General features: G+C 61.2%; 40 protein-coding genes and 8 pseudogenes. 38 read left to right on the top strand and 10 right to left on the bottom strand.

Annotated features, from left to right (window positions below; all coding sequences use genetic code 11):
* The 4 genes and pseudogenes from gltB to L6637_RS42895 all read left to right on the top strand — a co-directional run.
* The coding region (gene gltB / locus L6637_RS38735; RefSeq protein WP_237874034.1) for a glutamate synthase large subunit at nucleotides 1-3,932 on the top strand (3,932 nt) is incomplete at its 5' end.
* A 317-nt stretch (nucleotides 3,933-4,249) separates the two neighbouring features.
* Nucleotides 4,250-4,579, top strand: a complete 330-nt coding sequence (locus L6637_RS42885; protein WP_371746377.1) for a hypothetical protein — start codon at nucleotides 4,250-4,252, stop codon at nucleotides 4,577-4,579.
* Between the two features lie 48 nt (nucleotides 4,580-4,627).
* The gene (locus L6637_RS42890; protein ID WP_371746376.1) at nucleotides 4,628-4,873 is read left to right on the top strand and encodes a hypothetical protein; all 246 of its coding nucleotides are present in this window, start codon (nucleotides 4,628-4,630) and stop codon (nucleotides 4,871-4,873) included.
* A pseudogene (locus L6637_RS42895) lies at nucleotides 4,830-5,119 on the top strand (integrase core domain-containing protein). Before L6637_RS42890 ends, L6637_RS42895 begins: the two are co-directional and overlap by 44 nt.
* Nucleotides 5,120-5,254: 135 nt before the next feature.
* Here the strand turns inward: L6637_RS42895 and L6637_RS42500 are convergent.
* Entirely contained in the window at nucleotides 5,255-5,386 is a 132-nt protein-coding gene (locus tag L6637_RS42500; RefSeq protein WP_256438973.1) for a hypothetical protein, read from the bottom strand.
* A gap of 53 nt (nucleotides 5,387-5,439) precedes the next feature.
* Nucleotides 5,440-6,297: a hypothetical protein gene (locus tag L6637_RS38745; RefSeq protein ID WP_128929800.1), complete on the bottom strand. Its 858-nt coding sequence runs from the start codon at nucleotides 6,295-6,297 to the stop codon at nucleotides 5,440-5,442.
* 438 nt (nucleotides 6,298-6,735) lie between these two features.
* Here L6637_RS38745 and L6637_RS38750 point away from each other — a divergent pair.
* The 3 genes and pseudogenes from L6637_RS38750 to L6637_RS38760 form a co-directional block, all read left to right on the top strand.
* A pseudogene (locus L6637_RS38750) lies at nucleotides 6,736-7,574 on the top strand (DUF2493 domain-containing protein); the annotation flags it as partial.
* Complete coding sequence (locus L6637_RS38755) at nucleotides 7,571-8,194, top strand: hypothetical protein (RefSeq protein WP_313753974.1); 624 nt, start codon at nucleotides 7,571-7,573, stop codon at nucleotides 8,192-8,194. The pseudogene L6637_RS38750 and the gene L6637_RS38755, both read left to right, overlap by 4 nt.
* 554 nt (nucleotides 8,195-8,748) lie before the next feature.
* Nucleotides 8,749-9,069: a DUF736 domain-containing protein gene (locus L6637_RS38760; protein ID WP_128929802.1), complete on the top strand. Its 321-nt coding sequence runs from the start codon at nucleotides 8,749-8,751 to the stop codon at nucleotides 9,067-9,069.
* Between the two features lie 121 nt (nucleotides 9,070-9,190).
* Here L6637_RS38760 and L6637_RS38765 read toward each other — a convergent pair whose 3' ends face one another.
* Complete coding sequence (locus tag L6637_RS38765; protein WP_232995657.1) at nucleotides 9,191-10,759, bottom strand: MFS transporter; 1,569 nt, start codon at nucleotides 10,757-10,759, stop codon at nucleotides 9,191-9,193.
* 1,119 nt (nucleotides 10,760-11,878) lie between these two features.
* Here L6637_RS38765 and L6637_RS38770 point away from each other — a divergent pair.
* Nucleotides 11,879-12,199 (top strand): DUF736 domain-containing protein, encoded by a 321-nt coding sequence (locus tag L6637_RS38770; RefSeq protein ID WP_128929802.1) that lies wholly within the window; start codon nucleotides 11,879-11,881, stop codon nucleotides 12,197-12,199.
* Nucleotides 12,200-12,446: 247 nt separating this feature from the next.
* On the opposite strand, the gene L6637_RS38775 is transcribed toward L6637_RS38770, so the two are convergent.
* Together L6637_RS38775 and L6637_RS38780 are read right to left on the bottom strand one after the other, a co-directional pair.
* Complete coding sequence (locus tag L6637_RS38775) at nucleotides 12,447-12,728, bottom strand: helix-turn-helix domain-containing protein (RefSeq protein ID WP_128955107.1); 282 nt, start codon at nucleotides 12,726-12,728, stop codon at nucleotides 12,447-12,449.
* Between the two features lie 267 nt (nucleotides 12,729-12,995).
* Entirely contained in the window at nucleotides 12,996-13,244 is a 249-nt protein-coding gene (locus tag L6637_RS38780; protein ID WP_128929805.1) for a helix-turn-helix domain-containing protein, read from the bottom strand.
* A 143-nt stretch (nucleotides 13,245-13,387) separates the two neighbouring features.
* Here L6637_RS38780 and L6637_RS38785 point away from each other — a divergent pair, with 143 nt between their 5' ends.
* The 22 genes from L6637_RS38785 to L6637_RS38890 all read left to right on the top strand — a co-directional run bounded on the left by L6637_RS38785 (nucleotide 13,388) and on the right by L6637_RS38890 (nucleotide 32,972).
* Nucleotides 13,388-13,660: a DUF2285 domain-containing protein gene (locus L6637_RS38785; protein WP_128929806.1), complete on the top strand. Its 273-nt coding sequence runs from the start codon at nucleotides 13,388-13,390 to the stop codon at nucleotides 13,658-13,660.
* A 165-nt stretch (nucleotides 13,661-13,825) separates the two neighbouring features.
* Nucleotides 13,826-14,020 (top strand): transcriptional regulator domain-containing protein, encoded by a 195-nt coding sequence (locus L6637_RS38790; RefSeq protein ID WP_128929807.1) that lies wholly within the window; start codon nucleotides 13,826-13,828, stop codon nucleotides 14,018-14,020.
* A gap of 169 nt (nucleotides 14,021-14,189) precedes the next feature.
* Nucleotides 14,190-14,600, top strand: a complete 411-nt coding sequence (locus L6637_RS38795) for a DUF2285 domain-containing protein (protein ID WP_237867056.1) — start codon at nucleotides 14,190-14,192, stop codon at nucleotides 14,598-14,600.
* Between the two features lie 131 nt (nucleotides 14,601-14,731).
* On the top strand, nucleotides 14,732-15,013 hold the full coding sequence (locus tag L6637_RS38800; RefSeq protein WP_128929809.1) for a helix-turn-helix transcriptional regulator: 282 nt from the start codon (nucleotides 14,732-14,734) through the stop codon (nucleotides 15,011-15,013).
* Nucleotides 15,014-15,036: 23 nt separating this feature from the next.
* Nucleotides 15,037-15,918, top strand: coding sequence for a replication initiator protein A (locus tag L6637_RS38805; RefSeq protein ID WP_128930181.1), 882 nt, complete (start codon nucleotides 15,037-15,039; stop codon nucleotides 15,916-15,918).
* A 286-nt stretch (nucleotides 15,919-16,204) separates the two neighbouring features.
* Nucleotides 16,205-16,669 carry a DUF2840 domain-containing protein gene (locus L6637_RS38810; protein ID WP_128929810.1) on the top strand — a complete coding sequence of 155 codons (465 nt, stop codon included), beginning with the start codon at nucleotides 16,205-16,207 and terminating at the stop codon, nucleotides 16,667-16,669.
* On the top strand, nucleotides 16,666-17,178 hold the full coding sequence (locus tag L6637_RS38815) for a S26 family signal peptidase (protein ID WP_128929811.1): 513 nt from the start codon (nucleotides 16,666-16,668) through the stop codon (nucleotides 17,176-17,178). The genes L6637_RS38810 and L6637_RS38815 overlap by 4 nt, the downstream gene beginning before the upstream one ends.
* Nucleotides 17,178-18,077, top strand: a complete 900-nt coding sequence (locus tag L6637_RS38820; protein WP_232995621.1) for a lytic transglycosylase domain-containing protein — start codon at nucleotides 17,178-17,180, stop codon at nucleotides 18,075-18,077. Before L6637_RS38815 ends, L6637_RS38820 begins: the two co-directional genes overlap by 1 nt.
* 624 nt (nucleotides 18,078-18,701) lie before the next feature.
* On the top strand, nucleotides 18,702-20,459 hold the full coding sequence (locus L6637_RS38825) for a relaxase/mobilization nuclease domain-containing protein (RefSeq protein WP_128929812.1): 1,758 nt from the start codon (nucleotides 18,702-18,704) through the stop codon (nucleotides 20,457-20,459).
* A 43-nt stretch (nucleotides 20,460-20,502) separates the two neighbouring features.
* Nucleotides 20,503-22,485: a conjugal transfer protein TraG gene (locus tag L6637_RS38830; RefSeq protein WP_128955108.1), complete on the top strand. Its 1,983-nt coding sequence runs from the start codon at nucleotides 20,503-20,505 to the stop codon at nucleotides 22,483-22,485.
* A 7-nt stretch (nucleotides 22,486-22,492) separates the two neighbouring features.
* Entirely contained in the window at nucleotides 22,493-22,921 is a 429-nt protein-coding gene (locus L6637_RS38835; RefSeq protein WP_128929814.1) for a ribbon-helix-helix domain-containing protein, read from the top strand.
* Nucleotides 22,922-23,122: 201 nt separating this feature from the next.
* Complete coding sequence (trbB, locus tag L6637_RS38840) at nucleotides 23,123-24,043, top strand: P-type conjugative transfer ATPase TrbB (protein WP_128930183.1); 921 nt, start codon at nucleotides 23,123-23,125, stop codon at nucleotides 24,041-24,043.
* A 47-nt stretch (nucleotides 24,044-24,090) separates the two neighbouring features.
* Entirely contained in the window at nucleotides 24,091-24,360 is a 270-nt protein-coding gene (locus L6637_RS38845; protein WP_232995658.1) for a TrbC/VirB2 family type IV secretion system protein, read from the top strand.
* Nucleotides 24,360-24,623 (top strand): VirB3 family type IV secretion system protein, encoded by a 264-nt coding sequence (locus L6637_RS38850; protein WP_128929816.1) that lies wholly within the window; start codon nucleotides 24,360-24,362, stop codon nucleotides 24,621-24,623. The genes L6637_RS38845 and L6637_RS38850 overlap by 1 nt, the downstream gene beginning before the upstream one ends.
* Nucleotides 24,624-24,634: 11 nt before the next feature.
* Nucleotides 24,635-27,076, top strand: coding sequence for a conjugal transfer protein TrbE (trbE, locus tag L6637_RS38855; RefSeq protein WP_128929817.1), 2,442 nt, complete (start codon nucleotides 24,635-24,637; stop codon nucleotides 27,074-27,076).
* Entirely contained in the window at nucleotides 27,073-27,804 is a 732-nt protein-coding gene (gene trbJ, locus L6637_RS38860) for a P-type conjugative transfer protein TrbJ (RefSeq protein ID WP_128929818.1), read from the top strand. The genes trbE and trbJ overlap by 4 nt, the downstream gene beginning before the upstream one ends.
* Nucleotides 27,804-28,178, top strand: a complete 375-nt coding sequence (trbK-alt, locus tag L6637_RS38865) for a putative entry exclusion protein TrbK-alt (RefSeq protein ID WP_128955109.1) — start codon at nucleotides 27,804-27,806, stop codon at nucleotides 28,176-28,178. Before trbJ ends, trbK-alt begins: the two co-directional genes overlap by 1 nt.
* Nucleotides 28,175-29,404: a P-type conjugative transfer protein TrbL gene (gene trbL, locus L6637_RS38870; RefSeq protein WP_128929820.1), complete on the top strand. Its 1,230-nt coding sequence runs from the start codon at nucleotides 28,175-28,177 to the stop codon at nucleotides 29,402-29,404. Before trbK-alt ends, trbL begins: the two co-directional genes overlap by 4 nt.
* Before the next feature lie 458 nt (nucleotides 29,405-29,862).
* Nucleotides 29,863-30,546 carry a conjugal transfer protein TrbF gene (gene trbF / locus L6637_RS38875; RefSeq protein WP_128929821.1) on the top strand — a complete coding sequence of 228 codons (684 nt, stop codon included), beginning with the start codon at nucleotides 29,863-29,865 and terminating at the stop codon, nucleotides 30,544-30,546.
* A gap of 32 nt (nucleotides 30,547-30,578) precedes the next feature.
* Complete coding sequence (trbG, locus tag L6637_RS38880; RefSeq protein ID WP_128929822.1) at nucleotides 30,579-31,526, top strand: P-type conjugative transfer protein TrbG; 948 nt, start codon at nucleotides 30,579-30,581, stop codon at nucleotides 31,524-31,526.
* Complete coding sequence (locus L6637_RS38885) at nucleotides 31,523-32,731, top strand: TraB/TrbI/VirB10 family type IV secretion system protein (protein WP_128929823.1); 1,209 nt, start codon at nucleotides 31,523-31,525, stop codon at nucleotides 32,729-32,731. The genes trbG and L6637_RS38885 overlap by 4 nt, the downstream gene beginning before the upstream one ends.
* A gap of 4 nt (nucleotides 32,732-32,735) precedes the next feature.
* Nucleotides 32,736-32,972: a DUF2274 domain-containing protein gene (locus tag L6637_RS38890; protein ID WP_128929824.1), complete on the top strand. Its 237-nt coding sequence runs from the start codon at nucleotides 32,736-32,738 to the stop codon at nucleotides 32,970-32,972.
* Here L6637_RS38890 and L6637_RS38895 read toward each other — a convergent pair.
* The 3 genes from L6637_RS38895 to L6637_RS38905 form a co-directional block, all read right to left on the bottom strand.
* Nucleotides 32,942-33,907, bottom strand: a complete 966-nt coding sequence (locus L6637_RS38895) for a LysR family transcriptional regulator (RefSeq protein WP_128929825.1) — start codon at nucleotides 33,905-33,907, stop codon at nucleotides 32,942-32,944. The two genes, L6637_RS38890 and L6637_RS38895, sit on opposite strands and share 31 nt — an antisense overlap.
* A gap of 59 nt (nucleotides 33,908-33,966) precedes the next feature.
* Nucleotides 33,967-34,599: an acyl-homoserine-lactone synthase gene (locus L6637_RS38900; RefSeq protein ID WP_128929826.1), complete on the bottom strand. Its 633-nt coding sequence runs from the start codon at nucleotides 34,597-34,599 to the stop codon at nucleotides 33,967-33,969.
* Nucleotides 34,600-34,680: 81 nt separating this feature from the next.
* Nucleotides 34,681-35,412 (bottom strand): LuxR family transcriptional regulator, encoded by a 732-nt coding sequence (locus L6637_RS38905; RefSeq protein WP_128929827.1) that lies wholly within the window; start codon nucleotides 35,410-35,412, stop codon nucleotides 34,681-34,683.
* Nucleotides 35,413-35,988: 576 nt separating this feature from the next.
* On the opposite strand from L6637_RS38905, the gene L6637_RS38910 reads away from it, so the two are divergent.
* The 7 genes and pseudogenes from L6637_RS38910 to L6637_RS38940 all read left to right on the top strand — a co-directional run.
* The gene (locus L6637_RS38910; protein WP_128955110.1) at nucleotides 35,989-37,404 is read left to right on the top strand and encodes an amidase; all 1,416 of its coding nucleotides are present in this window, start codon (nucleotides 35,989-35,991) and stop codon (nucleotides 37,402-37,404) included.
* Complete coding sequence (locus L6637_RS38915) at nucleotides 37,401-38,309, top strand: 3-hydroxyacyl-CoA dehydrogenase NAD-binding domain-containing protein (RefSeq protein WP_128929829.1); 909 nt, start codon at nucleotides 37,401-37,403, stop codon at nucleotides 38,307-38,309. The genes L6637_RS38910 and L6637_RS38915 overlap by 4 nt, the downstream gene beginning before the upstream one ends.
* Nucleotides 38,310-38,566: 257 nt before the next feature.
* Nucleotides 38,567-38,701: pseudogene (locus tag L6637_RS38920) on the top strand (transposase); the annotation flags it as partial.
* Between the two features lie 159 nt (nucleotides 38,702-38,860).
* A pseudogene (gene istA / locus L6637_RS38925) lies at nucleotides 38,861-40,322 on the top strand (IS21 family transposase).
* Nucleotides 40,323-40,333: 11 nt separating this feature from the next.
* Nucleotides 40,334-40,835: pseudogene (locus L6637_RS38930) on the top strand (ATP-binding protein); the annotation flags it as partial.
* Nucleotides 40,836-40,917: 82 nt separating this feature from the next.
* Nucleotides 40,918-41,941, top strand: a pseudogene (locus tag L6637_RS38935) (IS110 family RNA-guided transposase).
* A 265-nt stretch (nucleotides 41,942-42,206) separates the two neighbouring features.
* Nucleotides 42,207-42,347 (top strand): annotated as a pseudogene (locus L6637_RS38940) (ATP-binding protein); the annotation flags it as partial.
* Between the two features lie 6 nt (nucleotides 42,348-42,353).
* On the opposite strand, the gene L6637_RS38945 reads toward L6637_RS38940, so the two are convergent.
* The gene (locus tag L6637_RS38945; protein ID WP_128929830.1) at nucleotides 42,354-42,713 is read right to left on the bottom strand and encodes a hypothetical protein; all 360 of its coding nucleotides are present in this window, start codon (nucleotides 42,711-42,713) and stop codon (nucleotides 42,354-42,356) included.
* A gap of 49 nt (nucleotides 42,714-42,762) precedes the next feature.
* On the bottom strand, nucleotides 42,763-43,149 hold the full coding sequence (locus tag L6637_RS38950; RefSeq protein ID WP_128929831.1) for a recombinase family protein: 387 nt from the start codon (nucleotides 43,147-43,149) through the stop codon (nucleotides 42,763-42,765).
* Between the two features lie 510 nt (nucleotides 43,150-43,659).
* Here L6637_RS38950 and L6637_RS38955 point away from each other — a divergent pair.
* Nucleotides 43,660-43,779 (top strand): annotated as a pseudogene (locus L6637_RS38955) (ATP-binding protein); the annotation flags it as partial.
* Nucleotides 43,780-44,058 lie beyond the last annotated feature (279 nt).

The raw sequence follows: 44,058 nt of genomic DNA on the forward strand, positions 1-44,058 counted from the left end.
TCTCGACCAACACCTTCCCGGCCTGGTCGCTGGCGCACCCCTATCGCATGATCGCGCATAACGGCGAGATCAACACGTTGCGCGGCAACACCAACTGGATGGCGGCGCGCCAGGCTTCGGTGAGCTCCGAGCTGTACGGCAAGGACATCAGCCGGCTCTGGCCGATCTCCTACGAGGGACAGTCGGACACCGCCTGCTTCGACAACGCGCTGGAATTCCTGGTGCAGGGCGGCTACTCGCTGCCGCACGCCGTCATGATGATGATTCCGGAGGCGTGGGCCGGCAATCCGCTGATGGATGAGAAGCGCCGCGCCTTCTACGAATATCACGCCGCGCTGATGGAGCCGTGGGACGGCCCGGCCGCGATCGCCTTCACCGACGGCCGCCAGATCGGCGCCACGCTCGACCGCAACGGATTGCGGCCGGCGCGCTATCTCGTGACCAAGGACGACCGCATCGTGATGGCGTCCGAAATGGGCGTGCTGACCATCCCCGAGGACCAGATCATCACCAAGTGGCGCCTGCAGCCCGGCAAGATGCTGCTGGTCGACCTCGAACAGGGCCGCCTGATTCCCGACGACGAGATCAAGGCCGAGCTCGCCAAGAGCCATCCCTACAAGGAGTGGCTGGAGCGGACCCAGATCGTGCTGGAAGACCTGCCGAAGGTGCCGACCACGGGCGTGCGATCCAACCTCTCGCTGCTCGATCGCCAGCAGGCGTTCGGCTACAGCCAGGAAGACATCGCGATCCTGATGACGCCGATGGCGGCCACGGGGGAGGAAGCCGCGGGCTCGATGGGCAACGACACGCCGATCTCGGCGCTGTCGGACAAGGCCAAGCCGCTGTTCACCTATTTCAAGCAGAACTTCGCCCAGGTCACCAATCCGCCGATCGACCCCATCCGCGAGGAGCTGGTGATGAGCCTCGTCTCGATCATCGGGCCACTGCCGAACCTGTTCGACCTGCAGGGCATGGCCACCACCAAGCGCCTCGAAGTCCGTCAGCCGATCCTGACCGATGCGGACCTGGAAAAGATCCGCTCGATCCCGGAAGTGGCCGAGTCGCACTTCAAGCCGCGCACGCTGGACACCACGTTCCACGCCGGCCTCGGTGCGGCGGGTATGGACCAGGTGCTGGACGAGCTCTGCGCACGCGCGGAAGTCGCCGTGCGCGAAGGTGTCAACATCATCATCCTGTCCGACCGCATGGTCGGCACCGACCGGGTGCCGATCCCCTCGCTGCTGGCCTGCGCCTCCGTGCATCATCATTTGATCCGCACGGGCCTGCGCACCTCGGTTGGCCTCGTCGTCGAATCCGGCGAGCCGCGCGAAGTGCACCACTTCGCTTGCCTTGCCGGCTACGGCGCCGAAGCGATCAATCCTTACCTCGCGTTCGAAACCATCATCGCGATGAAGGACCGCCTGCCCGGCTCGCTCGACGACTACGAGATCGTCAAGCGCTACATCAAGTCGATCGGCAAGGGGCTGCTCAAGGTGATGTCCAAGATGGGCATCTCGACCTACCAGTCCTATTGCGGCGCGCAGATCTTCGACGCGGTCGGCCTCAAGGCGGATTTCGTCGGCAAGTTCTTTGCCGGCACGCATACCCGCGTCGAGGGTGTCGGTCTTGGCGAGATCGCGGAAGAGGCGGTGCGCCGCCATGCCGACGCGTTCGGCGAGGCTCAGGTCTACAAGACCGCGCTCGATGTCGGCGGCGAATATGCCTATCGCAGCCGCGGCGAGGACCATGCCTGGACCGCCGAGTCGGTCGGCCTGCTGCAGCATGCCGCGCGCGGCAATTCGCTGGAGCGCTATCGCGCCTTCGCCAAGATCCTCAACGAACAGTCGGAGCGTCTGCTGACGCTGCGCGGCCTGTTCCGGATCAAGAACGCGGAGGAAGAAAAGCGCAAGCCGGTGCCGCTCGACCAGGTCGAGCCGGCCAAGGACATCGTCAGACGTTTCGCCACCGGCGCGATGAGCTTCGGCTCGATCTCGCGCGAGGCGCACACCACGCTCGCGATCGCCATGAACCGGATCGGCGGCAAGTCGAACACCGGTGAAGGCGGCGAGGAAGCCGACCGCTTCAAGCCGATGCCGAACGGCGATTCCATGCGCTCGGCGATCAAGCAGGTCGCCTCGGGCCGCTTCGGCGTCACCACGGAGTATCTCGTCAACTCCGACATGATGCAGATCAAGATGGCGCAGGGTGCCAAGCCCGGCGAAGGCGGCCAGCTGCCCGGCCACAAGGTCGACGCCACCATCGCCAAGGTCCGGCACTCGACGCCGGGCGTCGGCCTGATCTCGCCGCCGCCGCACCACGACATCTACTCGATCGAGGATCTGGCGCAGCTCATCTACGACCTCAAGAACGTCAACCCGACGGGCGACGTCTCGGTCAAGCTGGTCTCCGAGATCGGCGTCGGCACGGTCGCCGCGGGCGTCGCCAAGGCGCGCGCCGACCATGTCACCATCGCGGGCTTCGAGGGCGGCACCGGCGCTTCGCCGCTGACCTCGATCAAGCACGCCGGCTCGCCGTGGGAGATCGGCCTTGCCGAGACCCATCAGACGCTGGTCCGCGAGCGGCTGCGCAGCCGCATCGTGGTCCAGGTCGACGGCGGCTTCCGCACCGGACGTGACGTCGTGATCGGTGCGCTGCTCGGGGCCGACGAGTTCGGCTTCGCCACCGCGCCCTTGATCGCGGCCGGCTGCATCATGATGCGCAAGTGCCATCTCAACACCTGCCCGGTCGGCGTCGCGACCCAGGACCCCGTCCTGCGCAAGCGCTTCACCGGCCAGCCCGAGCACGTCATCAACTACTTCTTCTTCGTCGCCGAGGAAGTGCGCGAGATCATGGCCTCGCTCGGCTTCCGCACCTTCAACGAGATGGTCGGCCAGGTTCAGCTGCTCGACCAGACCAGGCTGGTCGCGCACTGGAAGGCCAAGGGCCTCGACTTCTCCAAGCTGTTCGTCAAGCAGAAGGAAGAGAAGGGCCAGAAGATCTATCACTCCGAGCGCCAGAACCATCATCTGGAGGCTGTGCTCGACCGCACGCTGATCGAGAAGGCGACGCCTGCGCTCGACCGCGGCGCGCCGGTGAAGATCGAGGCCAAGATCAACAGCACCAACCGCTCTGCCGGCGCGATGTTGTCGGGCGTGGTCGCCAAGATCTACGGCCATGCCGGGCTGCCGCACGACACCATCCATGTCGGCCTCAAGGGCACTGCCGGCCAGGCCTTCGGCGCGTGGCTGGCGCAGGGCGTCACCTTCGAGCTCGAAGGTGAAGCCAACGACTATGTCGGCAAGGGGCTCTCGGGCGGCAAGATCATCGTCAGGCCGCCGGCCAACAGCGGCATCGTGCCGGAAGAGAGCATCATCGTCGGCAACACCGTGATGTACGGCGCCATTCAGGGCGAGTGCTACTTCCGCGGCATCGCCGGCGAACGCTTTGCCGTGCGCAATTCCGGCGCGGTGGCGGTGGTCGAGGGCGCGGGCGACCATTGCTGCGAATACATGACCGGCGGCATCGTGGTCGTGCTCGGCAAGACCGGGCGCAACTTCGCGGCCGGCATGTCCGGCGGCATCGCCTATGTGCTGGACGAGACCGGTGACTTCGACAAGCTGTGCAATCTGTCGATGGTCGAGCTCGAGCCGGTGCTGTCGGAAGAGCTGATCAACGCCGGCACCTACAACCACTCCGGTGACCTCGAGGCGCATGGCCGGGTCGACGTCTTCAAGAACCTGCTCGACTCCGACGTCGAGCGGCTTCACGTCCTGATCTCGCGCCACGCCAAGGCGACCGGCTCCAAGCGCGCCGCCGATATCCTTGCCAACTGGAAGGAATGGCTGCCTAAATTCCGCAAGGTGATGCCGGTCGAGTACCGGCGCGCGCTGCGCGAACTGGCCGCCAACGCGGACGCCGAGCCGAAAATCTAAATCGGGGCGTAAGAAAACGATCTCATGGTGAGTGGGGCGCGAAGACCGCCTCGTAAATACACAAGGCCGTCGCCGACAGCTTTAATTACCAAATCAAACTGATCGCGATGCAACATTGAGGCGTGTTAGGCCTCGCCAGACGGACCGTGTTTCTTGGCGGCGGATCGAGGTCAAGCGACTGAAGACGCTGGAGGAGGAGAATGCGAAGCTGAAGAAGCTTCTGGCCGAGCAGATTCGATGCGGCTGCCCTTCGCGAGCTCCTTTCAAAGAAGGGGAGGGGGCCCCCCCGCCACGCGCGCTGCCGTCTGCAGGCTGTCATGAGCCTGTCGGTGCGGAGCGCCTGCTCAATCATCAGCGCGGACCGGAAGATGATCCGCTATCAGTCCAGCCGCCCGCTGGATGCGGAGCTGCGCGGCCGGTTGCGCGATCTCGCCACCGGGCGGCGGCGGTCGTTCGGCTACCGCCGGGTGTTCGTCCTCTTACGACGGGAAGCAGAGCCATGGGGGATCAGCCGGATCTACCGGCATTATCGGGAAGAAGCACTCGCGTCCGCAAGCGGTGAGCTCGCCGCAAGGCCGTGGGGACCCGGCCCCGATTCTGGTGCAGGCCAGGCCCAATGCACGCTGGTCGCTGGACTTCGTTCATGACCAGTTCGGCATGGACGGCACTTCCGCATTCTCAACATCGTCGATGACGTGACCAAAAAGTGCCGGGGGGCTGTTCCGGATACGTCGGTCTCGGGCCAGCGCGTCGCCCGCGAGCTGACGTTCGTCGAGCGACGGGGCAAGCTACGGATGATCGTGTCCGACCATGGCACCGAGTTTCACCTCCAATGCCATGCTGCCTGGTGCAAAGGACACAATCATCGACTGGTACTTCATTGCGCCCAAAAAGCCGATGCAGAACGGCTTCATCGAAAGCTCCAACGGCTCGATGCGTGACGAACTCCTGAACAAGACCCCGTTTTCGATCTTGACGACACCCGCGCCAAGATCGTCCGCTGGGTCGCTGACTACGATATCCGGCGCCCTCACTCGTCGCTAAATACCTCACCCAGCGGCCTATGCCGTCCAACTCACCGCAAGGACGACCGGTTACGCAAACCCGACCAGCTCCGCCGATCGTCCGCTGCTACACACGCGCCGCTCAGCGTACAAAACCCTGAGCCTCTAACCGCTGCCGGATGAGTGGCAGGTCATGCCGATTATACAAGGATTGATCTGTCCAGGATCAACTTATCGCCCCGCCGCTCGGGGTACTGCGATGCGTCTCGTTTGGATGCCGAGCCACGAGATGCTTGCGGATTTCCAGGCTGTTATGGCTCAAGCCGAAGGTAAGAACTGCTGAATCGCGCGCTGTTGGCATGTGATCACCAAACAGTTGCGGGGAGACTTGATATGAATGGGCTGCTTCATCAGGTCTGACAGCTGTTTAACTGCATCGATGATCATCACTGGTCGACTCCCGGCGGACCTCCTGATGTGAGGCGGCCTAATGGGCACGTCACCTACGACTCGCTGGAGAGTTTGATTGATTGTCTCACTAGCGACGCGCCGATCAGACGAGTGACTCCTCGCCTTCCGTATTTGAAAGGAACAATCAGGCGTTGGTACGACAGCTGAACTTTGTCGTTCAAATGGGGGCGAAGAATCTTGGCATCGACCTCATCTAGGCGAGGTTGGTGCGTTTCTAGGACGGACTCGTACATACGATGCACCCATCGCCCATATTCATAATCCGGTTGTTCATCAACCGGAATGCCGGGCGCATTCTCCCGCCAGGTCTTGCTGAAGATTTCGAAGCCGGCTCCGAGATCGATAATGGTGAGGCGACCAGCCACGGCCTCAATTGCGGCGAACCTGACCGCGGCTGGGGAGCACAACGCCTTCTTCAGAGCTGTCAGATCGGCGGTTCGGTCCGAACAGTCCCAGTAGGACAAAAGCATGGATAGTGGACCTTGGCAGCCTACCAAAGTCTCAATCGGCATCTGCCTGTATCGAATGTTTGTCGCCGCTCGCTGGCAAGGCTCGCCTAGCCGCTGATTTATATATGTGACCGCTTGCGAACGAGTTGAAAACAACTTGTCGGCGAGGTCTACCGAATTTGAAATGACCATTCGCTCCACCCCAAGGTCGCTGACAAGATTGATCGCCGCAGCAACGCTGACTGGGGTGGCAGTCTCAAACCGGATTCGTATCTGTGCCGACCCGGGGCGGAACAGAGCAACTGTCACGAAACCCATATTATTGATGAGATAACTCAGGAAATCGAATTCGGTCACTGGGTAGTGTAGAAAACATTTACGCAGAGCTGAAGAACATGCGTCCCAAGCGTGGCCGCGATCGTCCAGTACGATTGTCCGCATGAGGGCCTCACGGCAAATCTGAGTGCCATTGTTTGCGCCAACTATGCGACTACAAAACATCGCGCCCGCGCGCTTGCACAGTACCGCCGGCAGCTGGCAGCTGCGAAACAAGATGCCAATCCAATGCAAGCATCAACCTGCCGAAGTTGGTAGCCCAGAATGGGCCCGCACGACGGGACCTCATTGGCTGCGGGACATTCCTACCAGGGCTGGTCATTGATCGTCTGTAGCGGTCGTGTATCAACTCGTGAATGATGAAAACGGTCGGGAAATGGTCGTCTGATACTGAAATCAGTCGCCGAACAACCCGCAGAGAGTTCTTATGCATTTCCAGTCAATATCGCTCATCCCCGACACTCACGACGATCTGATTCTAATCCCCAGGGTCGAGGCGGAGATCGCGCGATATGGCATGAATGAGAGGCTGAGTCGCGCCTATACCGTCCCTTCGACGATCAGCCCGATCCAAGGCCGCTACCGGAGACCAGGATCATTACCGGCGCTGTTGCAGACATGTTTGACGCGCTGGTTGCGTCATTGAGCGATACCCGGCTGGAGCCCGACCTCGATGATCTCCTCTGGCCGACGGTCAACCTGTTCCATCGCGCCGTCGAACGCATCGAGCGCCAGCTCGACGTCAACGAACAGGCGCAGCAGAAGAGCCAGCGCGAGCAGAACGGCTCGGAAGTGCGCTCGGTCGAGCTTGAGCGCCTAACCGCCGAGGGCATCTCGCTGATCGAGCGCCGCAACTGTCTCGAACTCTTCCGCGACCAGGCGATCGAGCGCTTCGAAGTCCACACGGGGTCTGCTTGGCGCCCACGGTCGGGATCACTGGTCAGCCATCGCACGCTCACCGCGGCGATAATCGATTCCCGCGACTTCATCGCAGCCAAGCGCCGCTCGGAAACCGAGATCATGGTGCCGCCGGGTCCGAAGATCGCCCTGACCGGTGGGCTCGACTTCAACGACTATAGCCTCGTCTGGGATCGGCTCGACAAGGTGCACGCCAAGCATCCCGACATGGTTCTGCTGCACAGCGCTTCACCGAAAGGCGCCGAGCTGATCGGCTCCAAATGGGCAACCAGCAAGTGCCACAGATCGCATTCAAACCGGATTGGACCAAACACGCCAAGGCAGCGCCCTTCAAGCGCAATGACGCGATGCTCGAACTGCTGCCGATCGGCGTCCTGCATTTCCCCGGCACGGGCATTCAGGACAACCTTGCCGATAAGGCAAAGCGGCTTGGCATTCCGGTCTGGAAGTTTGGCGGCGCGTGAGCGCCGTCTTGCCGTCAACCGACGAGTGGCGAGGCCGCACCCGCCGTAACTCCGCCTCGTTTTGTTTATACGTCGGCGGCTGGGCTGCGGTGGTGGTGGAAGGCGCGAGCGCTCACACGCGTGCCTTGGAGCCACCACCATGCTCGCCCTCGGGCTTCTTCTCAATATTGCTGGTATCGGCCTATTTGCTGGCTGATCGTTGTGCTAGCGGTCTATGCGCTGCGCTTTTTGTTGCGATCAATATCGGATTGATGGCGTTCAACAGCGGTGCGGGCATTGTCGGCGCACTGCTCGTCGGCACAGTTTGCGCTGTGCTCACACTCGCAGCCGGCCAGCTGGCCATTACCCTTAGCCGCCACGTGGCCCTGCGACTTGCAATTGCGGCCGTGTTCGTCGTTCCCGCGGCCGTTGCCGGCTATCACGTGGTGTTCGCGCTCTCACAGATCGGAGCGCCGTCGCTGGCTTGGCGCGAGGTCTTCGCATGGCTGGGCGCGGTTTGCATCGGCTCGTCAACATTCACGCGCTTGACGCTCATCTCGAAGACCCGCCCGATCGAGCCGGAAAGGACGGGCGGAGAGCCGTCCCGCCCCGTTCTCACGGCCGCGGCAAACGAGGGATGAACTTTCCGCGCTTTTGTCGTCGAACAGGTCGCAGAATAAGCACCCTCGACGATGGATGATGCTCACCAGAGCAGAGGAGGCGGACGGTCCTCTCAGAAACCTTCGAACACGTGCTGGAGATTTCCGATCCGGCACACATAGCTGCCACGGCTGGACCCGCCGCACCGCTTGACCGCTTTGCCGGGACGATGCCGCCCATTCCCGCAGATTGTTTCTCTTCCTTCCCGAACCGTTCCGACCTCTTGTGCAGAGGAACCGAAATTCGCCAAGCTTCTCCCCGGGTTTGAGGTTCAGCACGCGGACGCACGAGGCCTCTTTGATGGCTCGATCTGGCCGAAGACCGGCTGCGCCTCGATCGGCTGAGCCGCAACGCCGTTGCTGCGACTTTCTTCCCCTGGGCTCACGCCCATTCCTCGCGAGACAAGAAAGTCTCTTCAACGGCGTCCTCCGCTGCGCTTCAGCCCGCGAGCGGGTGCGTCGCCGATCGTCCTCGCCCTTGAGATCGCCATCGAGGCCGCGGTGGTCGCGGGCTCGAAACACAACGGAGAAGCAAGATGGCTAATATCGGAACTTTCAAGAAGGTCGGCAATGATTTCCAGGGCGAGATCGTCACGCTGAGCTTGCAGGCTAGGGGCGTCCGCATCGTCGCCGAGACCAACCGCTCCAACGAGAACGCGCCCAGCCACCGCATCTATGTGGGTCGGGCCGAGATCGGCGCAGCCTGGTCGAAGCGCTCCGAAGAGGGCCGCGACTACCTCTCGATCAAGCTTGACGATCCCTCCTTCAACGCGCCGATCTACGCGAGCCTGTTCGACGACGAAGGTGGCGAGGGCTACAACCTGCTCTGGTCCCGGCCGCGCAAGAACGGCGAGTGAGATCCTCCGCCAAGCCCCGCCCGGTTCGCCGGGCGGGGTAATATCTCCATCGGAGAAGCATCTCGCTAATACGCGACACTGCGGTCGCATCCGCCGGTTGTCCGCAACTGCGGGCGTCAAGCTATCCCCGAGCAAAACCCTCGATCGTGCGGCGGACACGCACTTTGCCGGGACCAACGTGGTAGTCTTTTATCACAGCGCCTTCCAGAGCTTGCTCGGCCATGGTGGAGCGGTTGCGCTGGCGCAGGTAGTCGTGCCAGGTGTGGAAGTGATAGCGCTCGATCCACGCTTCTGGGTCTGCCATGTTTTGTGCGATCGACCAACCGTAGGCGCCATTGCGCTGCCTGACGAGCCGAAGCTCTTGCATGGCCTCCCGAAAGTCCGGAGCGTTTTTCTGCTCCACCCGATATTCGATCTCGATCACCACAGGTCCGTCGCGCCCCCTGACCGGCAACCGCACCTGCGGATCTTCGAGGAGGCTTCCCTCTTCGGCACCCTCACCAACAGAAGGCATCCGCAATCGTAGGCCGACCAGAGGAGATGCCAGCATCAGCGAGGCTGCGACAAGCAGCGCTGTTTCAACGCCGGCGATGTCGGTGAGATGTCCCCACCCCCAGCTGCCTATGGCAAGACCGCCGGATGCGGCGGCCTGGTACGCCGCCAGAGACCTCGCGGCAACCCAGCGGGGTGCAGAAAGCTGTACGCCGATGTTCAAGAGCGTCCAAGACAACGTCCACCCTGTACCAGCCAGAACCAATCCGAACGCAGCCATCAACGGATTGTGGCTTAGTGCCAGAGTTGCAATACCCGCTGCCATGGACAGCGTGCAGCATCTCATGGCGGCTTCGCTACTTAAGCGCTCGCGCACCAGCGAGATATTGATCGCTCCCAAAATGGCTCCCAGGCCAAAGGCGCCCAGCATCACGCCGTAAGTTGGCGCGCCACCGAGAAGGCGATCACGTACGACCACTGGCAACAGCGCCAGGATAGCTCCGCTGACCAACCCGAATATGATCGTTCGGACCAACACGATCATAATAGGTGGCGAGTTCGTGATGTACCGGACGCCCAACAGGATGGCATGGCCGAGCCGTTCCGGTGGGAGACGCGACCGCTCACTTGCGCGCTTCCATAGATAGAGCGCGGCGATAAGTGGCACGAACGAGATCGTGTTGAATGTGAACGCGGCTACGGTCCCGGCGGAGGCCACAATGATACCCCCGACTGCCGGACCTACGCTCCGCGCGATGTTGTAGCTGATGCCATTCAACGCAACTGCGGCGGGCAGGGCTTGTGGAGGCACTTGCTCGCCCACTGCCGCCTGCCACGCGGGTCCCAACATCGCGGTGCCACAGCCTGCTGCAAAGCAGAGACCAAGCAAGAGGTCCGGCGTAAGCAATCCCAGCAAAGCGAGTACCGCCAGCGTAGCGCTGGCGGTCAGTGCAATACCGAGTGAAATCAATGCCACGATGCGCCGGTCATGCAGGTCAGCAATTGCGCCGGCCGGAATCGCAATGAGCATCACCGGCAATCCGAGAGCGGTTTGGACCAGCGCGACCTTGTCCGCTGACGATGACATTTCGGTCATAGCCCAGGCCACCCCGACTCCCTGTACCAAACTACCGAGATTTGACACCAGGCTGGCGGTCCAGATGCGGCGGAACGTGCGGTGCCGCAGAGGGGCGGTAATGCGATCGGCCTTGGCAGAGTGGAGGCGAGCTTCAAGGTCAGGCGAGGTTGGCTCAGCTTCCTCGGTCGTCGACCGCTCTTTCGGCTTGCCCGGAGCCAGGACAGGGCCGTTCAATGAGCGAAGCGAATTATCTGGACACACGAAGGTCTGCCTTTCGGCGGACCTTTTCGCGGTCCTACCGATCCCTTAGAATCACACATTATACCCATGCCCGCCGAAGAATTGCAGTGACGAAGTCCTACTTCGCGCCGGATTGCCGCACCGAGAACAAATGCCCGTGAGGCGGGATAAAACATATCTGACATGTGCAGTGGCTCGACGATGAGCTGAGGGCCGCGATATCTGGTTCTCGGCGTCCGGGGGCCGTACTGATCAGTTCTCGCAGATGTCCTGCGGTACGTGCACGCAGCACTGGCCTGGGTCATCACCTGAATGGCCTTAATCTGCAACGGTGAGGCAGCGTTCACATGGATGACGCTGCTAGGATAGACGTACTCGACTGGACGGCCGAGGCGGTGAACTACCGACTCACCCAGTTATTGCGGCCGCGATGCGCAAAGCCGGACCGTTAGGACGTTCCTCATCGTCATACAGATTTCTAAGATTGGTAGCCGACGAGGCATGATGTCGTGTGAGCAGCTTAACGGCTTGCCTATGAAGTGCTACGAACAAGCAGCACCGATTATCACGTCTCGCCCCACATAGCTCCGGCGCCGGGACGAAGCGCACCGCTTGACCGGCTTTGCGGGGACGATGCCGCCCATTCCCGCAGATTGTTTCTCTTCCTTCCCGAACCGTTCCGACCTCTTGTGCAGAGGAACCGAAATTCGCCAAGCTTCTCCCCGGGTTTGAGGTTCAGCACGCGGACGCACGAGGCCTCTTTGATGGCTCGATCTGGCCGAAGACCGGCTGCGCCTCGATCGGCTGAGCCGCAACGCCGTTGCTGCGACTTTCTTCCCCTGGGCTCACGCCCATTCCTCGCGAGACAAGAAAGTCTCTTCAACGGCGTCCTCCGCTGCGCTTCAGCCCGCGAGCGGGTGCGTCGCCGATCGTCCTCGCCCTTGAGATCGCCATCGAGGCCGCGGTGGTCGCGGGCTCGAAACACAACGGAGAAGCAAGATGGCTAATATCGGAACTTTCAAGAAGGTCGGCAATGATTTCCAGGGCGAGATCGTCACGCTGAGCTTGCAGGCTAGGGGCGTCCGCATCGTCGCCGAGACCAACCGCTCCAACGAGAACGCGCCCAGCCACCGCATCTATGTGGGTCGGGCCGAGATCGGCGCAGCCTGGTCGAAGCGCTCCGAAGAGGGCCGCGACTACCTCTCGATCAAGCTTGACGATCCCTCCTTCAACGCGCCGATCTACGCGAGCCTGTTCGACGACGAAGGTGGCGAGGGCTACAACCTGCTCTGGTCCCGGCCGCGCAAGAACGGCGAGTGAGATCCTCCGCCAAGCCCCGCCCGGTTCGCCGGGCGGGCTTTCCGCACATCGGCGCGAATTCCATGGGCTCGGAATGCGAATCTTAATTTTGCGATGGATTCAGCACTAGCCACAGGTCGGCGCCACTGAGATCGGCAAACCCCTTCGCACCGGCCTGTTACGATCAGGGCCATCTCGCTCCAAAGACGGCCCACGCGTTACACAAGCGACGTAGGCGTATATCCCGCGATTGTCGAAACAGAGGGTGTTATTTCTTCTTGCGGTCAAGTCGGGTCGATTTGCGCCCTTTAGGCAATGTTTTATGGATCGTAGCGCCCTTTGGTAATGGAAGGAATAACTCGTTGAGTTGGACACCGAGGGTGTCAGCCAACCGGTCAAGCAAATCAATCGTAGGATTTTCCAACTTCCGCTCAAGACCACTCATATACGAACGATCTATTCCCGCGTCATAAGCCAATTGCTCCTGCGGAATACCGCGATCGACGCGTATCCGGCGTATATTCCAGGCTACGAGTGCGCGAGCTTTCATTTGCGCAGGCAGCCATTTGGTGGCCCATTAAACCACTGGATATGGCCCGACTATTTAAGTAGGCTCTCGATAGAGAGACCGTTCAGCACGCCATCACCAGAACATCCCGTGTCTCCCAAGGAGGTTGCTGGCGCAGCTGAAACGGTAAGACTTTTGTAGGCCGTTGGAGCCGTCGACGTGCGAACAGTGCTGTCCGAACCATCGTCGCACCTGTGGGAAGCGTCCTACCCTCACTTGGGGCAGGTGCTTTGGCTTTTTCGGAAACAGTTACTTCCGCTTGGCCAGTTTTCCTTCGTTTCGCGCCTCCTCGTCCGGCGCGATGAGATCAACCGGAGTGACGCCCAACGCACTGGCGAGCTGGAACAGGCTTACGACGGTTGGATTGCGGCGGCCGCGTTCCAAGTCGCTGATGTATTGTTGAGTAAAGCCGGACAGGTCGGCGAACTTCTCCTGCGTAAAGCGCTTTTGCTTCCGCAGCTTTGCGAAATTCCGGCCGACCAACTTGCGCATGTCCATTCGCGCAAGTTGCGTCTTACATACTATGAGGTTTATCTCCTATAGTATGTATCTGCACCGACCCCGGAATACGACTAAAATGAGACCGCTCGTCAATCGCGCGTCCAGGAACCTTGCAATTATTCGATGTTTGTTGTCAGCCCATGACCAAGTTCAACTTAAATCCCGAAGTGGCCGATGCCCCTCCCGCTGGGGACGCCATGACCTCCTACGACGAACAGCATGTCGTAACCTACATGCGCCTTCTGCAGGCGGAGAGCGAGGGGGCCGATTGGTCCGAGGTCGCTCGGATCGTGTTGCACATCGACTCCGATCGCGAGCCGGAGCGTGCGCGTACTGCATACCAGACACATGTTCAGCGCGCGAAGTGGTTGACCGAACAGGGACGTCTGTTGCGCGGACCTAGATCAACCTAGAATAGTTTTCTAGACGGCTTTGGTTCTGACGACACCTTTTTCTCGGCACTCGGGCGTGGTGACTCACGTGCACCACGTGGTGACAAGCTGGCATCTTTTCCCAAAGGCCTGTTCGCAGCTATTGCGCCGTCATCGTTGTTAGCTCTTTGCAATGAGGCGGATGTTATGGCCCAAGTCGATTGGCGCTCCCCGGACTCCTACGACTACCTGAATAATGCTGACCCCACTGATATCGCTTGGGAGTTCGTGCGTCGCAATCCTGAATACCAACGTGACTACCAGGCTGTGATCGCCAAGAGCCCGACGGGTGAAGTCACCGAGGAATTCAGGAGGAAGTGGGGCATCTGCTTTCGCCCATGACCCGCAGCGGTCCTTTGATCAACAGACAATCTTTTGGGCGCCCGAGGCGCTGCCGGATGTCGTCCCGGTTGCGGTAACGACGTCAGGCGCTGACCCGAGTGCGCCAGATCTACCTCTATTCAACGTCTCGACGGCCGAAATGCGTCGCGCCGCTGATGGGTGGCACGCCGTGCTGCGCATCGGGACCGTGAACCACCGTGTCTGGTTGAAGGATGAACCTTCCATTGGTCATCGCTATGCCGCCAAACTTCCCTTCGATGAGAACTTGCCGCCGCGAGCGCATGCAGCTCGCAGATTGTGGCGCGCGCTCAACGGACGCGCGGCAGGCCCCGCTTTCCACGAACTTTCCAAACAGCGCCGGGATCGCCTAAGGCAAGTCGCGCGTGCGCTCGACGCACGTCATGCCGGTAGCAGCTATCGTGTGATCGCGTTGGCACTGCTTGGAAAGAAAAGCGTCCCAAAGCAAGCCTGGAAGACCCACGATTCCCGTAGCCTCATCATCCGTCTGGTACACGACGGCTTCTCCTTGATGCGGGGCGGCTATTGCAGGCTTCTGCGCTCCGGGCGCAGGAACAAATAGCCTCATCGCGGGGGTGTCGAAACATGCACCCCCGATCTTCGGCATCCCCCTCCGAAGCCCTGCTTCTCCAAGATGACCACACCCACGCCGGCGCCCTCATGGGTGGTGCGCCGCCATCTTGGAGCTCTCAAATGCCCGATCCGACCGCCGGACTTCCTCCGCGTTTCCTGCGCACTCCCGAGGCTGCACGCTACCTCGGCCTGTCTGGCCGCACGCTGGAAAAACATCGCACTTACGGTACCGGGCCGACCTACCGGAAGATCGGCGGCCGCGTCGTCTACGCCTTGGACGACCTGAAAGCGTGGGCCGATCTCGGCGCCAAAACGTCCACTTCTGACCCTGGCAAAGACACGGTGCTGCCGGCCAAAAAGCATTCGCAACTACGTCGTTATGCCGGCCAGGAACACCGCTGATGGTCGCTCTGAAGGCAATCATCATGCGACGCATTCAGCAAGCCGACCGCCATCAGCTTGAGCTTTTCCGCGCCCTGCCGGGAGATCTTGCTCCACGCGATGCGCAGGATCTGATGGCTTATCCATTCTTTTCGCTGGCTAAGACCAAAAGGATCGTGCCCATCGATTTCTGCGCCGGAACAACCTCAATCCGCGTCGAAGCTGTCCCGGAGCACGGCATGGCAACGATCTGGGACGCCGACGTCCTGATTTGGGCTGCCTCCCAGATCGTCGAAGCTCGCGATGCCGGTCTGAAAACATCACGCCTGATAGCCGCAACGCCATATGAGATTCTGACGTTCGTCGGCCGCGGCACCAGCGCACGCGACTACGACCGGCTGAAGGCAGGTCTTGACAGACTTCAGTCAACGACCGTGCTGACCTCGATCCGTCAACCCGCAGAACGGCGGCGGCACCGCTTCTCCTGGATTAACGAGTGGAAGGAAGCCGCTGATGCATATGGCAGACCATTTGGGATCGAACTGATCCTGCCAGATTGGTTCTATGCCGGCGTGATCGATGACGCTCTCGTTCTGACGATCGACCGCGCCTATTTCGACCTGACAGGTGGCCTTGAGCGCTGGCTTTACCGGCTGGTGCGCAAGCACGGCGGCCGGCAGCGCGGCGGCTGGAGCTTCGACCTTGCCCATCTTCATGCCAAGTCCGGCAGCCTCTCGCCGCTCAAGCATTTTGCCTACGACGTTCGACAGATTGTCCAGCGGCAGACATTGCCGGGCTATCGGCTCGTCCTCACGCGCGATCCAAACGGCCGCGAGCGGCTGAACTTCGCCTCGATCCCAAACCTTCCCGTTACGGCGCGCCTGTCGGCGCGTCGTTCGGGACCAATTTCAGGGGACAACCTGTGAATCAGCTCGTGCTATCGGGGACCGCAACCCTCGTGCCATCAGGGACCAGATCATCGTGCTATCGGGGACCGAAAGCGAACCTAAAGGCTTGTGAACGCGCGCTTTCCTGGCCCCCTAACTTTACTAACCAGAAATCCTTCGGATTTCTTCTAACGGAACTCGCTGTTGCCCACATTGTGGAAGAGCGGCAGTGGCACGGACGGTCGAGCTGCCTTCAGGTTCAAATCCCGCAATCGTCCGTCCTCATCACTAGCCGTTGGCTTTTCGAGCTTCCGGGAGAGACAGCATGAGCGATCTCACCGAGGTGGAAGTGCTGTGGCTGGAGAAGCGGATCGAGAACCGGGTTCGATTTGGCCGCAATGTCGAGGAACGGAAGCTCGATCGCCATCGTCGCGTCCTGGCATTTGCTCCAGGCAGCATCTTTGCGTTCGTTCGTTGGACGTCGAATGATTTCGGGACGGTGATTTCGCGCATTGATATCCTGCGTGCCGTCGCCGCGGGTCAGCGCTGCTCGACCGTGCCCTATGTGAAGCCAGGAGGCGACATTCTGCTTCGCCTTTCTGGCTGGCCGAAGGTCGAGCGCGTGCTGCAGATGATCGATGCCGTCGAGGCACTTGGTATCGATCCGGCTGATGTCGCCCCAGATCATTGGCAGCATGTCCACAACCGTCTTTCCGTCAATGAAAGCCCACGTCCCTACACGAAAGCTCGCCATCAGGCCTGGCTTCGCCGGCGGAGGATCATCCGATGAGAGGGCGGATGATGACGCTGCTTGCGATGTGCGGGGCTGCCGCAGCGATCGCCGTAACCATCGTGGAAGGGCGAACGCCGGCCTTCATCTGGAATGCATCGCCGAGCGTGCCCATCGGCCTTTACCGCCTGCGTTCCGCAGAGACTTTGTATGTCACGGAGCTGGTTGCGGTTCAGCCGCCTGAACCGCTGGCGAGCTTCCTCGACCTGAAGGGCTATTTGCCGCTCGGCCTTCCTATGCTCAAACGTATCCTCGCGCTCCCCGGGCAGACGGTTTGCAGAACAGGCCTCGCCATCTCGGTGGACAACATTGCTATGGGTGAGGCGCGTGAGCGTGACGGCCGCGGCCGTCCGCTGCCAGACTGGCAGGGCTGCCGCGTCGTCGGGCCGGCCGAGCTCTTTCTCATGAACTGGCAATCGGATGAGTCCTTCGACGGCCGGTATTTTGGCTTTCTTCCAGCCGCAGCCGTGATCGGCCGTGCGGACCCGGTGTGGACCTCGGAGGAGTGATGAGGTGTGTTCGTCATATTCATTTCACCATGCGCTTGTTCGATGGACCGCAAGGCCCTTTCTCCATTCCGGCTCCTCCATGCAAAGGCGATGTTAGGGAGGAACACCTCCCGCTGCTGAATGGCGCGCACAAAGGCTTTCTCCATCGGGAAGAGGCGCGCAGGAGGACGTACCTGGCACAGTTTGGCGCGCGCCTGTTCGCTGCACCCTTCCTGTTGCTCGTGCTCGCGCTTTGCAGTGCTTCGGTCGCCGAGGAGACAGCAACAGGGGCGGAGCACGAAGGGGCCCAGCCATTCGAAACCTTCATCATCGAAGCTTCACAGCGTTTTTCCATTCCAGTCTCCTGGATTGTCGAGGTGATGGCTGTCGAAAGCACTGGAGACGTTCGTGCCAGATCGCCCAAAGGCGCCATGGGGCTGATGCAGCTCATGCCCGACACCTGGGCCGAATTGCGCCGCCGGCACGCCCTCGGCAGCGATCCGTTCGACCCCCGTGACAACATCCTGGCAGGAACGGCGTATCTGCGTGAAATGCTCGACCGCTTCGGACCGAACGGCGTATTTGCTGCCTATCACGCAGGACCGCTGCGCTATCAGGAGCATCTTGCCGGGCGTCCATTGCCTGTCGAAACCCAAGCCTATGTGAAGAGGCTTGGGTCCGTGCTGGACGTCGATCAGCAACCGACCTGGAAGGCTGGCGTCACGTCATCAGCATCGTCGCTGCTCATTCCGCAGTCAACTCATAAGCCAACTGACATGCCGAGAACGGACGACCGGTCGATAAGGATTGTGCCTTCGGCAGACATCATGAACGCTATCTCCTCGCGAGATATTCTGCGGATCGTTCCAAGCTCGACTGGTCTATTCGTGGCGCGGACCGATTCTCGCACCATGCAATGATCAGAAGCGCGGTTGCGGAGCGGAACACATGTCAGCGAGCGATCGGCGAGAAGTGAGAGGGGCGGAGGTGAACGACCGTAAGCGTCCGGCATCTGCATACGGCATATGGGCGATGCCTTCGGCCCGCGCTCTACTCGTCGCTTCGCTCCTCACCGAGCCACCCTATGGGTGTCTCGGCCCTTCGGGTAACGATCGCTATCGCAAGCGCTCGCAAACAGTGTGCGCTTCGCAAACTAACTGCCACGTCGCGGCTGTTTTTTTCCCAATGAATCGGCCACCAGCCGACGTGTTTCTGCAGGCGCTGTTGGAGGATCCACCACAATGAATCCCAACTGCTCTTTGCCGTAAATCTCCCTCCTTTGCAGGCGAAAAGGCAGGAGATTTGTCTGCTGATCCGTGGACCAGCAGACGAAATGTTCGTCAACTAGAGGAAGGAAGAGCGAGTAACAAAGAACGACGGGCTAGGGCAAGATAAAAGCGGCTCGCCCGTCGAACGCCAAGCCATTGCCATGGCTTGGGTTCTGGCGTGCCGATCGGTCGTGGCGCGTGCCGCGCTTTGAACATTCACAAGCAAATTCAATGCATCTTTCGGTACTGACTAAGATTTACGAGGAAAGAACGACCGTGAATACCAAGGACAGCGAACTTCACATCCGGCCCGGCCGCATCCGCAGCACGCGCGCGCCCAAGGCCAAGAGCTTCTTCAATCAGGTACTGCAAGCGGCGCAGAAGGCGGGCCACACCTCCGCCTCCTCGATGAGCCGCGGAGGACGCGTCGGGCGCTCGACGTTCGGCCGCGGCCGGCTCCAGTTTGCCCGCAACCGTCTGTTTAGCGCTGCGCGCCGCGTGACCGTGAAGGCGCGGGTCGCGCGGCATAAGGGATTGGCATTCGGCTCGGCATCACTCGCGGCGCATATCTCGTACCTCCGGCGCGATGGCGTGACCCGCAGCGGCGAGAGAGCCTCGCTGTTTGACGCCGAACGCGAAGAGGTTGATGGCAGCGCCTTCGCCGAGCGTTGCAAGGGCGATCGGCATCATTTTCGATTCATCATCGCACCCGAGGACGGGGGCGAGATGAGCGATCTGAAAGCGTTCACGCGCGATCTCGCCAGGCAGATGAAGGCGGACCTCGGCACACGGCTCGACTGGGTCGCCGTCGATCACTGGAACACGGACAATCCACACATTCACCTGCTTGTTCGCGGGGTCAGCGACAACGTTGAGGACCTCGTGATCTCCCGCGACTATATCAGCCAGGGACTACGCTCTCGCGCGGAAGAGCTGGCATCCATCGAGCTCGGGCCCAAAGCCGAGCACGAGATCCGCAGGGCTCTCGAACGCGAAGTCTTCGCCGAAAGATGGACACGGCTCGACCGCGAGATCCGTCTGGCTGCCGACGAGACCGGCTATCTCGACCTGCGGCCCGATCGGGAAGGGATATCTGACCCCGAAATCCGCCGCCTTATGATCGGGCGCCTTCAGCATCTGCAAAAGATGGGCCTTGCCTCATCGGCGGTACCCGGTGAGTGGATGGTGGGTTTGGACGCAGAACCCCATCTCAGAGACCTTGCAATTCGGGGCGATATCATCAAGACCATGCATCAAGCGATGACAGAGCGGGGACAGGAACGAAGTCTCTCGGAATTCGCCGTTACGGGGGAAAGAACGACCGCACCGATTATCGGGCGATTATTGGCAACCGGGCTACACGACGAGCTCACCGGCGAAGCCTATGCGCTCATTGATGCGACCGACGGACGGCTCCATCACGTCCGCTTTCGTGGTCTTGAGGCATTCGAACAGGCGCCCCCCATTGGCGGCATTGTCGAAGTCAGGCAGTTCGGTGGGATGGACGAGCAGCGGCCGACGCGCGTGCTCGCCAATCGCTCGGATTTCGATCTTCCCGCGCAAATAGGTGCGCCGGGAGCAACCTGGCTCGACCACCGACTGGTCGAGCGCGATTCGATGCCGCTCGCCTTGGGCGGCTTCGGGCGGGAGGCTCGGCAAGCGATGCAGGCGCGAGCCGAACATCTTGCAGAAGCAGGGCTCGCACACCGAGCGGGAGGGCGCATCATCCTGCAACGCGATCTCCTCAATACGCTGCGGCGCCGGGAGCTAGAGGCGGCCGGTGCCGAAATCGCGGCCGAGACCGGCTTGCCTCACGCGCAAGCCGCAGTCGGTGAGCAGGTCGCAGGAACATACCGAAAGAGCCTGTCCCTCACGTCGGGCCGCTTTGCATTGATCGACAATGGGCTTGGCTTTCAACTCGTCCCCTGGACGCGCGAACTGGAAAAACGCCTCGGCCAGCATGTGACGGGAAGCGTTAGGGATGGCGGTGGGATCGAGTGGAGTTTCGGCCGCAAGCGCGACCTCGGTCTTTGATTTCCTTGGCCAGAGCGTCATTCAGCGAAGGAGAGCCTTGTCGATGTCCGGAACCAAGATCTTGTGGGGGCAGCTCGTGGCTGTCGGCGCGATCGTCCTGCTCACGATCTGGAGCGCGACGGAGTGGACGGCCTGGCGCTTGGCCTTCCAACCCGAGCTCGGTCTGCCCTGGTTCAAGATGTATGGATTTGCGGTCTATTACCCGCCCGAGTTCTTCTGGTGGTGGTTCGTGTTCGACGCCTATGCACCTGACGTATTCACCGAGGGCGCCTACATCGCCGCCTCTGGAAGCTTTCTCTCCATCGCCGTGGCCATCGCCATGTCTGTCTGGCGCGCCCGGGAGGCCAAGGACGTTGCCACCTATGGCTCGGCCCGATGGGCCAAGCTTGAGGAGGTGAGGGCGGGAGGTTTGCTGAGCGCGGACGGGGTTGTGCTTGGCCGACTGGAGAAGAACGACCTGCGTCACGATGGGCCCGAGCACGTCCTCTGCTTTGCTCCAACGAGGTCCGGCAAGGGCGTCGGGCTCGTCGTCCCCTCGCTGCTGACATGGCCGCACTCGGCCATCGTGCACGACATCAAGGGTGAGAACTGGCAGCTCACAGCCGGGTTTCGGTCGAAGCACGGCCGTGTGCTGCTGTTCGATCCGACCAATGCCAGATCATCAGCCTATAATCCGCTTCTGGAGGTCCGGCGCGGGGAGTGGGAGGTCAGGGACGTCCAGAACGTCGCAGATGTGCTCGTAGACCCCGAGGGCTCGCTCGACAAGCGGAACCATTGGGAGAAAACCAGTCATTCCCTGCTCGTCGGGGCAATCCTTCACGTCCTCTATGCCGAGCCCAATAAGACGCTCGCCGGCGTCGCCGCTTTTCTATCGGATCCCAAGCGGCCGATCGAAACGACGCTGAACGCGATGATGACGACAGCACACCTCAAGGACCAGGGGCCGCATCCGGTCGTCGCCTCTACGGCAAGAGAGCTGCTGAACAAATCCGAGAATGAACGCTCGGGTGTGCTTTCGACAGCGATGTCCTTCCTCGGACTTTATCGGGATCCCGTCGTCGCCGAAGTGACAAGCCGCTGCGATTGGCGGATCGCCGACCTTATCGCAGACAACTGCCCCACCACGCTCTACCTGGTCGTGCCGCCCTCGGATATTTCGCGAACCAAGCCACTAGTCCGCTTGATCCTCAACCAAATCGGGCGGCGGATCACCGAGGACCTTCAGGATAAGGATCGCCGTCACCGCGTGTTGCTGATGCTGGATGAATTTCCAGCTTTGGGACGACTTGATTTTTTCGAGTCGGCACTGGCTTTCATGGCCGGCTACGGCATCAAGGCGTTCCTCATTGCCCAGTCGCTCAACCAGATCGAGAAGGCCTACGGCCCGAATAACGCGATCCTAGACAACTGTCATGTCCGGGTAAGCTTTGCGACCAATGATGAGCGCACCGCAAGGCGCGTCTCCGATGCGCTAGGCACGGCAACCGAAATACGCTCCATGAAGAACTACGCCGGCCATCGGCTCAACCCATGGCTCGGCCATCTCATGGTCTCTCGCCAAGATACCGCGCGGCCGCTTCTGACCCCGGGAGAGGTCATGCAGCTGCCGCCGTCAGAGGAGATCGTGATGGTGGCAGGCACTCCTCCAATCCGTGCGAGAAAAGTGCGCTACTACGAGGATGAGCGATTTGCCGAGCGCGTACTTCCCCCGCCAGATCCCGTCAAGATCCGAAGGTCTTCTCGCGCCGACAGCTGGTCAGGGCTGAAGGCCGCTATTCCCGATAAGACGCCCGCGGACATTGGCGGTGGCGACGCTGACACGGCCAATGGCGGACTGCGGCGAGAGCCCGAGCTTCCGGATCACCTCGCCATCGTTAAGGAAACGACGGAGGTCGCGCCGGCCGAGGAATTCGCCGTGCTGGAAGACGACGAAGATGCCGCGCGCCAGTCGCGCCTGCTGCGGCAGAAGATGCGCGGCGTTGCGCGGCAAGCCGCACTCGACCCGAATGATGGCATTGAATTGTGAGAAGATCATGCGCAACCGCATGAACGTCTACTTCCCTCCAGAGCTGTTGGCACAGATCACGGAACTTGCCGATCGAAAAAACATCTCACGCTCTGCAATCGTCGAGGCGGCAGTCAGCTCGTTCCTGTCCCCAGATGGCTCGGACCGGCGGGAAGCCGCCTTTTCGCGTCGTCTCGACAGGATATCGCGCCAAATGCAACGCCTCGAACGCGACCTCGGACTTACCGCTGAAACTCTGGCTCTGTTCGTGCGGTTCTGGTTGACAGTCACGCCCCCGCTTCCCTCCGACGCCCAGGCTGCCGCCCAAGCCAAGGGGCGTGAGCGCTTCGAGGGTTTTGTCGAGACGCTCGGCCGTCGCCTGCAAAAGGGGCAGAGTTTTCTGCGCGAGATTCCCGAAGATATCGTTCGGCAGCCGGCGGACGGAGACAGCAACTGACATCGGTTGTTGAGGCTTTGCGCCAATGTTTCTCTTTCTACGCTAGCCTACGATCCGACGAGCCACGTTGTTGCGTCATCTTCCATCGTGGTTTTTCTAATCGTCCCCATCTGAGGCGCTCGTGGGGGGCGCTCTCAAGCGAATGGGGCTCTCGTGATAATCCAGTCGGCTCAAGCGGAGGCGATCTCGCGCGGCGCGCGCATGCTGCGCAGCGCGCTCGGGCCTGCGGTCGCGCGCTATCTCGAAGACGATGCCGTCATCGAAGTGATGCTCAATCCCGATGGGCGGCTCTGGATCGACCGCCTGTCCGGCGGTTTGGAGGATACCGGCCAGCAGCTGTCACCTGCGGACGGGGAGCGCATCATTCGGCTGGTCGCGCATCATGTCGGTGCAGAGGTCCATGGAGCTGCTCCCCGGATCTCGGCCGAGCTGCCGGAAACCGGAGAGCGGTTCGAGGGATTGTTGCCGCCGGTCGTGGCTCGGCCGACCTTTGCGATCCGAAAGCCAGCGGTCGCTGTCTTTACGCTCGACGATTACGTCGCCGCCGGGATCATGCGCGCCGGTCAAGCCGCGATGCTGCGGGACGCCGTTGCCGGGCGACAGAACATCCTCGTCGCGGGCGGCACGTCGACAGGCAAGACCACGCTGACCAATGCGCTGCTGGTGGAGGTTGCCAAGACCTCCGACCGGGTCGTTCTGATCGAAGATACCAGGGAGCTGCAATGCCTGGCAGCAAACCTCGTGTCTCTGCGAACCAAGGACGGCGTGGTCTCGCTGTCTGACCTCGTGCGCTCTTCACTTCGGCTGCGGCCGGATCGAATTCCAATCGGTGAGGTCCGAGGCGCGGAGGCGCTCGATCTCCTCAAGGCCTGGGGCACGGGGCATCCCGGCGGCATCGGCACGATCCACGCAGGTTCTGCGCTCGGGGCGCTACGTCGCCTGGAGCAGCTCATCCAGGAGGCGGTCGTCACCGTCCCGCGCGCGCTCATTGCCGAGACCATCAATGTCATCGCCGTCCTTTCGGGGCGCGGCGCCGATCGCCGCCTTGCCGAGCTCGCCCGCGTCGAGGGCATCAGTGCGGGCGGCGACTACAGTCTTTCACCAGCAGGAGATCTCAAGTGAACCATCGCCTCCAGACTTCGCAAGCTTTCACCCTGGCCTTGATTGCCATGACCACGACCGCTACCCCCGTCATGGCCGCCGGCTCCAACATGCCCTGGGAGCAGCCGCTCAACCAGATTCTGCAATCGGTCGAGGGGCCTGTCGCCAAGATCATCGCGGTCATCATCATCGTGGTCACAGGCTTGACGCTGGCCTTCGGCGATTCGTCCGGCGGCTTTCGCCGGCTGATCCAGATCGTCTTCGGCCTGTCGATTGCCTTTGCGGCTTCGAGTTTCTTCCTGTCGTTCTTCTCGTTTGGCGGCGGCGTGGTGATCTGATGCAGGAGGGCGTCGCAGGCTTCCTCGTGCCGGTGCATCGCGCATTGACCGAACCGATCCTGATGGGCGGAGCGCCGAGAGCTGTTGCGATCGTCAATGGCACGCTCGCAGCGGCACTTGGATTGGGATTGCGCCTGTGGATCGCGGGCCTGCTGCTCTGGGCGCTCGGCCACGCCGCAGCTGTATGGGCCGCAAAGCGCGATCCCGCTTTCGTCGAGGTCGTACACCGCCACCTGCGAATTCCCGCTCATTTCGATCTTTAGGAACCTTTCCCATGTTGAATCTTGCCGAATATCGCAAGTCGAACACCCGCCTTGCGGACTTCCTTCCCTGGGCCGCGTTGGTCGATGAGGGCATTGTCCTGAACAAGGATGGCTCGTTCCAACGCACGGCCAAATTTCGCGGGCCCGATCTCGACAGCGCGGTACCGGCGGAGCTCGTCGCAGTCGCCGGCCGGCTCAACAATGCGCTGCGCCGCCTTGGCTCGGGCTGGGCGGTCTTCGTCGAAGCCCAGCGTCACTCCGCGGGAGCATACCCGCCGAGCATGTTCCCGGACGTCGCCTCCGCGCTCGTTGACGCCGAGCGCAAGGCCCAGTTCGAGGAGGAGGGCGTCCACTACGAGTCGAGCTACTATCTTACGCTCCTTTATCTTCCGCCGCCGGAAGATGCCGCAAGGGCCGAGCGGCTTCTCTATGAGGGCTGCGCTCGCAACGAAGATGCCGATGCGCGGCAGGTGCTGGCTGGCTTCGTTGATCGGACGGCGCGCCTCCTGCAGTTGATCGAAGGCTTCATGCCCGAATGCCGCTGGCTCGATGACAGCGAAACACTGACCTATCTTCACGCGACGATCTCGACAAAGCGCCATCGTGTCCGCGTCCCGGAGATCCCGATGTACCTGGACGCTCTGCTGGCGGATCAGCCGCTCTCGGGAGGGCTGGAGCCGATGCTGGGAGCGGCGCATTTGCGGGTGCTCACGATCGTCGGCTTCCCGACCGCCACGACCCCTGGGATTCTTGATGACCTCAATCGGCTTGCCTTCTCCTATCGCTGGTCGAGCCGAGCCATCATGCTCGACAAGCTAGAAGCCACAAGGCTGCTAACCCGAATTCGCCGGCAGTGGTTCGCCAAGCGGAAGTCTATTGCCGCGATCCTGAAGGAGGTGATGACGAACGAAGCATCCTCGCTGCTGGATACCGATGCGCACAACAAGGCGATGGACGCGGACGCCGCGCTCCAGGAACTTGGATCCGACGAGATCGGAGAGGCCTTTGTCACCGCCACTGTCATCGTTTGGGATCTGAATGCAAGGGCGGCCGACGAAAAGCTACGCCAAGTGGAAAAGGTCATTCAGGGTCGCGATTTCACCTGCATGGTCGAGACGGTCAATGCCGTCGAGGCGTGGCTCGGCAGCCTCCCCGGCCATGTCTACGCCAATGTTCGGCAGCCTCCGATCTCCACCTTGAATCTCGCGCACATGATTCCTCTCTCTGCCGTCTGGGCAGGCGAGGCGAGGGACCAGCACTTCAACGCGCCGCCGCTGCTCTTTGGCAAGACGGAAGGCTCGACGCCATTCCGCTTCTCCCTTCACGTTGGCGACGTCGGGCATACTCTTGTTGTGGGACCGACCGGCGCCGGCAAATCGGTTCTGCTCGCGTTGATGGCCCTTCAGTTCCGCCGCTATCCCGGCTCGCAGGTGTTCGCGTTCGATTTTGGCGGCTCGATCCGGGCGGCCGCGATCGCCATGGGCGGCGATTGGCACGACCTTGGTGGCGCGTTGTCGGCCGATGATGGCGCACCGATCGCATTGCAGCCGCTGGCCTGGATCGACAATCCCGCCGAACGGGCCTGGGCGACTGACTGGGTGGCCGCTCTTCTTACACGAGAGAAGGTCGATCTTTCTCCAGAAGGCAAGGACCATCTGTGGTCGGCCCTGACCTCGCTTGCCTCGGCACCGGTACCCGAGCGGACGCTAACCGGGCTTTCTGTCCTTCTGCAGTCGAACGTCCTCAAGCGCGCTCTCCAGCCCTATTGTCTGGGTGGGCCCTATGGGCGGCTGCTGGATGCAGAATTCGAGCGGCTTGGGGAAGCCTCAGTCCAGGCATTTGAGACCGAAGGACTGATCGGAACGGGGGCTGCGCCGGCCGTACTCGCTTATCTTTTTCACCGGATCGGTGACCGGCTCGACGGCAGGCCTACATTGATCATCGTCGACGAGGGGTGGCTAGCGCTCGATGATGCCGATTTCGCAGGACAGTTGCGGGAGTGGCTGAAGACGCTCCGAAAAAAGAACGCCTCGGTGGTGTTTGCCACCCAGTCCCTTTCCGACATCGACGGCTCGGCAATCGCCCCCGCAATCATCGAGAGCTGCCCGACGCGGCTGCTCTTGCCAAACGAGCGCGCGATCGAGCCGCAGATCACAGCCATCTATCGCCGGTTCGGGCTCAATGATCGCCAAATCGAACTCCTGAGCAGGGCAACGCCGAAGCGCGACTATTATTGCCAGTCTCGCCGAGGCAACCGCATGTTCGAGCTTGGCCTCGGCGAGGTCGCACTCGCCTTTACAGCCGCATCAGCCAAGTCCGATCAACTCGCAATCGAGCACCTGGTCGCCGAGCACGGCGCCGAGGGGTTTCTAGCGGTCTGGCTTGAGCACCGCGGAGCAAGCTGGGCTATCGACCTCATCCCGAATCTGAAAAATCTGGAGTCATCACGATGAGCCTTCGACGCTTGCGTTTCGCCATCACGATCCTTGTTGCATCGGCTTTTTCTAGCGGCACAGCGCGTGCCCAGTGGATTGTGTTCGATCCCAACAATTACGTTCAGAACGTGTTGACCGCCGCTCGCGAGCTGCAGCAGATCAGCAACCAGATCACCTCGCTGCAAAACGAAGCGCAGATGCTGATCAACCAGGCAAAAAACCTGGCGAGCCTGCCCTATTCTTCGCTTCTGCAGCTTCAGACCTCCATCCAGCGCACCCAGCAGCTCCTTGGTCAGGCGCAGCACATCGCCTACGACGTCCAACAGATCGACCACGCCTTTGCCACAAGCTATGCGCCGGCAACAAGCAGCCAGTCCGATGCCGCGCTGTTTGCGGGAGCGCAGGCGCGCTGGCAGAACTCCGTCGGAGCGCTTCAGGACGCTCTTCGCCTCCAAGCCGGCGTTGTGGGCAACCTCGACACCAATCGCATTCAGCTGTCCGCCCTGGTGAGCTCGAGCCAGAGCGCCAGCGGCGCGCTCCAGGCAACCCAGGCCGGTAATCAGCTCCTCGCTCTTCAGGCCCAACAGCTCGCCGATCTCACCGCGACCGTCGCGGCCCACGGCCGGGCACAGGCTCTCGAAGCAGCCCAACGCGCAGCGGCCCAAGACCAGGGCCGCGAACAGCTGCAGCGCTTTCTGACTCCTGGGCCCGGCTATCAATCCTCCAACGTACAGATGTTTCACTGATGAGGGATCCGAAAACTATCAAGGCGGTGTCGATCGCAATCACCGTCTTTGGCGGCATAGTGGCGATCATCGCATGCACGCTCACGCTGCAGAATCATGCGGGTGAGCTCGAACACCAGCCGATGACCGCCCAAATACCGAGTGTGCACGAGGCTGACCTGATCCGTTGCCGTGCCGTGACATCCACGCAAACTGATGCCTATGAGACTTGCCGGAAGGTCTGGGCAGAAAGCCGCCGGAGCTTCCTTGGGCAGAAGACGGACTCGAAGGGTTCGTCAGTTGGCTCTTCGGCGGAAGAGGCTTTGGAAGCAAAGGATCAGAGCCGATTGCCTCAAGGCTATCTAGCCCGTCCTGCGGTAGGGGGCGACCAATGACCGGCACGGGCATCATCGACCAATTCCTGGAGACTTTTACACGCTACATCGACAGCGGCTTTGGTCTCGTGGGCGGGGAGGTCGGTTACCTCGCAACGACCCTCGCTGCGATCGACATCACGCTTGCAGCGTTGTTCTGGAGCTGGGGCGCGGACGACGACATCATCGCGCGGCTGGTCAAGAAGACGCTCTTCGTCGGGGTTTTTGCTTACCTGATCGGAAATTGGAACAGTCTCGCCCGTATCGTCTTCGAGAGCTTTGCGGGCCTTGGGCTGAAGGCCTCCGGCACCAGCTTGTCGGCCGGCGATTTCGTGCGGCCGGGCAAGATCGCGCAGGTGGGCCTCGATGCAGGCCGTCCGCTCCTGGACTCGATCTCCAGCCTGATTGGCTACATCAGCTTTTTCGAGAACTTCGTCCAGATCGTGGTTCTGTTGTTTGCCTGGGCAATCGTGCTTCTTGCCTTCTTCATTCTGGCCGTTCAGCTTTTCGTGACACTGATCGAGTTCAAACTCACTACATTGGCCGGATTTGTGCTGATTCCCTTCGGCCTGTTCGGCAAGACCGCCTTTGCGGCAGAGCGCGTCCTCGGCAACGTGGTCTCATCAGGCATCAAGGTGCTGGTGCTGGCTGTGATTGTCGGCATCGGCTCAACACTGTTTTCGCAATTTACGTCGGGCTTCAACGGCGCCCAACCGACCATCGAAGATGCCATGACATTGGTTCTTGCGGCGCTCTCGCTGTTGGCGTTGGGGATCTTCGGACCGAGCATCGCAAGCGGGCTGGTCTCCGGTGGGCCGCAACTCGGCGCAGGATCTGCGGTCGGTACAGCACTTGCCGCAGGCGGCGCCGCGGTGGCGACAGCCGGGCTTGCTGCAGGTGCGGCAGGTCTCGCCGGCGGAGCGCTCGTGGGCGCCGGCAGGATGGGCGCAAGCGCTGTCACGGGCACCGCAGCGGCATATCGCAGTGGCGGCCTCACGGGCGTCGCAAATGCGGCCGCCTCTGCAGCAGCAAGTCCACTTCGCAGGATGGCCTCGACGGTTGGCGGAGGCGGTCAATCGACGAGCACTTCAGCTCAGACCGCGAGCGGTAGCCCCACTTGGGCTCAGCGCATCAAGCAAGGTCAGGGCCTTGATCGGGGGGTATCGGCGGCAGTTCATGCAGTCAAATCCGGCGATCCCGGTGGCAGCGGCAGCTCGGTCGATCTCTCCCAGGAAGAGCGCCGATGAGAGGGATTTCCGAGAACGGCGCATGGCCGTCGAACTCCGCTCGGCCTGTTCCGATGATCAGCTGTTCTCGTGGGTCCTCTGCAGTGCGTCGGCTGGGTCGTCAATGCGTCATTCAAGCCTCTCGCATTCTGTCCTTGACGCTGACGCCAGCTCTGATCTGGCAAGCGATCCATGGCCAGATCCCGTCCGACACGTCGCTGCGCCAACGGCCCCTTCTTCTCGGTGTCGCGGGTGCGAAGGCAGGATTGGGCTCGGTTCTTTTGCCGCGCAATCCGGCGCAGCTCCCGGAAGTAAGGGGACTCAGTCGCAGCATTCGCCGCCGGCGGTGCAGAAGCTGCCACATCGTACGGTGCTTGTGCGTGTTCGCGCGCGTGATCCGCATCGAGCAGCCGACATGAGCAAAACGCCGTCTGCTGCCGGCTCGCTACGATGGATCAGGGATACTCAGGGGAAGTTCAATGTTTAAGAGATCAGCAACGCATTATGGCCGCGCGCCGGCGGCACTCACCCCTTATCAGAAGGCAGGTCAAGTCTGGGACGAGCGCATCGGCTCGGCCCGCCTGCAGGCGAAGAACTGGCGCTTGATGGCGTTCGGCTGCCTTGCTCTGTCTTGCAGCCTTGCCGGCGGGCTGATCTGGCAATCGACACAAGGAACGATAACGCCGTGGATCGTCGAGGTCGACCGGCTCGGTCAAGCTCAGCGGGTCTCGCCTGCAAGTTCCGACTACGACCCGACGGATCCACAAATTGCCTGGCACCTGGCGCGGTTCATCGAAGATGTGCGCGCCCTGCCATCCGATGCCATCGTGCTGCGGCAGAATTGGCTCCGGGCCTACGACTTCACGACCGATCGCGGGGCCGTCGCACTCAATGAATATGCCAGGGCAAACGACCCATTCGCCGGGCTCGGCAAGGCGCAGATCTCGGTGGAAGTCTCCAGCGTCATACGGGCCTCGCCCGACAGCTTTCGTGTCGCATGGATTCAGCGCGCTTACGAGAACGGCTCGCTCGCCTCGACCGAGCGATGGACAGCCATCCTGAGCATCGTCATCCGAACGCCGCGTGATGCCGATCGGCTGCGCAAAAATCCTCTCGGAATCTATGTGAATTCGATCAATTGGTCCAAGGAGTTGGGGCAGTGAAAGTATATCCTTGCGAGTTCAGGACAGCGCCAATGAAGAGGGGCATCACTTCCGCAGCCGTCATGCTTGGCTGCATGCTCAGCGGCTGCTCGACCTTCATTCCACCCGAAATCAGCTATGACACAGATGTGCCGCCGCTGCCTGTGGCGGCAGCGCCGGCGGATGATCGTCCGCGTCCCCTGCATGTGCCTCCATCCTGGAAGCCGTCGCTTGGCGGCAAGCCGGGCACCAAGGAGGATGTCGAGCCGGTCAACCGGATCGAAATCGCCAACAGTGCGGCGCGCGTCGAGCCGAGGCGGAGAGGCTATTTCAACGCCGCACAGATCTACAGCTATAGCCCGGGCGCGCTCTATCAGGTCTATGCCGCGCCGGGACAGATCACCGACATTGCTCTTGAGGAGGGGGAGCAGTTGACCGGCTCCGGCCCGCTCGCAGCCGGCGACACCGTGCGATGGGTCATCGGCGACACCGAAAGCGGCAGCGGCGAGGAGCGCAGGGTGCACGTGCTGGTCAAGCCGACGCGCGCCTCCATCGAAACCAACCTCGTGATCAATACTGATCGGCGCACCTATCTCCTCGAGCTCCGCTCGCGCGAGAAGCCCTACATGCCATCGGTCGCGTGGTACTATCCGCAAGATCGGATCAAGCGGCAGCAATTGACTCCTGTTCCGCTGCTCCCAGAGCTTGCACAACGGCGCTTTCGGTATGCGATCGAGGGGGACAATCCGCCGTGGCGCCCCCTTGCAGCCTACGACGACGGCCGAAAAGTCTACATCGAGTTCTCGCAAGGTATCGTCCAAGGCGAAATGCCGCCGCTGTTTGTGCTCGGGCCTGACGGTAAGAGCGAAATCGTCAATTATCGCACCTTTGGCAGCGTCCTGATCGTCGACCGCCTGTTTGCGGCTGCCGAACTGCGGCTTGGTGGAGAACATCAACAAAAGGTTAGGATCGTCCGCACCGACGGGAGGTTTTCGTCATGACGGAAGAACACCGCGAAGATGAGACCTCCCCGGACGGCGAACAGGAGACAGGTGAGCTCGAGGATGGGTTTCGGCTCCGGCCCGAATACCCGAGCGTCACCCGCTTGTCTCGCAAGGTGCTGCTGACCGGATCCGCGCTCTGCCTGGCGCTGGTCGCCGCGGCGGCGACGTGGGCGCTCCAGAAACAACGGCCGCGTGAGGCCGCTTCCGAGGAGCTCTATCTGGCTGAGCGTCACAATGTTGCTGAGAGCGTCACAGCGTTGCCGCCGGACTACTCGAAGGTCACCCCTCCTGTCCCCCAGCTTGGTCCACCTCTTCCCGGCGATCTCGGCAGACCAATCCTGGCCGCCAAAGGCCAGATCGCCGCGCCAGGCGCTGCGGCCGACCAGGAACAGCAACGCCGTGACCAGGAACAAGAGGCGGCTCGTGTAAGCCGACTGTTCGCCTCTACCAATGTGAGGGACACGGCAGCGTCGAGCGGAGCCCAAGCAGGTGGCGCCAATGCTCCCTCCCTGATCCCCAGCAGCGAGGATGGGTCACTGCAAAACGCTCAGGACCGGAAGCTCGCCTTCGTAAATGCGGCCACCGATCGACGAACGACCAGTCCAGACCGCCTCGTGAAGGCGCCATCACCTTACGTGGTGCAGGCCGGATCGGTTATCGCCGGGGCCCTGATCACCGGCATTCGCTCCGATCTGCCTGGAATGATCACAGCTCAGGTAAGCGAGAATGTTTATGATACGCCCACCGGGCGCTTTCTCCTCATCCCCCAGGGCGCCAGACTGACTGGCATCTATGACAGTCAGGTGAGCTTCGGCCAGAGCCGCGTGCTGCTCGTTTGGACCCGGTTGATCATGCCGAACGGCCGCTCGGTCGTCTTGGAGCGCCAACCGGGGACAGACACGCAAGGCTATGCCGGCCTTGAAGATCAGGTTGACAACCATTGGGGTGAGCTGTTCAAGGCGGCGGCGCTGTCGACCTTCCTGGCTGTTGGCTCGGAAGCGGGTGCAGGTTCCGATGCGAGCAATAGCAACAGCGCAATCATTGGTGCCCTCAGGCGCGGTGCATCAGATTCGCTGAACCAGGCCGGCCAACAAGTGGTCCGCCGTAGCCTCAATATCCAGCCGACCTTGACGATACGCCCGGGTTACCCGGTCCGCGTCCTGGTCAACCGTGATCTCATTCTTGAACCTTATAGAGGCTAGCCGCATGCCTAAATTGAAGATTGCAGCGCTTGTGGACGATCGGCCTGTCAAAATGACGGTCGAACTCGCGGCCCATGTTCACCGGGATTTGCACGTCTATGCCGATGTGCTGGCGAAGCAAACCGGACAGGCCGTCGAACCTGCCAAGCTCATTGGCCCGATGTTGGCGCGCTTCATGGCGACAGACCGGGCTTTTGCGAAATCAAAACGTCAAGCCCGCTCTTCCCCTCCTGAAGAATAACATTCTCTCAGAAGGGCTAGGAAGTGGGCGACAACAGATCTTTCATCGCCGGTTCTGACATGAGCTGACATTGTGATCCGACTGGGTCCCCTTGCGTCGTGCAGTTCGCGATACACCACCCCTGGGAATCCGGCGTGAGCTTCGGATGCCAATAACGGCGTGACGCCGCGGCCAATGCTGACGAGACTGGTCAGCTTGCTGCGGCTCACGTCGCAGGCTTCGATTAAGGCCCCGTTTCCATGAGCCGCCAGTTTGCAGACCAGAAGGTCTTCGACTTCTCTTGCGGGATCATCGCGGCTGACGAGAACGGTTCGACTGTGCAGATCGGCGCAGGAGACCGACTCGTTCTGAGCTAACTCATCATTCTTGGCGAGTGCGATGAGAATACCTTCACGCCATAGGGGAAAGGCCGCCGTGAGCAGCATGGAAGATAGACCGTCTGGCGCGATGGCGATATCGAGCGAGCCCGTCTGAAGCGCGATCAGGAGTTCCGGCATGACGCGTTCAAGGACGGCGACCTTGATTTCCGGATAACGGCTTTGAAACTCGGCGATCGCAGGTGTTATTCGTCCTGCGGAGACGAATGGGCAGAAGCCGATAGCCAGGTGATCCGCCCGCTTGGACAGGGTCAAGACTGTCGCCTTCGATAATGAATCGACCTGCTCGATGATAAGCTTTGCCGTCCTCAGGAATGTCGTACCAGAGGCTGTTGGATTCATCCCGTATCTCGATCGCTCGAACAAGCGGGTACCAACCAGGCATTCCAATCGTCCGATCGCCCGACTGATGGCCGAGTGTTCGACACCCAGCACCCTGGCTGCGCTCCGAATGCTGCCCGCTTCATTGACTGTCACAGCAACGCGCAGATGTTGTAAACTTATTGGATTGGATATTGGTCGCTGTGTCTGACAGGCAAGGTGGTCGATTGGAGGCATTTACAAATCAAGGTGCGGCGATTTAAGTCGGATGAGTTCTGCGGGCAGCGAGCCGGCAGTCAGGCGGCGTGCGACAGGACTGGAGTCCAGAGAACTGGGCCGGCGAGTCCACCGGCCGCACGTATCCTGTCCAAAGCATTGAGCGTGATTTCCAGGTGGCCGGCGACAGCAAGCGTGTTTCCAATTTCACAAGGCGATGCAATCCGGCGAAGCGGCCATCCTGCGCGCCTCAGAATTCGCTCCATCCGGACGTCGGTGACTGTGACGATGCTCGTGAGCTGTCGAGACAGACCAAACTCAATCATGCCCGCGAAGAGTTCGTAAGTTGCCCTCGCAAGCCCGTGTGCCGCCTTCGGAGCATCTGAAGGAAGATCAACTGCAAAGCGGCTGCTCTCCCACACATGAGGATCCGATGGGGCAGGGCACTTTCCCAGGAGCACAGAAAAGGTGTCGCGGATCATCGTCGGGCCGGTTGTCGGCAAAAGGCGAACCGACCCCTGCACCAGTCCCTCGACCGACGTTTGGACGAGATATACCGGACCTAGCGCGTCAAACTCGTCGGTCTCCATCTCGCCGGAACTGTGAACGCTCCAATCTAATCTTTGCTTGAAGACGCGATGCCGCAGCCTGTGCATGGCCGCTAGCGTTTGGGAGAACGCGCCGTGAAATGGTTCGGCAATCAGTTGAATCATGACCCCTCCTGTCCGGATTTCGACTATATGGGAGAGCCGGGTGCAAATGGCACCACGTACAACTAGAGGGGCGGCGCGGCCCTAATCTTGCCTAACTGCCTTAGCAGCGCCAAGTCGTGAAGTCGCTTCGGCCAATGTCCTCACGCCCAGCTTGTTCTTTGCATTATTCAAATAGGACTTCACGGTATTTGGCGATATCTGCAGGATCTGCCCAATCTCCCATGTGGTCTTGCCCTTTGCGACCCAGTCGAGGCACTCCATTTCGCGACGTGAGAGTTCAACGTTAGCGATCATCAGTTCATGAGAAAGCTTTTGCCGCACGCGCCGGTCGAAAGAAATGGCCATGAACTGGAGGACCTCCGAGCGGCGCTCTATGCTCAATTGAAATGCTCGGTCATTCTGGTCGGTGGCAAACGTCAAGGCGGCCATGGAGGCGCCGTTGTGGATTGGAACGGTGAATCCCAATCGGATCCCACACTGAGCAGCTTCGTCGAGCAAGCTTCGCTGCGCCCGAGAAATCAATCTATGAGGTTCCCTGTGGTCCCAGCTAAAGGGCTCCGTGGTCTCCAGCGCACGCTCGATAATGGGGTCGAGGCGCTCATAGTGACTGCGCACATAATGCGCAACCCAATTGGCGGGATACGTGGAAATCACGAGGGCGTTCTCACCCCGTCTCTTCGGCCAGGCCAGATAAGCCAAACATGGCAGCTCAAGTGCGCGTCCGGTGACCGCCAAGGCGTCGCTAAAGCCATCAGCGTGGTTCGCGTTGATCAGCAGATTGAGAAAATTTTGGAAGATACGGTGCGTGCTCATTCGCATACGATTCGGTAGAGAAGATGAGCGACGTTACGAGTCCCTTTGCTGCGTAAAGGCAAGTTGTTCGAAAGTCTCGCGACGTCACACTGTTAACCGACCAGCGATCGAGCTGCACCTATTCAGCTCACGTCCACTTTCGACACGGCGCAACCGACATCACTGTTCTGGGCGGTTCTGTAGGCGAGAACCGCCAAAGAGCGCAAGGACGACAAGCCCTGATAGTTTGGCGGTCATCTTCCACACACGCAACTACACTTAGAGGCCGCAGTCCTGCGCTCATCGCAGAATTTGGCAGGATAAATGCGCGTACGCCGGGATTCTTCGCGGATTTACTCCCAAAGTGGTCCTACGTTCTCTACGGCAGGCGAGGCGGGGCTGAGGAAAAGCTAAGAGATAATTTTTCGTAGGCAGACGGGGCCGTGCGCGTCAAGCGCCGCCCAGCGTTCTGCTCGCCGTCCAGTTGGAGACTTTTCTATGCGTCGTCGAAGCGGCCTTTCGAAAATGCCTACACTTTTGCGATCATTGCTCTCGATCGCCAACTAAGGGGACGACGGCAAGAGACGGGGTTCTGAAGTGCATGAATTGATCAGGCAGACCGCCTGCAGTGTTGTCGAAAAATTGCGGAATGGCGAAGTAAGCCCCCTGGAGCTGCTGGACGCGCTGGAGCAGCGGATCGGGCAAGTCGACGGCAAGCTTAACGCGCTGCCCATCCTTTGTTTTGATCGCGCGCGCACACATGCTCGTACGCTGATGGAGCGACCTACCGGCGCACGTGGGCTGCTGGCCGGTCTTCCCGTTCCCATCAAAGATCTGATTGACGTTGCCGGCACTCGCAACACACAGGGCTCCCCGATCTTCAGGAACAAAATAGCTGAGACGTCGGACATCTTGGTCGAGCGCATCGAGCAGAATGGTGGTGTTGTTTATGCAAGATCGAACACCCCCGAGTTCGGAGCGGGGGCCAACACGGTCAATGAACTCTTCGGAGCAACGCTCAATCCGTGGAATCCAGCTCGCTCTGCTGCTGGCTCGTCCGGAGGTGCCGCGGTTGCGATCGCCGCCGGCATGGCTTGGGTTGCGCATGGCTCTGACATGGGGGGCTCACTCCGAAATCCGGCGAGCTTTTGCGGTGTAGTGGGTCTTCGGCCGAGCTTGGGCCGAGTGGCCCGAACTCCCAAATCTAAAATCGACCGCAACCTCGGCATACACGGACCAATGGCGCGCAATGTCGAGGACGTTGCGCTCCTGTTGGACGCAATGAGTGGTGAGCATCCTGCCGATCCACTGTCCTTGCCGGCACCCGCAGAATCGTTCCTGACGACCACGCGCACGGCAAAGAGACCAAGACGGGTTGCCTATTCGGCCGATCTGGGCATTACACCCGTGGATCCTCAAATTGTGGAAATTACCCGCGGCGCTGCAGCGCGCTTCGTCGAACTTGGTGTAATCGTCGAAGAAGCTCACCCCGATCTTCGAGAAGCTCAAGAGTGCTTCCACGTTCTCCGCGCATTCGATTTCGCTATTAGCAAAGCTGCTCTACTTCGAAGCCATCGCGATCTGCTCAAGCCGGACGTCGTTTGGAACATCGAAGAAGGGCTGAAGCTTTCTATCGAGCAACTCGAACGCGCCGAGGAGCAGCGAGTTGCCATGGTGGTGCGCGTACTTAAGTTTTTCGAGAAGTACGATCTTCTCTTGACGCCGGCAACAATCGTAGAGCCTTTCCCCGTGGCCAACAGCCACGTCATGGAGTGCGACGGCAGACAATTTGAGAATTACGTGGATTGGGTTGCCATCGCTTTTGCAATCACCCTCGTCTGTTGCCCCGCGATGTCTCTGCCCTGCGGTTTCACGAGTTCCGGCCTTCCGGTAGGCTTGCAAATGGTCGCTCCCCCTCGAGCCGACGGGCAGTTATTGGCCGGTGCTAAACTGCTTGAAGATAGTTTGGGGCTACTCGGCAGTACGCCGATCGATCTGGGGCTCGCAACATGAATGGCACAATCGCGGTTCTCGGCTGCGGGCTTATAGGCCAAAGCTGGTCGGCGCTATTCACTGCCTATGGTTATGACGTCGTCGGCTGGGATCCAGCGCCAAAATCGCAGTCCCTGTTGCAAGAAGCGATTTCTCGATGTCAGAAGCAGGTTTTTCGTCCCTCGGAACTTGAATCAGGCCTTGGTTCCTTTCGCCTTGTCGAGACACCGGAACAGGCGGTTTCCGACGCCTTTTGGGTTCAGGAAAACGCACCCGAAGTGCTCGAGTTAAAAGGAGAGCTCTACGGCCGCGTTGAGGCGGCAGCCCATCCCGATACGGTACTCGCAAGCAGTACATCCTCTCTAACTTGGTCACAGCTTGCCACCAGCCTAAAACGAACCTCGCGATTCATTACTGCTCATCCCTTCAATCCTCCACACATCATGCCGCTAGTGGAGATTTATGGGGCCGATGCTGATCTTCGGACGACGGCTGTGTCGTTCTTTCGCGGGCTCGGCCGCGAGCCAGTTCTTTTAGCCCGCGACGTAGTAGGGCACATCGCCAACCGGCTTGCTTCAGCACTCTGGCGTGAAGCGGTCAACTTAGTCGCCGAGAATATTGCTGATGTCGCCGCTGTCGACGCGGCGCTCGTGCATGGACCTGGGCTGCGCTGGTCAGTGGTCGGTGCACATATGGCCTACCACCTTGGTGGGGGTCCTGGGGGAATTGAGCATTACCTGCGACATCTCGGGCCTAGCCAGGAACGCCGATGGGCCACGCTAGGTCAGCCACAGCTTACTCCCGATGTCTGTACCCGTCTGGTCGCTGGCGTCCATGCAGAGGCGGATGGCAGATCGATTTCCGAATTAGAAGGTGAACGTGATCGCGCACTCTTGAGACTCCTTGCCGCGCGGAGTTCAATTTAAGCATATGGACAAGCTCAGCGTGGGTTGACTTCAGCGACAATTGGAAGACAACCTGTACATCCGAGCCGGCGCTCGCAGGACTGACGCGCCGTTGACATTGGCCAAAGCTGTTGCCTGACGGCGCTATCAAGCGTGAATTGCACCAAACAATCATCATTGCCAAGCCGCCGACGGCGCGTGGCACGCTCCCTCAGTCTGAGCTGCTGCCGGTTTGATGGACACCGAGATTAGGTGTTTCATGAAGCCGGAGGTGGGCGATGAAGAGACGGAAGTTTAGTCGCAAGTTCAAGATCTAGGCGGTCAAGCTGGTCCGGAAACGCGGGGTGTCGGTGGCACAAGCCGGCCGCGACCTGGACGTTCATGAGAACGTTCTGCGCAAATGGGTCAAGGAGTTCGGCTGCTGATTCCGCTTGATGTCGCCCACCATTCCGGGATGATGTCGCCCGGGGTATCGCAAGAGCGAACCCGGGGTGACGAGGCCTCTTCTGGCTCCGATACGGTCCCGCCTTTCGTTGCGAAGGGGGACCTGGATGCCGACGGAGAGGCTTGCGATGCGCCATGTGCGCGATGTGATCAGATTGAAGTCGGCTGGGATGCCGACCCGCGAGATTGCGCGGCGGTTGGGGACGGTGCCTTCGACGGTGCGGTTGACGATCCGCCGGTTTGAAGCGGCGGGGCTGACCTGGCCATTGCCCGACGGCATCACCGACGCTGTGCTGGAAGCCCGGTTGTTCGCCAGCGCGGGAGCCGGTCTCGGCACCCGGCGTGGCCATCGCCGGCAGGCGGAGCCGGACTGGGCGGCGGTGCACCGCGAGCTCCGGCGCACGCACGTGACGCTGTCGATCCTGTGGGAGGAGTACATCGCGGGCGAACCCGGCGGGTATCGCTATTCGCGGTTCTGCGAGCTCTACCGGGCCTGGGAAGGCCGGCTGTCGGCGACGATGCGCCAGTCGCATGCAGCCGGCGACAAGCTGTTCGTCGATTATGCGGGCGACGGCGTGCCGGTGGTGATCGACCGGTTTACCGGCGAGCGGCGCACCGCGCAGATCTTCGTCGCGGTGCTCGGCGCATCGAGCTTCACCTGCGCGCAGGCGACCTGGACGCAGGGGCTCGCCGACTGGATCGATGGCCACGTCGGCGCCTTCGAGGCGATCGGCGGCGTGCCGGCACTGCTGGTGCCGGACAACACCAAGGTCGCCGTGATCAAGGCCTGCCTGTACGATCCGCAGATCAACCGCAGCTACGCCGACATGGCGGCGCAATACGGCACCGCCATTCTGCCGGCCAGGCCCACGGCGGCCACGGGACAAGGCCAAGGTCGAGCAGGCGGTCCTCATGGTCGAGCGCTGGCTGCTCGGACGGCTGCGCCATCGGACCTTCCACAGCCTCGCCGAGGTCAACGCGGCGATCGCCGAGTTAATGACCCGGCTCAACGAGGAGCGACCGATCCGGCGGCTCGGCGTGACCCGCCGCAAGCTGCTGGAGGAGATCGACCGGCCGGCACTCAGGGTCTTGCCGGAGAGCCCTTACGTGTTCGCCGAGTGGCGGATCTGCCGGGCCAGCATCGACTACCACGTCGAGGTCGAGGCGCATTACTACAGCGTCCCGCATCGCTTCGTCCGCGCCGAGGTCGAGGTGCGCTTCACCGCCCGCACCGTGGAGATATTCCACAAGGGCGAGCGGATCGCCGCGCATCAGCGCATGAGCGGCAACCACAAGCACACCACCGTGCCGGAACACATGGCGTCCAGTCATCGGCGCTACGCCGGCTGGACCATCGAGCGCATCCGCAAGGAGGCCGCCGCGATCGGGCCGGCCACCGCCGCGCTGTGCGACCTGATCCTCGATGAACGCACGCACCCCGAGCAGGGCTTTCGCACATCGGCGCGCACCTACGGCTCAGTCAAATCGATCCTCGCCAACAATCTCGATCGGCGGCCTTCACCCAAGCGGCCCGCGGACGACGCGCCGATCCTCCATCCCAACAACCGCGGGCCGCGCTACTACAACTAGGAGATCACGCCTTGCTCACGCATCCGCCCCTCGATCAACTCTACACGCTCGGCCTGCATGGCATGGCGAAGGCGCCTTCGCCGACATCGAAGCCGGCGGCGAGGCCGCAAGCCTCGGCCACGCCGAATGGCTCGCGCTCCTGCTCGAACGCGAAGCGTCGCTGCGACGCGACAAGCGGCTGTCGAAGCGGCTGCAATACGCCAAGCTGCGCCAGGAGGCCTGCGTCGAGGACATCGACTATCGCACCCCGCGCGGCCTCGACCGCAGCCTGCTGACGATGCTGGTCGAAGGGCAATGGATCGACGACCACGCCACCTTTTGATCTGCGGGCCCTCCGGCGTCGGTAAGAGCTGGCTCGCCTCAGCGCTCGGCAACAAGGCCTGCCGCGACAATCGCTCCGTGCTTTATCAGCGCGTCCCACGGCTGTTTAGCGATCTCGCTTTGGCGCGCGGCGACGGCCGCCACTCCCGCCTGCTGCGCGCGCTTGGCCGCGTCGATCTCCTCATCTTTGATGGTGTGGACGGCCTCACCTCAACGGCATCATAGTGCCAAGGCGTGGTCGCCAGAGCGCCACAAAGAAGGGGGACCGTCCGAGATGAAGTTTATTAGAATAGGCGTTGATCTCGCCAAGAACTATTTTCAGATTAATGCGCTGTCTAGTGAGGATGCACCAGCCGTAAAGCGCAAGCTGACGCGCCGGACGATGCGCGAGTTCTTCTCGAGGATCGAGCCGTGCCGCGTTGGCATGGAGGCTTGCGGCTCAGCCCACTATAGGGCGCGCGAACTGAAGGCCATGGGACACGATGTGTCTCTGATGCCGCCGGCCTACACAAAACCCTATGTCAAGCGAGGTAAGAACGATGCCGTCGATGCGGAAGCCATCTGTGAAGCGGTCTCGCGCCCTGCCATGCGTTTTGTGCCGATCAAGAGCGCTGATCAGCAAGCGACCCTGATGTGGCACAAGACGCGCGAGCTGCTGGTCAAACAGCGAACGATGAGCGTGAACGCTCTACGCGGCCATTTGGCCGAATTCGGTCTTGTCGTCGCCAAGGGCACCGGCCGCGTCGACGAGCCTTTAGGCCTCGCAGAAGGCGATGCGACTCTTCCCGACGCCGCTGTCCTGGCCGCGAGGGTTCTCGGTCAGCAAATTGATGCGCTCGGAGGCGCACTCGATGATTTGGAGAGGGAGATCGCCAAGGCTCACGCGCTCAGCGAGACGAGCCGTTCGCTCGGAGAAATTTCCGGCGTTGGCAAGCTTGTTGCCTCGGTAATTACAGCCAGTGTACCAGACCCAAGCGTATTCAATTCGGGACGGGATTTTGCTGCCTGGCTGGGTCTGACGCCCAGGCAAATTTCAAGCGGGGGTAAACCAACTCTCGGAACCATCACCAAGGCGGGTAATCGATATATAAGGAAGTTACTCGTTCTCGGAGCAACATCGCTTCTAAACGTTGTGGAAAAACGCCGCGGCGGCTTGCGCGACTGGATTGTCGGGCTTTTGGCTAAAAAAGCCGGCGCGGCTTGTGACCGTCGCCCTCGCCAACAAGCTTGCTCGGATCATCTGGGCAATGATGAAAACCGGAGAATGCTTCCGCACCGAGATGTTCGCCAAACTTTGAGTGTCGGACAGCCGCATCGAAGAGTTATAAGCTTGGTAAGTGCAAGAAAGGCATGATGAAAGACAACGGTCGCCACCGAAAACCAGGAAAACCCGACCAGTCGTGTGAGCCTCAAAGCTCGCATCCTTGATGTGACCCCTTGGTTGTCGGACTTCATCAGGGCCAGCGGAGATATGATCCGCGCTAAACGCCGGACATACGATCGCAGCCGTCCAAGTCGTTCGAAGTGCCAAATTGTGCTTGCCATCAGAGGCCGTCCACATACGACGACTGGGGCCTCGAGCCGCTTGACGCCGCGGCCCGCCACGACCTCCTGGAGATCCTCGAGGACCGCTACGGCCGCGGCTCCACCATCGTCACCAGCCAGCTCCCGATCGATCAATGGCACGCGCTGATCGGCGAGCCGATGACTTCATGATGCCTCCTCCTTCGAACGCTTGGTGTGTTGTACTCGATTGCGAAGCTGACTGATTTGTTCGTCTGAGAGCTCGATCTGCCATGGCTGGCCTTTGGTTAACTGACGACCTGCCAGCATTCCGCGCGCGAGATAGTCGAATACCGTCTGCGGGGTTACTCCAAGCTCAGCCGCTGCGCCCTGAATCGAGAAGCTGCCGTCGGGCCAGCGCATCGGATTCTTGTCTACGCCGTTGATTTTGACCGTGGGAATGCCCCAGCGGGTGCGCAACAGCCGGACGTTCTCGCCTTTGAAAGCGCAGCCTCGGGCCGCGACAAAGCCTTCCTGATTGAGGATTGCCGCGATCTCGGCATCCATTTTATGTTCAGCATTCAACTCGACGATCCGTCGCCGCAACCGATCAATGTCAATGTAGTTGCGGTAGGTATGAACGCGCCGTTGTACGTGATGCTCGCTGGTTGTGGCGGTCTGCCAGACGACGGGCCAAGCGAGAAGCGTCGAGGCTCACCACAAGGCCGGCGTTGCCAAGGCCGATCTCGGCAATGAGCTTCTGGAAACCATGACGATCCACAGCGCCAGCTCCGGACTTGCCCAGATCCTCGTCAATGACCTGGACGCGCTCCGGCGGCCAGCCCAGACCGATGGCCCGATCGACGAGGCGGTACTGCAGCTCGGTGCTCTCCTGGTGCTGGCGCACCTGGTTCACGGATGACTGCCGCACGTAGACGTAGGCCAACTTGGCTCGGTGTGCGGTCGTGAGCCGCTCGTCAGCGACGGTCGAGCTGATCAGCACGACCCAGTCTCCTTCCGGCCGTGCCGGGAACCGCTTGCATTCGCCGCAGCAGCGTGGCGAGGATTTGAGCGATCTGGGTTTGCGTCGCGGTCGACAGATTCGGCCACAGGCGCGGAATGTCGGCCGTCGGACGGCGGGGTGGATTTGCCAATATCGGCAGGGGTCGATACGCAACGCGACCTGGAAGCGGTCGGTGGGTCATCGCGAATCACCTTCTCGTCGAGAAGGCTCAGACTCGCGCTCAAATGTTGCATCAATGGGATCAGCGTACGGGCACTGATGCGCGGCAGATCGGCGGCGTTCGGGCGAGGCGTGATCGGCGTCTCGACAAGATCCGTCGACGCGATCCGAACTGCCCGCGGCCGGCCGTCCGGCAGCGCGACAACGACGTAGGCGGGACCGCCCCCGACCGCTCCTTCAGCACCTCAAGCCGGTGCCCAAAAAGAAAATGATGCGGGTCAGTGATCGTGACGTGAGACACGACCCGTTCCAAAATAGGGGCACTCTGTTGTGTTTGGTGATCCCACCTACGCCGACGCCGTCCTCGACCGCCTGGTCCATAACGCCCACCGGATCGATCTGAACGGCGAAAGCATGCGGCGAACCCGCAAACCTGACCGAAAGGCCTGAGCCTGTGGCGCTGTGGACATGCCGCTACGCTTGGACAACGCAAGAGCGTTGCCCACATGCCCACAGCAGGAACAACAGAAAAACCCGCCCGTCGAGCCGCGATTCAAGATTGACCACGCGGCTTCGCCGATGCCAGAAACCAGACAGCCAGAACGCCTCGCGCCCCGGGCGACATCAAATCGGAATGGTGGGCGAGATCATCTCGGAATACTGGAGGGTTCAAATAGGTCCCGCGTCGCAGATCTCGCCGCAAGTCCAGCGCGGGACCTATTTGAAGCT

The sequence above is a fragment of the Bradyrhizobium zhengyangense genome, from assembly GCF_022012435.1.
Taxonomy (GTDB): Bacteria; Pseudomonadota; Alphaproteobacteria; order Rhizobiales; family Xanthobacteraceae; genus Bradyrhizobium; species Bradyrhizobium zhengyangense.

What these genes read in the sequence shown, in the direction of transcription:
- trbL (WP_128929820.1), top strand. Translation starts at nt 28,175, where the DNA reads ATGACCGGCACGGGCATCATCGACCAATTCCTGGAGACTTTTACACGC.
- L6637_RS38885 (WP_128929823.1), top strand. Translation starts at nt 31,523, where the DNA reads ATGACGGAAGAACACCGCGAAGATGAGACCTCCCCGGACGGCGAACAG.
- L6637_RS38845 (WP_232995658.1), top strand. Translation starts at nt 24,091, where the DNA reads ATGACCACGACCGCTACCCCCGTCATGGCCGCCGGCTCCAACATGCCC.
- trbK-alt (WP_128955109.1), top strand. Translation starts at nt 27,804, where the DNA reads ATGAGGGATCCGAAAACTATCAAGGCGGTGTCGATCGCAATCACCGTC.
- trbE (WP_128929817.1), top strand. Translation starts at nt 24,635, where the DNA reads ATGTTGAATCTTGCCGAATATCGCAAGTCGAACACCCGCCTTGCGGAC.
- L6637_RS38770 (WP_128929802.1), top strand. Translation starts at nt 11,879, where the DNA reads ATGGCTAATATCGGAACTTTCAAGAAGGTCGGCAATGATTTCCAGGGC.
- L6637_RS38830 (WP_128955108.1), top strand. Translation starts at nt 20,503, where the DNA reads ATGTCCGGAACCAAGATCTTGTGGGGGCAGCTCGTGGCTGTCGGCGCG.
- L6637_RS38810 (WP_128929810.1), top strand. Translation starts at nt 16,205, where the DNA reads ATGAGCGATCTCACCGAGGTGGAAGTGCTGTGGCTGGAGAAGCGGATC.
- L6637_RS38915 (WP_128929829.1), top strand. Translation starts at nt 37,401, where the DNA reads ATGAATGGCACAATCGCGGTTCTCGGCTGCGGGCTTATAGGCCAAAGC.
- trbB (WP_128930183.1), top strand. Translation starts at nt 23,123, where the DNA reads ATGCTGCGCAGCGCGCTCGGGCCTGCGGTCGCGCGCTATCTCGAAGAC.
- L6637_RS38850 (WP_128929816.1), top strand. Translation starts at nt 24,360, where the DNA reads ATGCAGGAGGGCGTCGCAGGCTTCCTCGTGCCGGTGCATCGCGCATTG.
- L6637_RS38805 (WP_128930181.1), top strand. Translation starts at nt 15,037, where the DNA reads ATGCGACGCATTCAGCAAGCCGACCGCCATCAGCTTGAGCTTTTCCGC.
- trbJ (WP_128929818.1), top strand. Translation starts at nt 27,073, where the DNA reads ATGAGCCTTCGACGCTTGCGTTTCGCCATCACGATCCTTGTTGCATCG.
- L6637_RS38835 (WP_128929814.1), top strand. Translation starts at nt 22,493, where the DNA reads ATGCGCAACCGCATGAACGTCTACTTCCCTCCAGAGCTGTTGGCACAG.
- L6637_RS38895 (WP_128929825.1), bottom strand. Translation starts at nt 33,907, where the DNA reads ATGCCTCCAATCGACCACCTTGCCTGTCAGACACAGCGACCAATATCC.
- L6637_RS38760 (WP_128929802.1), top strand. Translation starts at nt 8,749, where the DNA reads ATGGCTAATATCGGAACTTTCAAGAAGGTCGGCAATGATTTCCAGGGC.
- trbF (WP_128929821.1), top strand. Translation starts at nt 29,863, where the DNA reads ATGTTTAAGAGATCAGCAACGCATTATGGCCGCGCGCCGGCGGCACTC.
- L6637_RS38780 (WP_128929805.1), bottom strand. Translation starts at nt 13,244, where the DNA reads ATGGACATGCGCAAGTTGGTCGGCCGGAATTTCGCAAAGCTGCGGAAG.
- L6637_RS38745 (WP_128929800.1), bottom strand. Translation starts at nt 6,297, where the DNA reads ATGCGGACAATCGTACTGGACGATCGCGGCCACGCTTGGGACGCATGT.
- L6637_RS42885 (WP_371746377.1), top strand. Translation starts at nt 4,250, where the DNA reads ATGAGCCTGTCGGTGCGGAGCGCCTGCTCAATCATCAGCGCGGACCGG.
- L6637_RS38820 (WP_232995621.1), top strand. Translation starts at nt 17,178, where the DNA reads ATGAGGTGTGTTCGTCATATTCATTTCACCATGCGCTTGTTCGATGGA.
- L6637_RS38905 (WP_128929827.1), bottom strand. Translation starts at nt 35,412, where the DNA reads ATGAGCACGCACCGTATCTTCCAAAATTTTCTCAATCTGCTGATCAAC.
- L6637_RS38890 (WP_128929824.1), top strand. Translation starts at nt 32,736, where the DNA reads ATGCCTAAATTGAAGATTGCAGCGCTTGTGGACGATCGGCCTGTCAAA.
- L6637_RS38785 (WP_128929806.1), top strand. Translation starts at nt 13,388, where the DNA reads ATGACCAAGTTCAACTTAAATCCCGAAGTGGCCGATGCCCCTCCCGCT.
- trbG (WP_128929822.1), top strand. Translation starts at nt 30,579, where the DNA reads ATGAAGAGGGGCATCACTTCCGCAGCCGTCATGCTTGGCTGCATGCTC.
- L6637_RS38800 (WP_128929809.1), top strand. Translation starts at nt 14,732, where the DNA reads ATGCCCGATCCGACCGCCGGACTTCCTCCGCGTTTCCTGCGCACTCCC.
- L6637_RS38790 (WP_128929807.1), top strand. Translation starts at nt 13,826, where the DNA reads ATGGCCCAAGTCGATTGGCGCTCCCCGGACTCCTACGACTACCTGAAT.
- L6637_RS38900 (WP_128929826.1), bottom strand. Translation starts at nt 34,599, where the DNA reads ATGATTCAACTGATTGCCGAACCATTTCACGGCGCGTTCTCCCAAACG.
- L6637_RS38775 (WP_128955107.1), bottom strand. Translation starts at nt 12,728, where the DNA reads ATGAAAGCTCGCGCACTCGTAGCCTGGAATATACGCCGGATACGCGTC.
- L6637_RS38815 (WP_128929811.1), top strand. Translation starts at nt 16,666, where the DNA reads ATGAGAGGGCGGATGATGACGCTGCTTGCGATGTGCGGGGCTGCCGCA.
- L6637_RS38945 (WP_128929830.1), bottom strand. Translation starts at nt 42,713, where the DNA reads ATGGATGCCGAGATCGCGGCAATCCTCAATCAGGAAGGCTTTGTCGCG.